This is a genomic window from Pseudomonas sp. TH31, from assembly GCF_016650815.1.
Lineage (GTDB): Bacteria > Pseudomonadota > Gammaproteobacteria > Pseudomonadales > Pseudomonadaceae > Aquipseudomonas.
The window spans coordinates 516,888-574,558 of sequence record NZ_JAEKEZ010000010.1; the positions used below are offsets into that span (position 1 = coordinate 516,888).

The 57,671-nt window shown below is 59.8% G+C and carries 47 protein-coding genes and 9 pseudogenes (2 of these 56 cut by a window edge); 24 read left to right on the plus strand and 32 right to left on the minus strand.

Annotated elements, in window-relative coordinates; genetic code table 11:
• From JFV26_RS09010 to JFV26_RS09035, 6 genes are all read right to left on the minus strand, one after another.
• Positions 1 to 160, minus strand: the 5' portion of a protein-coding gene (locus tag JFV26_RS09010; protein WP_201191583.1) for an alpha/beta fold hydrolase. The gene continues 647 nt to the left of window position 1, outside the view; only the first 160 of its 807 coding nucleotides appear in the window; its start codon is at positions 158 to 160; the stop codon falls past the left edge of the window.
• Between the two features lie 287 nt (positions 161 to 447).
• A complete protein-coding gene (locus JFV26_RS09015; protein WP_201191585.1) occupies positions 448 to 891 on the minus strand; it encodes a hotdog fold thioesterase in 444 nt (147 codons plus the stop codon).
• 33 nt (positions 892 to 924) lie between these two features.
• Entirely contained in the window at positions 925 to 2,592 is a 1,668-nt protein-coding gene (locus tag JFV26_RS09020) for an AMP-binding protein (protein ID WP_201191587.1), read from the minus strand.
• A gap of 183 nt (positions 2,593 to 2,775) precedes the next feature.
• The gene (gene sixA / locus JFV26_RS09025) at positions 2,776 to 3,228 is read right to left on the minus strand and encodes a phosphohistidine phosphatase SixA (RefSeq protein ID WP_201191589.1); all 453 of its coding nucleotides are present in this window, start codon (positions 3,226 to 3,228) and stop codon (positions 2,776 to 2,778) included.
• Entirely contained in the window at positions 3,225 to 3,572 is a 348-nt protein-coding gene (locus JFV26_RS09030) for a DUF4389 domain-containing protein (RefSeq protein WP_201191591.1), read from the minus strand. Before JFV26_RS09030 ends, sixA begins: the two co-directional genes overlap by 4 nt.
• 31 nt (positions 3,573 to 3,603) lie before the next feature.
• Positions 3,604 to 4,629, minus strand: coding sequence for an NAD(P)H-dependent glycerol-3-phosphate dehydrogenase (locus JFV26_RS09035; RefSeq protein WP_201191593.1), 1,026 nt, complete (start codon positions 4,627 to 4,629; stop codon positions 3,604 to 3,606).
• 196 nt (positions 4,630 to 4,825) lie between these two features.
• Here JFV26_RS09035 and JFV26_RS09040 point away from each other — a divergent pair, with 196 nt between their 5' ends.
• From JFV26_RS09040 to JFV26_RS09065, 6 genes and pseudogenes are all read left to right on the plus strand, one after another.
• Entirely contained in the window at positions 4,826 to 6,949 is a 2,124-nt protein-coding gene (locus JFV26_RS09040) for a TonB-dependent receptor domain-containing protein (protein ID WP_201191595.1), read from the plus strand.
• Positions 6,950 to 7,879: an ABC transporter substrate-binding protein gene (locus tag JFV26_RS09045; RefSeq protein ID WP_201191597.1), complete on the plus strand. Its 930-nt coding sequence runs from the start codon at positions 6,950 to 6,952 to the stop codon at positions 7,877 to 7,879.
• Positions 7,876 to 9,778, plus strand: a pseudogene (locus tag JFV26_RS09050) (ATP-binding protein). Before JFV26_RS09045 ends, JFV26_RS09050 begins: the two are co-directional and overlap by 4 nt.
• 247 nt (positions 9,779 to 10,025) lie before the next feature.
• Positions 10,026 to 10,541 carry a 3-hydroxyacyl-[acyl-carrier-protein] dehydratase FabA gene (gene fabA / locus JFV26_RS09055; protein WP_042560484.1) on the plus strand — a complete coding sequence of 172 codons (516 nt, stop codon included), beginning with the start codon at positions 10,026 to 10,028 and terminating at the stop codon, positions 10,539 to 10,541.
• Between the two features lie 11 nt (positions 10,542 to 10,552).
• A complete protein-coding gene (fabB, locus tag JFV26_RS09060) occupies positions 10,553 to 11,773 on the plus strand; it encodes a beta-ketoacyl-ACP synthase I (protein WP_201191599.1) in 1,221 nt (406 codons plus the stop codon).
• 400 nt (positions 11,774 to 12,173) lie between these two features.
• On the plus strand, positions 12,174 to 12,362 hold the full coding sequence (locus tag JFV26_RS09065; protein WP_201191601.1) for a hypothetical protein: 189 nt from the start codon (positions 12,174 to 12,176) through the stop codon (positions 12,360 to 12,362).
• Positions 12,363 to 12,445: 83 nt separating this feature from the next.
• Here JFV26_RS09065 and JFV26_RS09070 read toward each other — a convergent pair whose 3' ends face one another.
• The 7 genes and pseudogenes from JFV26_RS09070 to JFV26_RS09100 all read right to left on the minus strand — a co-directional run bounded on the left by JFV26_RS09070 (position 12,446) and on the right by JFV26_RS09100 (position 21,082).
• Positions 12,446 to 12,988 (minus strand): DUF2058 domain-containing protein, encoded by a 543-nt coding sequence (locus JFV26_RS09070; RefSeq protein WP_201191603.1) that lies wholly within the window; start codon positions 12,986 to 12,988, stop codon positions 12,446 to 12,448.
• Between the two features lie 28 nt (positions 12,989 to 13,016).
• On the minus strand, positions 13,017 to 13,850 hold the full coding sequence (gene mazG / locus JFV26_RS09075; RefSeq protein WP_201191605.1) for a nucleoside triphosphate pyrophosphohydrolase: 834 nt from the start codon (positions 13,848 to 13,850) through the stop codon (positions 13,017 to 13,019).
• Between the two features lie 121 nt (positions 13,851 to 13,971).
• Positions 13,972 to 16,215 carry a GTP diphosphokinase gene (relA, locus tag JFV26_RS09080; protein WP_201191607.1) on the minus strand — a complete coding sequence of 748 codons (2,244 nt, stop codon included), beginning with the start codon at positions 16,213 to 16,215 and terminating at the stop codon, positions 13,972 to 13,974.
• Between the two features lie 122 nt (positions 16,216 to 16,337).
• Positions 16,338 to 17,689, minus strand: a pseudogene (gene rlmD, locus JFV26_RS09085) (23S rRNA (uracil(1939)-C(5))-methyltransferase RlmD).
• Positions 17,689 to 18,591, minus strand: coding sequence for a cysteine synthase CysM (gene cysM, locus JFV26_RS09090; RefSeq protein WP_201191609.1), 903 nt, complete (start codon positions 18,589 to 18,591; stop codon positions 17,689 to 17,691). The pseudogene rlmD and the gene cysM overlap by 1 nt, the downstream one beginning before the upstream one ends.
• Positions 18,592 to 18,957: 366 nt before the next feature.
• The gene (locus tag JFV26_RS09095; protein ID WP_201191611.1) at positions 18,958 to 20,373 is read right to left on the minus strand and encodes a sensor histidine kinase; all 1,416 of its coding nucleotides are present in this window, start codon (positions 20,371 to 20,373) and stop codon (positions 18,958 to 18,960) included.
• On the minus strand, positions 20,360 to 21,082 hold the full coding sequence (locus tag JFV26_RS09100; RefSeq protein WP_201191613.1) for a response regulator transcription factor: 723 nt from the start codon (positions 21,080 to 21,082) through the stop codon (positions 20,360 to 20,362). Before JFV26_RS09100 ends, JFV26_RS09095 begins: the two co-directional genes overlap by 14 nt.
• A gap of 214 nt (positions 21,083 to 21,296) precedes the next feature.
• Between JFV26_RS09100 and JFV26_RS09105 the strand changes: the two are divergent.
• Positions 21,297 to 24,046, plus strand: a pseudogene (locus JFV26_RS09105) (response regulator).
• 195 nt (positions 24,047 to 24,241) lie between these two features.
• Complete coding sequence (locus tag JFV26_RS09110) at positions 24,242 to 25,231, plus strand: 2-hydroxyacid dehydrogenase (RefSeq protein ID WP_201191615.1); 990 nt, start codon at positions 24,242 to 24,244, stop codon at positions 25,229 to 25,231.
• An 18-nt stretch (positions 25,232 to 25,249) separates the two neighbouring features.
• Here JFV26_RS09110 and JFV26_RS09115 read toward each other — a convergent pair whose 3' ends face one another.
• Entirely contained in the window at positions 25,250 to 25,690 is a 441-nt protein-coding gene (locus JFV26_RS09115; RefSeq protein WP_201191617.1) for a hypothetical protein, read from the minus strand.
• Positions 25,691 to 25,825: 135 nt separating this feature from the next.
• Between JFV26_RS09115 and JFV26_RS09120 the strand changes: the two genes are divergently transcribed.
• Together JFV26_RS09120 and JFV26_RS09125 are read left to right on the plus strand one after the other, a co-directional pair.
• Positions 25,826 to 26,260: a hypothetical protein gene (locus JFV26_RS09120; RefSeq protein WP_201191619.1), complete on the plus strand. Its 435-nt coding sequence runs from the start codon at positions 25,826 to 25,828 to the stop codon at positions 26,258 to 26,260.
• Positions 26,260 to 26,664, plus strand: a complete 405-nt coding sequence (locus tag JFV26_RS09125; protein WP_201191621.1) for an META domain-containing protein — start codon at positions 26,260 to 26,262, stop codon at positions 26,662 to 26,664. Before JFV26_RS09120 ends, JFV26_RS09125 begins: the two co-directional genes overlap by 1 nt.
• A 167-nt stretch (positions 26,665 to 26,831) precedes the next feature.
• On the opposite strand, the gene JFV26_RS09130 is transcribed toward JFV26_RS09125, so the two are convergent.
• A complete protein-coding gene (locus JFV26_RS09130) occupies positions 26,832 to 27,299 on the minus strand; it encodes a TlpA disulfide reductase family protein (protein ID WP_201191623.1) in 468 nt (155 codons plus the stop codon).
• Positions 27,300 to 27,413: 114 nt separating this feature from the next.
• Between JFV26_RS09130 and arsC the strand changes: the two genes are divergently transcribed.
• The 3 genes from arsC to JFV26_RS09145 are packed head-to-tail and all read left to right on the plus strand — an operon-like array spanning position 27,414 to position 28,787.
• Positions 27,414 to 27,767 (plus strand): arsenate reductase (glutaredoxin), encoded by a 354-nt coding sequence (gene arsC / locus JFV26_RS09135; protein ID WP_201191625.1) that lies wholly within the window; start codon positions 27,414 to 27,416, stop codon positions 27,765 to 27,767.
• Positions 27,764 to 28,360: an NAD(P)H:quinone oxidoreductase gene (wrbA, locus tag JFV26_RS09140; protein ID WP_201191627.1), complete on the plus strand. Its 597-nt coding sequence runs from the start codon at positions 27,764 to 27,766 to the stop codon at positions 28,358 to 28,360. The genes arsC and wrbA overlap by 4 nt, the downstream gene beginning before the upstream one ends.
• Position 28,361: 1 nt before the next feature.
• A complete protein-coding gene (locus JFV26_RS09145; RefSeq protein ID WP_201191629.1) occupies positions 28,362 to 28,787 on the plus strand; it encodes a DUF2069 domain-containing protein in 426 nt (141 codons plus the stop codon).
• 90 nt (positions 28,788 to 28,877) lie between these two features.
• Here JFV26_RS09145 and JFV26_RS09150 read toward each other — a convergent pair whose 3' ends face one another.
• Positions 28,878 to 29,552, minus strand: a complete 675-nt coding sequence (locus JFV26_RS09150) for a DNA-3-methyladenine glycosylase I (protein ID WP_201191631.1) — start codon at positions 29,550 to 29,552, stop codon at positions 28,878 to 28,880.
• A 127-nt stretch (positions 29,553 to 29,679) separates the two neighbouring features.
• Positions 29,680 to 30,503, minus strand: a pseudogene (gene ttcA / locus JFV26_RS09155) (tRNA 2-thiocytidine(32) synthetase TtcA).
• A 363-nt stretch (positions 30,504 to 30,866) separates the two neighbouring features.
• Between ttcA and JFV26_RS09160 the strand changes: the two are divergent.
• Positions 30,867 to 31,469, plus strand: a complete 603-nt coding sequence (locus JFV26_RS09160) for a Yip1 family protein (RefSeq protein WP_201191633.1) — start codon at positions 30,867 to 30,869, stop codon at positions 31,467 to 31,469.
• A 153-nt stretch (positions 31,470 to 31,622) separates the two neighbouring features.
• Positions 31,623 to 32,117, plus strand: a complete 495-nt coding sequence (locus tag JFV26_RS09165) for a SprT family zinc-dependent metalloprotease (protein ID WP_201191635.1) — start codon at positions 31,623 to 31,625, stop codon at positions 32,115 to 32,117.
• 122 nt (positions 32,118 to 32,239) lie between these two features.
• Here the strand turns inward: JFV26_RS09165 and JFV26_RS09170 are convergent, their stop codons facing one another.
• Together JFV26_RS09170 and JFV26_RS09175 are read right to left on the minus strand one after the other, a co-directional pair.
• The gene (locus JFV26_RS09170; protein WP_201191637.1) at positions 32,240 to 33,421 is read right to left on the minus strand and encodes a CaiB/BaiF CoA transferase family protein; all 1,182 of its coding nucleotides are present in this window, start codon (positions 33,419 to 33,421) and stop codon (positions 32,240 to 32,242) included.
• Positions 33,422 to 33,564: 143 nt separating this feature from the next.
• Complete coding sequence (locus JFV26_RS09175) at positions 33,565 to 34,899, minus strand: dicarboxylate/amino acid:cation symporter (RefSeq protein ID WP_201191639.1); 1,335 nt, start codon at positions 34,897 to 34,899, stop codon at positions 33,565 to 33,567.
• A gap of 340 nt (positions 34,900 to 35,239) precedes the next feature.
• Between JFV26_RS09175 and JFV26_RS09180 the strand changes: the two genes are divergently transcribed.
• Positions 35,240 to 36,238 (plus strand): AraC family transcriptional regulator, encoded by a 999-nt coding sequence (locus JFV26_RS09180; protein ID WP_201191641.1) that lies wholly within the window; start codon positions 35,240 to 35,242, stop codon positions 36,236 to 36,238.
• A gap of 110 nt (positions 36,239 to 36,348) precedes the next feature.
• Here JFV26_RS09180 and JFV26_RS09185 read toward each other — a convergent pair whose 3' ends face one another.
• The 3 genes and pseudogenes from JFV26_RS09185 to JFV26_RS09195 all read right to left on the minus strand — a co-directional run bounded on the left by JFV26_RS09185 (position 36,349) and on the right by JFV26_RS09195 (position 39,091).
• Positions 36,349 to 37,695, minus strand: a complete 1,347-nt coding sequence (locus JFV26_RS09185) for an ATP-binding protein (RefSeq protein WP_201191643.1) — start codon at positions 37,693 to 37,695, stop codon at positions 36,349 to 36,351.
• A complete protein-coding gene (locus tag JFV26_RS09190) occupies positions 37,692 to 38,369 on the minus strand; it encodes a response regulator transcription factor (RefSeq protein ID WP_201191645.1) in 678 nt (225 codons plus the stop codon). Before JFV26_RS09190 ends, JFV26_RS09185 begins: the two co-directional genes overlap by 4 nt.
• A gap of 120 nt (positions 38,370 to 38,489) precedes the next feature.
• Positions 38,490 to 39,091: pseudogene (locus JFV26_RS09195) on the minus strand (hypothetical protein).
• A gap of 145 nt (positions 39,092 to 39,236) precedes the next feature.
• Here JFV26_RS09195 and JFV26_RS09200 point away from each other — a divergent pair.
• Both JFV26_RS09200 and JFV26_RS09205 read left to right on the plus strand, forming a co-directional pair.
• On the plus strand, positions 39,237 to 40,028 hold the full coding sequence (locus JFV26_RS09200) for a dienelactone hydrolase family protein (protein ID WP_201191647.1): 792 nt from the start codon (positions 39,237 to 39,239) through the stop codon (positions 40,026 to 40,028).
• Between the two features lie 154 nt (positions 40,029 to 40,182).
• Positions 40,183 to 40,908 carry a 4'-phosphopantetheinyl transferase family protein gene (locus JFV26_RS09205; protein ID WP_201191648.1) on the plus strand — a complete coding sequence of 242 codons (726 nt, stop codon included), beginning with the start codon at positions 40,183 to 40,185 and terminating at the stop codon, positions 40,906 to 40,908.
• A 128-nt stretch (positions 40,909 to 41,036) separates the two neighbouring features.
• On the opposite strand, the pseudogene JFV26_RS09210 reads toward JFV26_RS09205, so the two are convergent.
• A pseudogene (locus JFV26_RS09210) lies at positions 41,037 to 42,499 on the minus strand (ATP-binding protein).
• Positions 42,500 to 42,642: 143 nt separating this feature from the next.
• Positions 42,643 to 43,355, minus strand: a pseudogene (locus JFV26_RS09215) (response regulator).
• Between the two features lie 734 nt (positions 43,356 to 44,089).
• Here JFV26_RS09215 and JFV26_RS09220 point away from each other — a divergent pair.
• Positions 44,090 to 46,984, plus strand: coding sequence for a ribonucleoside-diphosphate reductase subunit alpha (locus JFV26_RS09220; RefSeq protein WP_201191650.1), 2,895 nt, complete (start codon positions 44,090 to 44,092; stop codon positions 46,982 to 46,984).
• A 240-nt stretch (positions 46,985 to 47,224) separates the two neighbouring features.
• On the opposite strand, the pseudogene flgE reads toward JFV26_RS09220, so the two are convergent.
• The 4 genes and pseudogenes from flgE to flgB form a co-directional block, all read right to left on the minus strand.
• Positions 47,225 to 48,558, minus strand: a pseudogene (gene flgE / locus JFV26_RS09225) (flagellar hook protein FlgE).
• 30 nt (positions 48,559 to 48,588) lie between these two features.
• A complete protein-coding gene (flgD, locus tag JFV26_RS09230; protein ID WP_201191652.1) occupies positions 48,589 to 49,317 on the minus strand; it encodes a flagellar hook assembly protein FlgD in 729 nt (242 codons plus the stop codon).
• Positions 49,318 to 49,332: 15 nt separating this feature from the next.
• The gene (gene flgC / locus JFV26_RS09235) at positions 49,333 to 49,776 is read right to left on the minus strand and encodes a flagellar basal body rod protein FlgC (protein WP_133840425.1); all 444 of its coding nucleotides are present in this window, start codon (positions 49,774 to 49,776) and stop codon (positions 49,333 to 49,335) included.
• A 3-nt stretch (positions 49,777 to 49,779) separates the two neighbouring features.
• Positions 49,780 to 50,187 (minus strand): flagellar basal body rod protein FlgB, encoded by a 408-nt coding sequence (flgB, locus tag JFV26_RS09240; protein WP_201191654.1) that lies wholly within the window; start codon positions 50,185 to 50,187, stop codon positions 49,780 to 49,782.
• On the opposite strand from flgB, the gene JFV26_RS09245 reads away from it, so the two are divergent.
• Positions 50,152 to 50,457, plus strand: coding sequence for a hypothetical protein (locus JFV26_RS09245; protein ID WP_201191656.1), 306 nt, complete (start codon positions 50,152 to 50,154; stop codon positions 50,455 to 50,457). The genes flgB and JFV26_RS09245 overlap by 36 nt on opposite strands.
• Before the next feature lie 1,018 nt (positions 50,458 to 51,475).
• On the opposite strand, the gene cheR is transcribed toward JFV26_RS09245, so the two are convergent.
• Positions 51,476 to 52,303, minus strand: coding sequence for a protein-glutamate O-methyltransferase CheR (gene cheR, locus JFV26_RS09250; RefSeq protein WP_201191658.1), 828 nt, complete (start codon positions 52,301 to 52,303; stop codon positions 51,476 to 51,478).
• 46 nt (positions 52,304 to 52,349) lie between these two features.
• Positions 52,350 to 53,282 (minus strand): chemotaxis protein CheV, encoded by a 933-nt coding sequence (locus tag JFV26_RS09255; protein ID WP_201191660.1) that lies wholly within the window; start codon positions 53,280 to 53,282, stop codon positions 52,350 to 52,352.
• 82 nt (positions 53,283 to 53,364) lie between these two features.
• Here JFV26_RS09255 and flgA point away from each other — a divergent pair, with 82 nt between their 5' ends.
• The 4 genes from flgA (at position 53,365) to JFV26_RS09275 (ending at position 55,973) form a co-directional block, all read left to right on the plus strand.
• Complete coding sequence (flgA, locus tag JFV26_RS09260; RefSeq protein WP_201191662.1) at positions 53,365 to 54,126, plus strand: flagellar basal body P-ring formation chaperone FlgA; 762 nt, start codon at positions 53,365 to 53,367, stop codon at positions 54,124 to 54,126.
• A gap of 168 nt (positions 54,127 to 54,294) precedes the next feature.
• Positions 54,295 to 54,621: a flagellar biosynthesis anti-sigma factor FlgM gene (gene flgM / locus JFV26_RS09265; RefSeq protein WP_201191664.1), complete on the plus strand. Its 327-nt coding sequence runs from the start codon at positions 54,295 to 54,297 to the stop codon at positions 54,619 to 54,621.
• A gap of 47 nt (positions 54,622 to 54,668) precedes the next feature.
• Entirely contained in the window at positions 54,669 to 55,136 is a 468-nt protein-coding gene (locus tag JFV26_RS09270) for a flagella synthesis protein FlgN (protein ID WP_201191666.1), read from the plus strand.
• A 90-nt stretch (positions 55,137 to 55,226) separates the two neighbouring features.
• Entirely contained in the window at positions 55,227 to 55,973 is a 747-nt protein-coding gene (locus tag JFV26_RS09275) for a flagellar brake protein (protein WP_201191668.1), read from the plus strand.
• A gap of 66 nt (positions 55,974 to 56,039) precedes the next feature.
• Here JFV26_RS09275 and JFV26_RS09280 read toward each other — a convergent pair whose 3' ends face one another.
• A complete protein-coding gene (locus JFV26_RS09280) occupies positions 56,040 to 57,413 on the minus strand; it encodes an MFS transporter (RefSeq protein WP_201191670.1) in 1,374 nt (457 codons plus the stop codon).
• A 70-nt stretch (positions 57,414 to 57,483) separates the two neighbouring features.
• Positions 57,484 to 57,671, minus strand: a pseudogene (locus tag JFV26_RS09285) (glutamine synthetase family protein) (its annotated part continues 763 nt past the right edge of the window); the annotation flags it as partial.

Sequence of the window (57,671 nt, forward strand, 5' to 3'; positions counted from 1 at the left end):
CCACCAGGTTGTACCAGTTGTCATCCGCCGGGAAACGCGGGTCATGGGCGTGCTGCTCCAGATGCGTCACCTGATACTCAGGTGCCAACGCCGCGAACAACTTGCCGTAGGTCCCCGAAGGAAAGCCATTGGCGTGGGCGAAAAAGATCTGCTGCGACATACCGGTCAATCCATGGGCGAGAAACATGGGGTTGATTGTCCGTAAGACGGCGGCCTACAGCAATGACTGTAACTGACAGGAATAGTGACAGTCCGGCCAGGGCTATGACGCATGCCCCCTGTAGCAGCCTGCGTTCGGCTCATGTAGCAGCTGGCGAAGCCTGCGTCCGGCTGCGAAGCAGTCGCCAATCAAGATTACTCGGAGTATCCGATACACCGCGTACTCAGGTTTTACGACTGCTGCGCAGCCGGACGCAGGCTGCGCCAGCTGCTACACAGGGCCGCGTATCAACGGGAAGGCGGTGTTTCACCCAACGGCACCACCGCCATGGTCAACCGCGACACGCAACTGGCCTTGCCCTCATCACTGGTCAAGCGGATATCCCACACATGCGTGGTGCGACCAATGTGAATCGCCCTGGCCACCGCCGTCACCCGCCCGCTGCGCAAGCCGCGCAAATGGTTGGCGTTGATTTCCAGGCCCACGCAGTAAAACTTGCTGGCGTCGATGCACAGGTAACTGGCCATCGAGCCGACGGTTTCGGCCAGCACCACCGAGGCGCCACCGTGCAGCAAACCGTAAGGCTGATGCGTGCGATGGTCGATGACCATGCTCGCCGTCAGGGACTCGTCGTCGAAGGCTTCGAAGCGGATATCCAGCACTTCGCCGATGGTGTTTTTCTGGATCGCGTTCAACTGTTCGATGTTGGGAGCGGTACGCCACAGGCTCATCGCTGAGTTTCCTTTGTTGGTTTTGTTTGTCACTCAATCCTGCCACAGCACCGCTTCGTTGCGCTCGCTCCATTCTTCGAAACGGGCGCCATACGCGGCTTCGATCACGTTGCGCTTGATCTTCAGGGTCGGAGTCAGAAAACCGTTTTCCACCGCCCAACTGTCCTTGACCACCACTAACCGGCGCAAGCGCTCATGTTTGTCGAGGGCGCCGTTGACCTCTTCCAGGAGTTTTTCCAGGCTGGAATGCAAACTCGCGCGCGCCGTGCCAATGGCATCCTGCTGCCCGACTGCCGAGAGCACGCACAAGCCCAGCGGCGCACTCAGGCCATCACCGACCACGCACACCTGCTCGATCCGTGAATGCACCGCCAGGCGATTCTCGATCGGTGCCGGGGCCACGTATTTACCTTTGCTGGTTTTGAAGATTTCCTTCAGGCGCCCGGTCAGGCGCAGATTACCTTCGGCATCTTGTTCGCCTTTGTCGCCGGTACGCAGAAAGCCGTCTTCGGTGATGGTTTCGGCGGTTTTCTCCGGTTCCTTGAAGTACCCGAGCATGGTCGCGCCGCTGCGCACCATGACCTCACCCGACCCGGCAATCCGCACCTCGACCTCCGGGCAGGGCTTGCCGATCCAGCCAGGGTTGTACTCACCCGACCGGCCGATGTGCGAGTAACCACAGCTTTCGGTCATGCCATACACCTCCAGCACATCCAGCCCCAACTTGCGGTACCACAACAACAAGGTCTGCGGCACCGGAGCCGCACCGGACAAGGCGATGCGCAACGCATCCAGCCCCAGCCCGGCGAGGACTTTGTGCCCTACCCGCTTGCCGATGATCGGCAAACCAAGCAGGAAATCGAGGCGCTTTGCCGGAGTCTTGCTGTACACGCCCATCTGGAATTTGGTCCAGATGCGCGGTACGCCGAACAATGCGGTCGGCCGGGCGCGTTGCAAGTCGGTAAGAAAGGTGTCGAGGCTCTCGGCAAAGAACACGGTTTGCCCGGTATAGATCGACGCGAGCTCAACGAACATCCGCTCGGCAACGTGGCACAGTGGCAGGTAGGACAGCAGCCGATCCGACTCGTTAAGGCCAAACAGCTGCGTGCCGCGCGTCGTGGCGAAGCCAAGGTTGCCGAAGCTGTGCATCACGCCTTTGGGCAGGCCGGTGGTGCCGGAGGTGTAAATGATGGTCGCCAACTGGTCGGCGGCGGGTTTCGGGTCGTCCTGGATCGGCGAGCTCTTTTGCAGGTCATCCCAGCTGAAATCAAAGGTGCCGGGCGGGTGCAATGGCAGGCTGATGATCGGCAGGTCAGGGCTGACGCCACGGGACATGCCGGGCCAGTCATCGAGTTTGCCGATGAACGCCAGCGCGGCTTCGGAGTGATTCAATACTTGAGCCACGGACTCGGCGGTGAGGTTGGGGTACAACGGCACCGACACATGTCCGGCCATCCAGATCGCCAGGTCGGCGATGATCCAATGGGCGCAGTTTTTCGAGATCAGGGCGATGTGACTGCCTTGCGGCATTTCCCGGGCGCGCAGCCAATGTGCGGCGCAGCGGGCCTGATGGCCGACGTCGGCCCAAGTCAGCGTCTCGACCTGGCCGCCGCCCACCGGCTGGACCAGAAAGTGCTGGCGGGGATGACGGGCCTCACGCTCGTAGAACACGTCCAGCGGCAAACGAAAGGCAGCAGACATGCGACTTGCTCCTGTGTTTTTGGTCTGGAGCAAGCGTAGTCAACCAAGCAAGTGCTTGGTTAATTATTTATGGGTAAGGCAAGATCAAAAGATCGCAGCCTCGTTGCACTCGACAGCTCCTACATGGATTTCGCATTCCCCTGTAGGAGCTGTCGAGTGCAACGAGGCTGCGATCTTTTGCTTTTAAGGGTGTTTGATGCCGTTAAGCTTCATCGCCCCAGCCAGCGGCAAGTCGCCTTCGAGTTCCGCCAGGCCAGCCGTTTTTACCGCTTCCGGTTGCTGCACATGACCGTGCTGAAGGTAGCCCAACAAGTTGCCCACCAACGGGTTATGGCTGACCAGCAACGCGTAATCCACCGACACCAACTGCTCGGCCACCGCTTGCGGGCGGTTGTCCGGGGTCAGCCACTCGACGGTACGAATCTCCGGCTCAAAGCCCAAGGCCTCACGCACCAACTGCGCGGTCTGTTGTGCTCGCAGATAGGGACTGGCGTAGATCGCGCTGATCGGTTGCCCGATCAACTTGGCGGCGCTGCGCAGCGCCTCTTCGCGACCGTGGGCGGTCAGTGCCCGTTCGGAGTCGGGACGCGAGCCGTAAGGCTCGGCTTCACCGTGACGCAATACCCAGAGTTTCATAGCTTGGGTTCCTCATCTCGAACCGGATGCGGAGCAGGCGCCACCACGTGCGGCGCTTCACCTTCCGGTGTACGCGGCGCCGGCCAGTCGGCGAACGGCCAGGGCTTCTGGTCGCTGTGAAAGCTGCCGAACCGACCGATCTGGGCCAGGAACTGGCTCAGGCTGTCGCCGAAGTTCATCAGGCTGGCGCTCGGGGCGCCGTAGATCAAACGGTAGATCAACTGCACCAGCACGACCGCGCCGAGGATGAATTGCGCCACTTGCCAGACCAGCAAGAAAACGATCATCCACAGCACCCGCAGCAGGATCGATTCGTACTTGGCTTCTACTTTCGGTTCGTTCATGTCTCGTTCTCCCTGCCCGTAGATTGAAGACTCAGTTGAAACCGCTGGTGGAGATAAAGTCGACGTCGGTCTTCGGCTCGGCGCGCATTAACAGCCCGATCACCTGCTCCAGCGTGCGCCCTTCGAACAAAATCGCGTGCAGGCCGGCGACCAGCGGCATGTACACACCCACTTCCTGAGCCTTGGCCTTGAGCACTTTCAAGGTGTTCACGCCCTCGGCAACTTCGCCCAGGCGTGTCACTGCGTCTTCCAGGCTCAAGCCCTGGCCGAGGGCGAACCCGACCTGGTAGTTGCGACTTTTGGGCGACGAACAGGTGACGATCAAGTCGCCCACGCCCGCCAGCCCGAGGAAGGTCATCGGGTTGGCACCCTGATTCACGGCAAAGCGGGTCATTTCCGCCAATGCGCGGGTGATCAGCATGCTCTTGGTATTTTCACCCATGCCCAGCGCCACCGCCATGCCGGCAATGATCGCGTAGACGTTTTTCAACGCGCCGCCCAACTCCACGCCGAAGCGGTCGGCGCTGGCGTACACGCGAAAAGTACGACCGTGCAGTGCTTCCTGAACCCGTTGGCAGAGTTCTTCGTCTTCGCTGGCGACGACGGTGGCGGTCAGCGCGTGTTCGGCGATTTCACGGGCCAGGTTCGGCCCGGAAAGTACGCCGATGCGTGCTTGCGGCGCGATCTCTTCGAGGATCTCGCTCATCAGCTTGAACGTGTGGGCTTCGATGCCCTTGGTCAGGCTGACCAGCAGTTTGCCGCTCAAACGATCGGCAAAAGGCACCAACACCGAGCGCAGCGCGCTGGACGGCAGCGCGACGAAGCACAGGTCGCAGGCGTCCAGAGTGGCTTGCAGATCAGTGACTGCCGTAACACCCGGCAGAATCTTGATGCCTTTAAGGTAACGCGGGTTCTCGCGATTGACCCGAATGGCCTCGGCCTGTTCGGGGTCACGCATCCACTGCAAGACCTGATGTCCGTTCTCGGCCAGAAGATTAGCCACGGCGGTACCAAAACTTCCGCCTCCCAGGACCGCAATTGGGCGCTGTTCAGTCATATGCAATCCGTTAATCCATAGCAGTGGCGATGCCGGCATTATACGGAGCGGCCCAGTGGCGGCCAGCCCCAGCGTCAATTACCGACACTTGTAGGAAGAAGACCAACAAAACCGAGGAAAATGCCCGTAACGTGACTGGAAAAGTCACTGAGCTCGGTTAACATGCGCGCCAATTAATCGCTATCAAGGCTGTGTTGTGTCTTTTGGCCCGCCCTCACCTCGCTCGCCGCTGCTTCTGGCGCTGGTCTTCAGCCCGGCATTGCTGGCCGACGACCTGTTCCTGGACAGTGAAACGTTGCCGCAGGTGCTGACCGCTACGCGGCTGAAACAGTCGCCGGCGGCGGTGCCAGGAAGCATGACGGTGATCGACAGCGAACTGATCAACGCCAGCGGCGCCCGGGACATCAGCGAATTGCTGCGACTGGTGCCGGGCATGATGGTCGGCAACATTACCGGCAATCAGCCAGCGGTGAATTACCACGGTACCAATGCCAGCGAAGCCCGGCGTATGCAGGTGTTGATCGATGGCCGTTCGGTGTACCGGGCCGGCCTCGCCACGGTGGACTGGAGCGATATCCCGGTGGCCATGGAAGACATCGAGCGCATCGAAGTCTTTCGCGGGCCAAACACCGTCAGTTATGGCGCCAACGCGCTGATGGCGGTGGTCAACATCATCACCCGCAACCCCGCCGACAGCCATGGCACACGGCTGAAAGTCACCCAGGGCCAGCGCGGCATCAATGACTTTTACGCCAGCCAGGGCAGCGGTTGGGATGGCGGTGATATGCGCCTGTCGCTCTCCGGCCAGCAGGACGACGGCTTCGACTCGGACCGCACCGGCGCCGATTACCGCGACAGTCGACGTTTGAACCGCTTCAACCTCGCCGTCAGCCAGACGCTCAACGACAGTCAAGGCATCGACTGGCAATTGAACGCCAAGGACGGGACCAACCAGCGGCCCTATACCTACCGCCCGGTGTTTTCGGGAATTACCGCTGCCGGCAACAATTCCGACGTGATCGCCAAGGATTACGCCGGCTCGCTGCGCTGGAACCTGGACATCAATCCCGAGCACAGCCTCTATATCCAGGGTTCGGCGCAACACTGGGATCGCCAGCAGACCTGGCGTGCCTGTGACGCCGAAGTGTCGTTCAGCCCACAACTGACCGATTTGTGGCAACTCAACCCGAACTATGCCGAACGCCTGGCGCGCAATATGGAGCGCTACACCGGCCCCGGCGCACCAGCCGGCAGCCCGGTCGAACAGGCATTGGGCAATCAGGTGCTGGCCCAATGGAGAAACGGCGCCCGGCAAACCCTGTGCGGCGACATTGACCAAAGCGCCCGGGAGTCGCGCTACGACCTCGAACTGCAAGACACCCTGAGCCTGTCCGATAGTCTTCGGCTGGTCAGCGGCATGAACTATCGTTACGACCGGGCAGACTCCGAGACCTACTTCAATGGCACGCTCGACGACACCACCTGGCGTACGTTCGGTCAACTCGAGTGGCGCGCCAGCGAACACTGGTTGCTGCAGGGCGGTGCCATGTTCGAGGACTCGAAGCTGACCGGCAACTCGCTGACGCCACGGGTAGCGGTCAATTATTTGATCAACCCGCGCCATGGCCTGCGCGCGGTGTATTCCGAAGCGATCCGCTCCCCGGACATGTTCGAGAACAACGTGAACTGGAGTTATCAGGTGACCAACCTGCGGCCCAGCGCCTATGGCCAGACCAGTGCCCGCTATTTTGTGAAGACCCGCGGCCCCGGCGACCTCGACAAGGAGCGCATGCGTTCACGGGAACTGGGCTACAACGGCTACTTCGCCGAACTGGGCCTGTCGGTGGATATGAAGCTGTTCTACGACGAAATCACCGGCATGATCAGCGAGCCGTTGCGCAACAATCAGTACATTGCCAGCAACGCCAACAACTCGCGATTCAGCGGGACCGAAACCCAGTTCGACTGGCATGTCAGCAGCATCGATCGTCTGCGCCTGACCTATGCCTACGTCAATGCCAGGGCCAGCAACCCGCAGGACCAATTGCAGACTGCGCGTAACAGTGGTTCCGCCGGTTGGCTGCGCAATTGGGGCCGGGGCTGGAACAGCGCGCTGTTCTATTATGGTGACGATGCCCTGAACGGCTACCGTTTCGAACGGCTCGACACACGCATCGCCAAACACATCGGCCTGGGCAAGGCCAATCTGGAACTGGCAGGAGTGTTGCAGCAACGCCTCGACAATCAACCCGCCACCTTCGTCGACAACCATTACGACGAACGCCGAGTGCTCTACTTCAGCGCGGAGCTGGCGTTTTAGATGCAGCCTTCGTCACGCAAAACGCCAATCCTTGGCCGCCTGCTGGCCGGGTTGTGCCTGACCGTCAGCGGTCTGCTGTGCAGTCTGCCGGCCAGTGCCGCGGACATTCTGCTGACCGGCACCGAAGACAGCCCCGGCGTGCAATCCTTCACCCAGGCCCTGAGCGAGTTACGCCCCACCGACAGCGTGCACTTCAAGCCGCTGTCCAGCCTGCCGGCGCCGGGCAAACTGCCCAGCGGCACGCGCTTGATCCTGCTCGACTTACCGAGCCTCGACTGGCGCCTGCAAGACAGCCAGGGCCCGGCGACGCTGGTGCTGCGTATCAGCCGCCTGCAGGCGCGGCAACGGCTGAACAATCTGCTGCCATCCCATTTGAGCCTGCTGTGGAGCGATCCGCCGATTGAGCGGCAATTGCGCCTGACCCGGCTGATCCTGCCCCAAGTCCGCCGGGTCGGCGTGCTGTATGACCGGCACAGCGAATTCCTTTTGAAAGAACTGCGCCTGGCCGCGCTGCCCCTGGGCCTTGAGATCATCACGCAACGTTGGGAAAACACCAGCGACAGCCGTCCATTGCAGGCGCTGCTGAAAAACAGTGACGTGCTGCTGGGGCTGGACGACCCCGACCTGTACAACCCCAAAACCGCGAAAAACCTGCTGCTCAGCAGCTACGCACGACAGATGGCGCTGATCGGCCCCAACGCCGGTTTCGTCAAGGCCGGCAGCCTGACCAGCACGTACAGCGACCAGAGCGACTGGCTGGCGATTCTCGTCGATTTGCTCGGCCAGCCACCGAGCAGTTGGCCACGCACGCTCTACCCCAAACACTTCAAAGTCTTAAGCAACCCGCAAGTGGCTCGTTCATTAGGTATTGAACAGATGGATGAAGCATCGGTCGCCACCCAGTTGGCCGAAGGAGAACGCCGCCCATGACCTTCCGCCGTTGGGACATCAACACCCGGACCCAGATCATCAGCCTCGGCCCTGCCTTGCTGCTGACCTTGCTGCTGATCAGTTTCTTCACGTTCGTGCGGATCCAGGACCTGCGCCAGGAACTCAACCACACCGGTCAACTGATCGCCAACCAGCTGGCACCGGCCACCGAGTACGGCGTCATCTCCGGCAACAACGACGTGCTGGAAAGCCTGCTCAAGGCCACGCTTGCGACGCCCAATGTGCGTTTTCTGGAAATCCAGGACAACGCCAACCGGATTCTGGTGTACGTCGAGCAACCGTCCGGAATCCCACAACCGCTCGCAACAGGTTGAAGTGTTCCAGGCGCCGGTGCGGCTGCAACGCATCGCGCTGAACAACGACTTTTTCCAGAACACCCGCACCTCGGTCAGTGCACCGAGTGAGGATTACCTGGGGCGGGTGATCGTCGGCCTGTCCAGCGATGCCTTCAGCCAGCGCCAGCAAGAAATCCTGTTCAAGGCCGGGATCCTCGCGTTGTTTGCCCTGCTGTTTACTTTCCTGCTGGCCCGGCGCCTGGCGGGCAGTCTGTCGCAGCCGATCCGCGACATCGGCAACGCGGTCAAGGCGATCCAGAAAGGCGACTACACCACGCCGCTGCCGATCGTCGATGACACCGAACTGGGCGCCTTGTCGCAACACATCAACAACCTCGCCGAGGGTCTCGAACAGGCCAGCCGCGAACAGCATCAAGCGATGGCGCAGTTGATCCAGACCCGCGAAGAAGCGGAAAAGGCCAACAACGCCAAATCCGACTTCCTGGCGATGATGAGCCACGAACTGCGTACGCCGATGAATGGCGTGCTGGGCATGCTGCAACTGCTGGAAACCACCGGGATGACCGAGGAGCAGGTCGAATACGCGGCGCTGGCCTCGGAGTCCACCGAACACTTGCTCAAGGTCATCAACGACATTCTCGACTTCTCGCGCATTGAACGTGCAGAGCTGGAACTTGAGCATATTCCGTTCAACCTCGCGGAGCTGATCGGCAGTTGCGCCCAGTCCTTCCAGCACAGTGCCATGCAACGCAAACTCAACCTTGAGCTGTTGATCCCGCAAGACATGCGCGCCTTGCAGGTTCAGGGCGATCCGACGCGGATCCGGCAGATCCTGGTGAACCTGATCGGCAACGCACTGAAGTTCACCGAACAGGGTCGCGTGACCATCGAACCGCAGTGGCAATCGCTGGATCACGAACTGCTGTGGTTCACCTGCACGGTGCGTGACAGCGGCATTGGCATTTCAGCCGAAAGCCTGGAATTAATGTTCAACGCGTTCCAGCAGGCCGACAGTTCCATTTCAAGACGTTACGGCGGCACCGGGCTGGGCTTGCCGATTGCCCGCACCCTGGCCGAGCGCATGGGCGGCACGTTGCGGGCCCAGAGCGAAGAAGGTCGCGGTTCGGTGTTTACCCTGGAAATCCCCCTCGCCCTTTGTAAGCAGGCGCTGCCGGAGCTGGCACCGCCGCGCGTGCCGACGGGCAATGGCCACGGCGAAGGACGCAACGTACTACTGGTGGAGGATAATCCGGTCAACCAGACCGTCATCGAAGCGATGTTGCGCAGCCTGGGCTTTACTGTCAGCGTTGCCACCGATGGCGCGCAGGCAGTGCGCAGTGCCGAGAGCCTGATTTTCGAAGCCATTTTGATGGACTGTCGATTACCGATCATCGACGGCTACGAAGCCACCCGACAGATTCGCCAACTGCCCGGCTGCCTGGACGTGCCAATCATCGCCCTGACGGCCAATGCCTTGCAGGGTGACCGCGAAGCCTGCCTGTCGGCGGGCATGAACGATTACCTGGCCAAGCCCTTCAAACGGACTGATCTGCAGCAAATTCTGCAGCGATGGGTGCAGTAGAACTGTCCTTTCGGCTATCTGCGACTGGCGTGAAAGGCGAAAGTGCGGCAGTCTTAGGCACCCGAACAGGCCCGGAAAGGGGCTTGAATAATAATTTCAGTGCACAAGTGTACATTCGTGTCCTTGGTGCTGTGACTTTCACCACAACGCAATAGTCTATGAGTAGGCTGTCGACTCGAGGCATGAATGCTTCGATCGGCCGGGAAGATTCGCCCCACCTGCCGCACGGGACTATTGAGGAGCTCGCATGACCAAACAAAACGCCTTTACTCGGGAAGACCTGCTGCGCTGCAGTCGCGGTGAGCTATTCGGCCCAGGTAACGCGCAACTGCCCGCCCCTAACATGCTGATGGTGGATCGCATCACCCATATCAGCGAAGAGGGTGGCAAGTACGGCAAAGGTGAATTGGTCGCCGAGCTGGATATCACTCCGGACCTGTGGTTCTTCGCCTGTCACTTCGAAGGTGATCCGGTGATGCCGGGCTGCCTGGGTCTCGATGCCATGTGGCAACTGGTCGGCTTCTTCCTCGGCTGGCAGGGTCTGCCGGGCCGCGGTCGCGCGCTGGGTTCGGGCGAAGTGAAGTTCTTTGGTCAGGTCCTGCCGACCGCCAAAAAAGTTACGTATAACATTCAGATCAAGCGTGTCCTCAAAGGCAAGCTGAACCTCGCTATCGCCGATGGTTCGGTCAGTGTCGACGGCCGCGAAATCTACACCGCCGAAGGCCTCCGGGTCGGCGTGTTCACCTCCACTGAAAACTTCTAAGGGTTATCCGCATGCGCCGCGTCGTTATCACTGGTCTGGGCATCGTTTCGTGCCTGGGCAATGACAAAGAGACCGTCTCCGCTAACCTGCGTGCAAGCCGCCCTGGCATCCGGTTTAACCCGGAATATGCTGAAATGGGTCTGCGTAGCCAGGTTTCCGGCTCCATTGACCTTCCCCTCGAAGAGTTGATCGATCGCAAGATCTATCGCTTCGTTGGCCACGCGGCGGCTTACGCCTACCTGGCCATGAAAGACGCTATTGCTGACTCCGGCCTGACCGAAGAGCAAGTGTCCAACCCGCGTACCGGCCTGATCGCCGGCTCCGGTGGCGCCTCCACGCTGAACCAGATGGAAGCGCTGGATATCCTGCGCGAGAAAGGCGTGAAGCGCGTTGGCCCATACCGTGTAACGCGGACCATGAGCAGCACCGTTTCCGCGTGCCTGGCCACCCCGTTCAAGATCAAGGGCCTGAACTACTCCATCGCCTCTGCCTGCGCCACCAGTGCTCACTGCATCGGTAACGCCATGGAACAGATCCAGATGGGCAAGCAGGATGTCGTGTTCGCTGGCGGCGGCGAAGAAGAACATTGGAGCCAATCGTTCCTGTTCGACGCCATGGGCGCACTGTCCAGCCAGTACAACGAAACCCCGGAAAAAGCTTCCCGTGCCTACGACGCCAAGCGTGACGGTTTCGTCATCGCCGGCGGTGGCGGCATGGTCGTGGTTGAAGAGCTGGAACACGCTCTGGCTCGCGGCGCGAAGATCTACGCGGAAATCGTTGGCTACGGCGCAACGTCCGATGGCTACGACATGGTCGCTCCAAGCGGCGAAGGCGCCATCCGCTGCATGCAGATGGCCATGTCCACCGTCGACACTCCAATCGACTACCTGAACACCCACGGCACCTCGACTCCGGTCGGCGACGTCGCGGAAATGAAAGGTGTGCGTGAAGTGTTCGGCGCCAACGCTCCGGCCATCAGTTCCACCAAGAGCCTGTCGGGTCACTCCCTGGGCGCCGCCGGCGTTCACGAAGCGATCTACTGCATGCTGATGATGGAAGGCAACTTCATGGCGGGTTCCGCCAACATCGAAGAACTGGACCCGGAAGTGGCAGACATGCCGATCCTGACCAAGACTCGCGAAGACGCCACCATCAACACCGTGATGAGCAACAGCTTCGGTTTCGGTGGCACCAATGCCACGCTGGTACTGAAGCGCTGGGCTGGCAAGTAATACCCCGCCGCCTCGCAGTACACAAAAACGCCCCGACTGGTTCGGGGCGTTTTTTTTGCCTGGAAAATAGCCTCACCTTCATGCCTTGTAGGAGCTGCCGAAGGCTGCGATCTTTTGACTTTCAAGATCAAAAGATCGCAGCCTTCGGCAGCTCCTACGGGGTTTTGTGTTCAGCCCGAAGGGTGTGTAGGCAGTGAATTTGTTCATCGCGAACATGAAACTTTTGTCATTTAACTCAGCAGCCTGCGACCGAATGTCGCGTGTTTGGCGGGCTGCGGGACTTTTGCAGATTTCGCAAATATTCGTTACCGAACGAAAGCATTTACTTAGGAAGCTAACAAAATATATAACAGAGGCCTGCACACGCCTTAGTGCAGGTAACTGAGATTGGAGCTAGCAGATGACTGTAAAAGTAACTGAACGCGACGATTCACATATGTCCCATGAAGGCGTAGCTGCCGGTATCCGTATCTGGGACGTGCACCAGCAAGACATGTTGGTCGGAATGTTCCACTCCGAGACCGATGCCCACAACTACAAGTCTGAACTGGAAACACTGGAGCAAAAACACGAAGCGCGTTCCGCCTAGGCGCTCCACATAAGCAATTACAGCATTGAAAACGACAAACCCCGCCATGAGCGGGGTTTGTCGTTGTGACAGGCCTTAAAGGCTTACCACATCAGATCATCAGGAATCTGATAAGCGGCGTACGGATCATCCTCGACACTGACTTCTTCTGTCTTGACGTTCAGCTGCACGATCCGCTGTGGGTCGCGCTCCTGGATCTTCAGGGCCGCCTCACGCGGAATCACTTCGTAACCGCCAGCGTGGTGCACGATCGCCAGGAAACCATTGCTGAGCTGGTTGCGCATCAGCGTGTTGACCGAGATGCGCTTGACCTTCTTGTCGTCCACGAAGTTGTAGTAGTCCTCGGTGGTCAACTTCGGCAGGCGCGAGACTTCGATCAATTGCTTGACCTGCGCAGCGCGAGCCTTCGCCTCAGCCTTTTCCTGCTGCTGACGGTTGAGCTCCTGGTCACGCTTCACCTTCTCGGCCAAGGCTTCCTGAGCGAGGCGCTGCTGGGTATCGTCCTGTTCGATCTGGCCTTTGTGGACCAGCCGTTGCTGCTTCTGCTTGTCTTTGCCGACCTGTTTGGCCTGCTTTTGGTTGACCAGCCCTGCTTTGAGCAACTGGTCGCGAAGGGAAATGCTCATGGTGCTTATTTCTCACTTAGGCAACTGCTCAACCGCAGCTGGGCAAATTCTTTTCCTGACGTTTGGCTTCGCCCCACAAGGCGTCCAACTCTTCGAGGGTGCAATCTTCCATGGGACGGTGGGTGTCGCGCAATGCCTGTTCGATAAAACGGAATCGTCTTTCGAATTTGCTGTTGGCGCCGCGCAAGGCGGTTTCCGGATCGACCTTGAGGTGACGCGCCAGATTGACCACGGAAAACAGCAGATCACCGACTTCGTCGGCGATCGCCGCCGAGTCGTTGTCAGCCATGGCTTCAAGCACTTCATCGAGTTCTTCGCGGACCTTATCGAGCACCGGTAACGCATCCGGCCAGTCGAAACCGACCTGCCCTGCCCGCTTCTGCAACTTCGCTGAACGGGACAATGCCGGCAGTGCTGTGGGCACGTCGTCGAGCAAGGATAGTTGTTCCGGCGCGCAAGATTTCTCGGCGCGCTCTTCGGCCTTGATCTCTTCCCAGCGCTGTTTGACCTGCTCTTCGTTCAGACGCGGGACGTCCAGCGGCGCGTACAGATCGCCGGTGGGAAATACGTGAGGATGACGACGGATCAGTTTGCGGGTGATGCTGTCGATGACACCGGCGAATTCGAAGCGCCCTTCTTCCCGGGCCAGTTGGCTGTAATAAACCACCTGGAACAGCAAATCGCCCAACTCGCCCTGCAAGTGATCGAAGTCACCGCGCTCGATGGCGTCGGCAACTTCGTAGGCTTCTTCCAGGGTGTGCGGGACGATGGTGGCGTAGGTTTGCTTGATGTCCCACGGGCAGCCGAACTGCGGGTCGCGCAGGCGGTTCATCAGGTGCAATAAATCTTCAAGGCTGTACATCAATTTCTCTCGTTAAACCGGTCTCTGTAAGAGCTGCCAAAGGCTGCGATCTTTTGATCTTGCTCTTTAAAATCAAAAGATCGCAGCCTTCGGCAGCTCCTACAAGGAGACCGACCGCCGCTTATGGCGTACGGTTACGCCGGGTTTCGATGATGTTCGGCAATTGGGAAATCCGCCCCAGCAACCGACCCAACGCATCCAGCCCAGGAATCTCGATGGTCAGGGACATCAACGCGGTGTTGTCCTCTTTGTTCGAGCGGGTGTTGACCGCCAGCACGTTGATCCGCTCGTTGAGCAGCACCTGGGACACGTCACGCAGCAGACCGGAACGGTCGTAGGCGCGGATGATGATGTCCACCGGGTAGGTGAGCACCGGCACCGGGCCCCAACTGACCTGAATGATCCGCTCCGGCTCGCGCCCGCCCAGTTGCAGCACCGAGGCGCAGTCCTGGCGGTGAATGCTCACGCCGCGGCCCTGGGTGATGTAACCGACGATTGCGTCGCCCGGCAATGGCTGGCAGCAGCCGGCCATTTGGGTCATCAGGTTGCCGACGCCCTGGATCTGAATGTCGCCACGCTTGCCCGGTTTGTAACCGGTGGCTTTGCGTGGAATCAGTTCCAGCTGTTCATTGCCGCGTTCCGGCTCGACCAGTTGCTGCGCCAGATTGACCAGTTGCGCCAGACGCAAATCGCCGGCACCGAGGGCGGCGAACATGTCCTCGGCCGTCTTCATGTTGGCCTTTTCGGCCAACTTGTCGAAATCCACCGCTGGCAAGCCCAGGCGCGTGAGTTCGCGCTCGAGCAAGGTCTTGCCGGCCGCGACGTTCTGATCACGGGCCTGCAATTTGAACCAGTGAACGATCTTCGCCCGCGCCCGCGAGGTGGTGACGTAACCCAGGTTCGAGTTCAGCCAGTCGCGGCTCGGGGTGCCGTGTTTGCTGGTGATGATCTCGACCTGCTCACCGGTTTGCAGGCTGTAGTTGAGCGGCACGATGCGCCCGTTGATCTTCGCGCCACGGCAGTTGTGACCGATTTCGGTGTGCACGCGGTAAGCGAAGTCCAGCGGCGTCGAGCCTTTCGGCAAGTCGATGGCGTGACCGTCCGGAGTAAAGATGTAGACCCGGTCCGGCTCGATATCGACCCGCAGCTGTTCCGCCAGGCCACCGATGTCGCCGAGCTCTTCGTGCCACTCTAGGACCTGACGCAGCCAGGAGATTTTCTCTTCGTACTGGTTGGAGCCGGCTTTGACGTCGGTGCCCTTGTAGCGCCAGTGCGCGCAAACCCCCAGCTCGGCTTCTTCGTGCATGGCGTGAGTGCGGATCTGCACTTCCAGCACCTTGCCTTCCGGACCGATCACCGCGGTGTGCAGCGAGCGGTAGCCGTTCTCTTTCGGGTTGGCGATGTAGTCGTCGAACTCTTTCGGGATGTGCCGCCACAAGGTGTGGACGATGCCGAGCGCGGTGTAGCAATCGCGCATTTCCGGCACCAGCACGCGCACGGCGCGCACGTCGTAGATCTGGCTGAACTCCAGACCTTTGCGCTGCATTTTGCGCCAGATCGAATAGATGTGTTTGGCTCGGCCGCTGATGTCGGCATCGACGCCGGTGGCGGTCAGCTCATTCTTCAACTGACTCATCACGTCGGCGATGAAGCGCTCGCGATCCAGTCGCCGCTCATGCAGCAACTTGGCGATCTGCTTGTACTGGTCAGGCTCAAGGTAACGGAAGGACAAATCCTCCAGCTCCCATTTGATATGACCGATACCGAGGCGGTGGGCGAGCGGCGCGTAGATGTCGAAGACTTCACGGGCAACGCGGTTGCGTTTTTCGTCGTCGGCGGTTTTCACCGCTCGGATCGCGCAGGTGCGTTCGGCCAGTTTGATCAGCGCGACGCGAACGTCGTCGACCATGGCCACCAGCATCTTGCGCAGGTTTTCCACCTGGCCCTGAGTGCCCAGCACCAGGGATTGACGGGGGCTCAGGCTGGCGCTTATCGCCGCCATGCGCAACACGCCGTCGATGAGTTTGGTGACGACAGGACCAAAGCGCTGGCTAACCGCCGGCAACTGGATCTGGCCCTCGCGCACGCCGCGATACAGGATCGCGGCCACCAGCGAGTCCTGATCGAGTTTGAGGTCGGCGAGAATTTCGGCGATCTCAAGGCCCGTGCGAAAACTCGAGGTCCCTTCGGACCAGAGGTTTTTCGCCGCATTGGCTTGCTGTTCAGACGCACGAGCGAACTCGCACGCTTCTTTCAAGGCTTCGCGATCCAGTGCCTGATCGACAGTGACCGCGTGATCGAGCCAAGCCTCGAGATTGATACTGCCGTCGGTGTTGATCGGCTGGTGTGCTCTCACCTGTACCATCTTGCTTTACCTTCCCTACGACGCAGATTCAATGCGTCAAATCGCTGACCTTCATTGCCCGTGAGCCCGCGCCGGGCTGGAGCGCGGCTGCACAGGCGGCCAGTCGGACCAGACGAGCCGTCCTAGCTCGCTTCAAATAACGCCATGGCCTCGACATGTGCCGTTTGAGGAAACATATCGAGAATCCCGGCACGTTTTAACCGGTAGCCCTGCTTGATCAATTCGACCGTATCGCGCGCCAGAGTTGCAGGGTTGCACGACACATACACCAACCGTTCGGCGCCCAGGGACTTGAGCTTGCGCACGACCTCGAAAGCACCGTCACGTGGTGGGTCCAAGAGTACCGCACAAAAGCCTTCGCGCGCCCATTCGGCATCAGTCAAAGGCTGGGATAAATCGGCCTGAAAAAACTTCGCGTTATGCAGATTGTTGCTAGCGGCGTTTGCGGCAGCGCGCTCTACCATCGCTTGCACACCTTCCACCGCCACCACTTCGCGAACGGCTTTGGCCAGCGGCAAGGCAAAGTTGCCCAGCCCGCAGAACAGATCGAGGACGCGTTGATCGGCTTGCGGCTTGAGCCAGTCCAGCGCCTGGGCGACCATCGCTTCGTTGACCCCGGCGTTGACCTGGATGAAATCCCCCGGCCGATACGCCAGGTTCAAGTCCCACTGTTCCAGGCGATAACCCAGCTGTTGAGTGACATCGACCGGTTGCGGCTCACCATCGCCATGCAGCCACAACTGGGCTTCATGGAATGCGCAGAAATCTTTGAGGATCGTCATGTCGGCGTCCGACAACGGCGCCATGTGCCGCAGCAATACGGCCAACGACGACCCACTGAACAATTCCACATGCCCCAGCGCCTGAGGTTTGCTCAAGCGGCGGAGCATCTCCGGCAAGCGGGTCATGATCGGTTGCAAGGGCTGTACCAGCACCGTGCATTCGGTGATCGCAACGATGTCCTGACTGCCCGCCGCGCGGAAACCGACTTCGAGTTTTTTCGCCTTCATGTCCCAGCGCACCGCTACACGGGCGCGACGCCGGTAACCGAATTCCGGCCCGCTCAACGGCGCGGCCCACTCTTCGGGTTCGACGCCGGCGACCTTGGACAATTGCTCGGCGAGCATGCGCTGTTTCAGGGCGAGTTGTTCGTTGTGGGGCAGATGCTGCACGCTGCAACCGCCACAGCGACCGGCGTGCGGGCACGGTGCCGGGCGACGCAGTTCGCTGGCCTGGAACACCCGTTCGGTGCGTGCCTCGACCACTTTGCCGTGGGCACCGAGGACTCGCACCTCGACTTCCTCGCCGGCCAATGCGCCGATAACGAACCAGGTGCGACCTTCAAAAACGCGATACCGCGACCGTCATTCGCCAGGCGCTCGATGTTCAGGCGCTGTTTCTTGCCAGTCGGAATTTGCGGGGCCTTGCTGCCGCCCGCAGGTTGGAAGCGCAGGCCTCTCTCTTGCTTGGCCATCAGTTAGGCGCGTCGAAAATGCCGGTCGACAAGTAACGGTCGCCACGGTCGCAGATGATCGCAACGATCACCGCGTTTTCAACTTCCCGGGACAGGCGCAACATCGCTGCTACCGCACCGCCCGAAGACACGCCACAGAAAATGCCTTCTTCGCGGGCCAGACGACGGGTCACGTCTTCGGCTTCGCTTTGCGCCATGTCGACGATGCGGTCGACACGATCGGCTTGATAAATCTTCGGCAGGTATTCCTGCGGCCAGCGACGGATACCCGGAATCGCCGAACCTTCCATCGGCTGCAGACCGACGATCTGCACGTTGTCGTTCTGCTCTTTCAAGTAGCGCGACACGCCCATGATGGTCCCGGTGGTGCCCATGGAGCTGACGAAATGGGTGATGGTGCCCTCGGTCTGGCGCCAGATTTCCGGGCCGGTGGTGGTGTAGTGCGCTTGCGGGTTGTCCCCATTGGCGAACTGGTCCAGCACTTTGCCACGGCCTTCGGCTTCCATTCGCTGAGCGAGGTCGCGAGCGCCTTCCATGCCTTCTTCCTGGGTGACCAGAATCAGCTCGGCGCCATAGGCCGTCATCGCAGCTTTACGTTCGGCGCTGGAGTTGTCCGGCATGATCAGGATCATCTTGTAACCCTTGATCGCGGCGGCCATGGCCAGCGCAATTCCGGTGTTACCCGAGGTCGCTTCGATCAGCGTATCACCGGCATGGATCTGCCCACGCAACTCGGCGCGAGTGATCATCGACAACGCCGGCCGGTCCTTGACCGAACCCGCCGGGTTATTCCCTTCGAGCTTGAGCAAAAGGGTGTTGCTGGTGGCGCCAGGCAGGCGCTGCAAACGAACCAGCGGAGTGTTGCCGACGCAATCGGCGATGGTTGGGTACTGCAAGGTCATGGCGTATTCGCAATCCAGACTGCGGGGGCGCCTATCATACCGGCAAACGCTGGCAGGCCATATCACGCAAAGTGCGGTACTTATGGCTTATGGGAATAAGGGGCTGCTGCGCGACACTTCTTCTTTACGCAGGTCGCTTCGGCAACAAGCACTGCAGTGTGATTTGTGTGAATACTGCTGACACTTTTGCCGGTTGGGAAACATTGCGCCCGAACAGTGAAGCTTTGAGCTTGCGTTCCGTGTACGGCCTGGGCAATTGTCGCACCAGTGGTGCGAATTTCTATTCAGCGCGGTAGAAGGGGGCGGCTGTCAGGGCCTCATCGCGAGCAGGCTCGCTCCCACAGGGTTCGGCGTTGTTCACGCGGTTTATGGGCGACACAAGTCCACTGTGGGAGCGAGTCTGCTCGCGAAGGCGTCGGCACTGACACCATCAACATCAGCCACCAATCGCATGTTCAGCCGCAACCCGAACTCAGTATTCTCAGCCCAAAGCTCCCCGCCCTGACGCTGCACCGCATTCCGGGCGATGCTCAATCCCAGTCCGAACCCACCATCCCCCGGCCGCGAACCATCCAGGCGAATGAACGGCGAAAAGATCCTTTCCAGATCGGCTTCAGCCACCCCGCCGCCTTGATCCCCCAGCCACAAATGCCAGAAGTCTCCATCGCGCTGTCCCCCCAGACGGACAATGCCGCCATCGGGAGAATGCCGAATCGCATTCCGCAGAATGTTTTCCAGCGCCTGGGCCAATGTATTCAGATGGCCGCGCACCCAGCACGATGCATCCACTGCACAGTGCAGCCGACTCGCCGGCCAGCCACTTTCATAGCAGGCGTTTTCCGTGAGCATGTCCCACAGTGCCTGAACCTGGATCGATTCGTCGGGCAGCCGCGCACGTTCGGTATCAAGCCAGGCCAGTTGCAGGGTGTCCTCCACCAGCCGTTGCATGCCGTCGACTTCACGGCCAATGCGTGCACGCAATTGCACCAGCCCCTGTTCACTTTCGCTGGCCACCCGCAAGCGGCTCAACGGCGTGCGCAATTCATGGGACAGGTCGCGCAACAGTTGTTGTTGCAGGGCGACGGTGCTTTGCAGGCGCTCGGACATGTGGTCGAAGGCCCGACCCAGTTCACCCAGTTCATCCGAACGATTGGTGATGTGGCTCGACAGACGCACGTTCAACTGGTCGGCCCGCCAGGCGTTGGCCTGTTCGCGCAAGCTGTTCAACGGCACCACCAGCAACCGGTATAAACCGACACACAGCAGCAAGGTGAACAGTCCGGGAATCACCCCGCTGGTGATCACGCGCCAGAACACCCGGTATTGCCCGGGCAAGAAGCGTTCGGGCAGTTCGATCACCAGGTTGCCTGCGTAGGGGTTGCCGGGAAACGGCACGCGCAGCCACGGCAAGCCTTGCTTGTGAATAGGCCAATCGAGGCCGCGCAGAAAGGTCAGACGATCGATTTCCTTATCTGTCAGTGGCTGACTGCTCAGCGACTGCAAATCACCGCCAATGACCCCTACCCAGCCTGTTTCGCGCTGTTTCATACCTTGCAGCCAGGCATCGATGCCCGCGCGCTGGCCCCGATGCCACGCCTGTTGGGCCTCGGCGGCGTAGCGCGTCAGCGTGCCTCGAGCGTCATCCGACAGGAACTGGTTGCGCTCCTCCATGTAGCGCCCCCAGGACCAGCTCAGCCAGATCATCAACAAACAGAACGCCACCAACAGGCACGCCAGTTTCCAGAACAGCGAGTGCCGGCCCGGCAAATCAGACCATTTCATCGACGGCGCTCAATACATACCCTTTACCCCAGACCGTGCGCACTTCGCGCTCGGTATAACCGACGGCCTTGAGCTTGCGACGGATCTGGCTGATGTGCATGTCGAGGCTGCGGTCGTGGGCCGCGTAGCCCCGTTGCAGCACCTGCTGATAAAGGAAGGCTTTGCTCAACACTTCGTCGTTGTTGCGATTGAGGGTTTCCAGCAACCGATACTCGCTGCGGGTCAAGCCGGCGGCTTGCTCGCGATAAAAGACTTCGCACTGCTCATCGTCGAAAAGCAGGCTATGGACCGGCGTCGCAATCGCTGTCGGCGTGGGTCGACGGTCGAAAGCCACCCGCCGCAGGATGGCTTCGATGCGCACCCGCAACTCGGCCATGCTGAACGGTTTGGGCAGGTAATCGTCGGCACCCAGGCGAAACCCGCTGATGCGATCCGCCTCCGCGCCCAGTGCCGACATCAGCACCACCGGGGTGGCGTGGCTCTGACGCAGTTGGGTCAGCACGTTCAGGCCGTCCAGGCCCGGCAGCAGAATGTCCATCAGCACCACATCGAACGGTTGCACCCGGGCGATAGCCAGGCCTTCCTGGCCGTTCTGACACCAGGTCACCTGAAAACCGCAGCGCCCCAGGTGCTCGTGGACATAAGCACCGAGCACGAGATCGTCTTCTATGGACAGGATACGAGGAAGGCGAGCAGCGATGGGAGTCATGACTATCTGCAAATAATTCTCAGTTGGCGATTATTCAAGATTGCCTCGCCTGGGGCAACCCACGGTTTGCCCGGAAGGCAAAAGCCCCCATCCAGCCGACGAATGACGAGATCAACTTTACGAAGATTGCCCGCAAGCAAATCGCTACACTGCGCAAGTGGTGCGTGCCGGATGCACGTGCGGGTTATTCAATCGCGGGATGCAGGAGAGTTGCGTGCTCAAGAAACTGGGAATTAAAGGCCGCGTGCTGTTGCTGACCCTGCTTCCAACCAGCCTGATGGCGTTGGTGCTGGGCGGCTATTTCACCTGGATGCAGCAATCGGACCTGCAAGCCCAACTCATGCAGCGCGGCGAGATGATCGCCGAACAACTTGCACCGCTGGTTGCCCCGGCCATGGGCCACAAAAACACCGAGTTACTGGAGCGCATCGCCACCCAGTCACTGGAACAGACCGATGTGCGCGCAGTGACTTTCCTCGCACCCGACCGTACACCGCTGGCCCACGCGGGCCCGACCATGCTCAATGCGGCACCGACCGGCAACGGCTCGCAGATGCTGCGGCGCAGCGGTAACGACGCGACCCGCTACTTGCTGCCGGTGTTTGGCAAGCATCGTAATTTGGCCGGTGACCTGATTCCCGACGAAGCCGACCGCCTGCTCGGCTGGGTCGAGCTCGAACTGTCCCACAACGGGATGCTGCTGCGCGGTTACCGCAGCCTGTTCGCCAGCCTGCTGTTGATCGGCGCCGGCCTGGCCGGTGCGGCGTTGCTGGCCTTGCGCATGGGCCGGACTATCAATCGGCCGATCAGCCAGATCAAACTGGCAGTGGCACAACTCAAGGACGGTCATCTGGAAACCCGCCTGCCGCCCCTCGGCAGCCAGGAACTGGATGAACTGGCGTCGGGCATCAACCGCATGGCCGGCACCCTGCAAAACGCCCAGGAAGAATTGCAACACAGCGTCGATCAGGCCACCGAAGACGTGCGCCAGAACCTGGAAACCATCGAGATCCAGAACATCGAACTGGACCTGGCGCGCAAGGAAGCCCTGGAAGCGAGCCGGATCAAATCCGAGTTTCTGGCCAACATGAGCCATGAAATCCGCACGCCGCTCAATGGCATTCTCGGCTTCACGCATCTGCTGCAAAAAAGCGAGCTGACCCCGCGCCAGCTCGACTATCTGGGTACCATCGAAAAGTCCGCCGACAGTCTGTTGGGGATCATCAACGAGATCCTCGATTTTTCGAAAATCGAGGCCGGCAAACTGGTGCTCGACAACATTCCGTTCAACCTGCGCGACTTGCTGCAAGACACCCTGACCATCCTCGCCCCGGCCGCCCACGCCAAACAGCTGGAACTGGTGAGCCTGGTCTATCGCGACACGCCACTGTCGCTGGTCGGCGATCCGCTGCGGCTCAAGCAGATCCTGACCAACCTGGTCAGCAACGCGATCAAGTTCACCCGCGAAGGCACCATCGTCGCCGGGCCATGCTTGAAGAAGAACACGAAGACAGCGTGCAACTGCGCATCAGCATTCAGGACACCGGCATCGGCCTGTCGAACCAGGACGTGCGCGCCCTGTTCCAGGCTTTCAGCCAGGCCGATAACTCGTTGTCGCGCCAGCCCGGCGGCACCGGTTTGGGGCTGGTGATTTCCAAGCGCCTGATCGAACAGATGGGTGGAGAGATTGGCGTCGACAGCACGCCGGGCGAAGGTTCGGAATTCTGGGTCAGCCTGAGCCTGCCGAAAACCCGCGACGACGCCGAGGACCTGCCCGGCCCGCCGTTGCTCGGGCGTCGCGTGGCCGTGCTGGAAAACCACGAACTGGCCCGTCAGGCATTGCAGCATCAACTGGAAGATTGCGGCCTCGAAGTCACGCCGTTCAATACCCTGGAGAGCCTGACCAATGGCGTCACCGGCGCCCATCAGACCGAGCAGGCAATCGATCTGGCGGTACTCGGCATCACCAGCAATGACATGCCGCCGGAGCGTCTCAACCAGCACATCTGGGACCTCGAACACCTGGGCTGCAAAGTCCTGGTGTTGTGCCCGACCACCGAACAGACGCTGTTCCATCTCTCGGTGCCCAACCCTCACAGTCAGCTCCAGGCCAAACCGGCCTGCACCCGCAAATTGCGTCGGGCCTTGTCCGACCTGGTCAACCCGCGCCAGCAGCGCAGCGAGCCCGGTGAACCGGTGTCGAGCCGGGCGCCGAAGGTCCTTTGCGTCGACGACAACCCGGCCAACCTGCTGCTGGTGCAAACCCTGCTTGAAGACATGGGCGCCAAAGTGCTCGCCGTGGAAAGCGGTTACGCCGCCGTCAAAGCAGTGCAGAACGAAACCTTCGATCTGGTGCTGATGGACGTGCAGATGCCCGGCATGGATGGGCGTCAAAGCACCGAAGCGATTCGTCAGTGGGAAAGTGAACGGCATTGCACGCCGCTGCCGATTGTCGCCCTCACCGCCCACGCCATGGCCAACGAAAAACGTGCGCTGCTGCAAAGCGGCATGGACGATTACCTGACCAAACCCATCAGCGAACGGCAACTGGCCCAAGTGGTCCTGAAGTGGACCGGCCTGGCACTGCGCAATCAGGGTCCGGAGCGCTCCAGTGACAGCCATGGCGCCAGCGAATTGCAGGTGCTCGATCACGAAGAAGGCTTGCGCCTGGCTGCCGGCAAGGCGGATCTGGCGGCGGACATGCTGGCGATGCTGCTGGCTTCGCTGGAAGCCGATCGCGAGGCGATTCGCGTCGCCCGCGAAGCCAACGACCAGAACGCCTTGATCGAGCGGGTCCATCGCCTGCATGGGGCCACGCGTTACTGCGGCGTGCCGCAATTGCGTGCTGCCTGCCAGCGCAGTGAAACGCTGCTCAAGCAACAGGACCCGAAGGCTGCGGCGGCACTCGAAGAACTGGAGCGCTCAATCAATCGCCTGGCCGCACAGGCGCGTATCAGCGCCTGACCCAGGGCAATACCTCCCCTCGCCCAGACCGCTACGATCCCTGTAGCAGCTGGCGAAGCCTGCGTTCGTCGACGAAGTCGTCGTAAAAACAGGCGATGCGGTGTTGCAGTTAAACCGCGTTATCCGGGTTCGCGACGACTGCGTCGCCGAACGCAGGCTTCGCCAGCTGCTACAAAGCTATCCAAGGAGGACACGATGCGCACGATTCTTTTCAGCAGCCAGACCTACGACCGCGACAGCTTCCTCGCCACCGACTTGCCGGCCGGCGTCGAGTTGCAGTTTCAATCGGCGCGCCTGAGCCTCGATACCGTGGCGCTGGCCGAGCATCACGAGGTGGTGTGCGCCTTCATCAACGATGACCTCAGCGCCCCGGTGCTCGAACACCTCGCCGCTGGCGGCACCCGCCTGATCGCCCTGCGCTCCGCCGGTTACAACCATGTCGACCTGGTCGCGGCGAAACGCCTGGGCCTGGCCATCGTGCGGGTGCCTGCCTATTCACCCCACGCCGTGGCCGAACATGCAGTGGCGCTGATCCTGGCGCTTAACCGACACCTGCATCGTGCCTACAATCGCACCCGCGAAGGGGATTTCAGCTTGCACGGACTGACCGGCTTCGACTTGGTGGGCAAGACTGTCGGCGTGGTCGGCACCGGGCAGATCGGCGCTACGTTCGCCAAAATCATGAACGGATTTGGTTGCCAGTTGCTGGCCTACGACCCATTCCCGAATCCACAGGTCGAAGCCCTCGGCGCGCGCTACCTGAGTTTGCCGCAATTGTTGGCCGAGTCGCAGATCATCAGCCTGCACTGCCCGCTCAATGAGCAGAGCAAGCACTTGATCAACCGTCAGTCACTGGCCCACCTGCAACCGGGAGCGATGCTGATCAACACCGGACGCGGTGGCCTGGTGGACACCCCGGCACTGATCGACGCCTTGAAAGACGGACAATTGGGCTATCTGGGGCTGGATGTTTATGAAGAAGAGGCGCAGCTGTTTTTCGAGGATCGCTCGGACTTGCCACTGCAAGACGATGTGCTGGCGCGACTGCTGACCTTCCCCAACGTCATCATCACTGCGCACCAGGCCTTCCTGACCCGTGAAGCCCTTGGTGCGATTGCCGCGACTACCTTGCAGAACATCGCTGCCTGGTCGGCCGGGGCGCCGCAAAACCGGGTCGAAGGCTGATCCGGCCAAGCGCTTGGGTCAGTGTTTCGATAACAGGATCATCAACCCCAGCCAACCGAAGCCGATCAAGCGCTGTGTCAGGGAATGGCCGCGGCGCAGCAAAAACCAGACAAAAAACGGTGGCAGTAAAAACACCATGATCTTCAACCACACTTCCACCGGGCGTACCGCGGTGTCGGTCGCAGGTGCGGTCATCGGCTCAGTCATCGGCGTGCCACGGCGTCGGTGCCGGGAAACAGGCAATGCCATTTCAGGGACTTGCTCGACGTTCGGCGCCGGCCTGGCCGTGACAGACGAAACCTCCGCGACCCGTTCATCGCGCGGTAACTGCCCGAAGGAAAGTGGTGAAGCCCTGAAGGTGCTCGCTTGCCCCGCGGCGGCGGGTGCGCCGCAGTGAATGCACGTGGGTGCCACAGAGCTGATGCTCTGCTTGCATTCATAACAATCGATCAAGGCCATTTCCATTCCTTAGGGGGGCAAAAAGCGGCAGTGTGCCATGAGCGGGCAAGTGATTTGAACCTGATCGAAGGTCACATGCCCACGCCATGCTGCGTTGATGCCCGTGCTAGCATACCGCGCATATTTGGAGGACCCATGGTCGAACACGATTTCCGCTACACCCTGATGAACCCGCAGCACACCCTGACCGAATGCCGCGCCCTGGTGCCGGGGCGTTATCAAGTCACCGGCAATGGCGGCTCGATTCGCAATAATGACGTGCTGGTGGTCACCCTCAAAGGCAGCAAGGACTTGTCCATGCGCCTGAGCGTCGAAACCGTTCGCCACCTGATCAACCCGCCCGGCCAATGGGTCGCGGTGGCCAGTGGTCCGGTGTTCGGTGAACTGGCGATCCACACCTGGAAGGTCAATTGCGACAGCTGCACCAAAGAACTGAGCTTCGAGTTCGCGGTCGACGCCAAATTGGGCAACAAGGCTGAAAAGCCTGCCGCCACAGCGCGCATTGCCGAGCTGGGCTGGACTTGCGTTGGCGAGAAACACCTGTGCCCGAAATGCCAGGAGCCTGCGTGATGAAACACCTTGTTCTGGCCGCCATGGCGGGCGCCAGCCTGATGGGCTGCGCCGCCGACCCGGTGCAATTGCAGCAAAACCGCAGTTACATTCTGGAGTGGATCGGCGAACGTCCGTTGATGGACTACAGCCATTTGACCATCACCCTGGGTGACGACGGTCGCGCCTACGGCAATGGCGGTTGCAACCACTGGTTCGCGCCCTACACCCTGGAAGGCGACAAGCTGAGCTTCGGCAAAGTGGGTAGCACCCGCAAACTATGCGCACCGGCGTTGATGGAGCAGGAAAAACGTTTCCTGCAAGCGCTGGAAAACGTGCAGCGCTGGGACATCTCCCCGATCGACCAGATGCGTTTCTGGCCGGCCGAAGGCAAGCCGTTGCGTTGGTGGCTTGAAGAGGGTTGATGACGCGACACAGCCCTTGTAGCAGCTGGCGTAGCCTGCGTTCGGCTGCGCAACAGTCGTAAACCCTGAGCATGCGGTCGTTCTGCAGGACCGCATACACTGATTTCACGACTGCTGCGCAGCCGGACGCAGGCTACGCCAGCTGCTACACGTGACGGCTCATCTGCTCAATTAGTTGCTTGCAACGCCTCCAGCTTCGCCATCACCCCCGACGCCGTCTGCTCACCCATCAACTGTTCCCGCACCTTGCCCTTGTTGTCGATGATGTAAGTCACCGGTAGCACTTCACTGCGTGGCAGATCAAAGAAATCCGCCGGATCCTGGGCCAGCACGGTGAACTTGATCCCCAGCTTCTCACTGGCGCTCTTCAGCTCTTCGCCCTGCACATTGTCGAAGTTGACCCCGAACACACCAATTTTCTTGCCATTGAGCTCTTCGGCCAGCGCGTTCAACTGCGGGATCTCGGTGCGGCACGGGCCGCACCATTCAGCCCAGTAATTGACCACAATCCATTGTTTGTCGAGACGACCGGACGCCACTTTGTGGCCATCCTGGTCGATGCCATAGTCGTTGCCACAGCCCCCCAGCATTAACGCCCCGATGATCGCCAACGCCACTGAAAATCGCCTTGTCATGTCGTGATCCTTGCTCAAAATTGAATGCGCCTGCGACCCATCGACTCTCACGGTTCTGGATTGCGCGCTGCGCAGTTAGAATAGCCGCCACCCTACGCAAGATGCGACCCGCACATGACCGATCTGACGCTTTATCACAACCCGCGCTGCTCGAAATCCCGCGGTGCGCTCGAACTCCTTGAAGCCCGTGGCCTGGCGCCGACCGTGGTCCGCTACCTCGAAACCCCGCTGGACGCCGCGCAACTGCAGAGCCTGCTGGGCAAACTCGGGATCAACGCCCGGCAATTGCTGCGCACCGGTGAGGACGAGTACAAAACCTTCAACCTGGCCGATGCCACACTGACCGAAGCGCAATTGATCGCGGCCATCGCGGCCCACCCGAAACTCATGGAGCGACCGATTCTGGAAGTCGGCAACAAAGCCGTCATCGGCCGTCCGCCGGAGAATGTGCTGGAGTTGTTGCCGTGAGCGCGCCGTATATTCTGGTTCTGTACTACAGCCGCAGCGGCTCGACCAATGAAATGGCCCGGCAGATTGCCCGTGGGGTTGAACAGTCGGGAATGGAAGCGCGCCTGCGCACCGTGCCGCCGATTTCCACCGAGTGTGAAGCGGTGTCGCCGGACATCCCGGACGAAGGTGCGTTGTACGCCAGCCTCGACGACCTGAAAAACTGCGCCGGCCTGGCCCTCGGTAGCCCCACCCGCTTCGGCAACATGGCGGCGCCGCTCAAGTACTTCCTCGACGGCACCAGCAACCTGTGGCTGACCGGCGCCCTCGTCGGCAAACCGGCCGGCGTGTTTACCTCCACCGCGAGCCTGCACGGCGGCCAGGAAACCACGTTGCTGTCGATGATGTTGCCATTACTGCACCACGGCATGCTGATCACCGGCCTGCCCTACAGCGAATCGGCCCTGCTGGAAACCCGTGGCGGCGGCACGCCTTACGGCGCCAGCCATCACGCTGGGGCCGATGGCAAACTCGGTTTGAATGAGCATGAAGTCGCACTGTGCCGGGCCTTGGGCCTGCGCCTGGCGAAGACCGCACAGAAGCTGGAGGGCTGACATGGCCAAGAAGCCAAAGATACTGCCCTCGATCGAATGGCTCGAACCTCGGGTCCGGGCGATGCGGGTGGTCAGCCTGCTGTGCTTTTTCGGTCTGGCAGGGCTGCTGTGCGCCTACTACTTGCTGGTTGCCGACCTGCATGGCGCGCGGCCGTGGGTGATTTTGCTGATCGAACTGGTGCCGCTGCTATTGCTGGCGCCGGGGATGATTGTCGGCAGCGCCCGTGGGCATTCATGGATGTGTTTTGTGGTGAACCTGTACTTCATCAAAGGCGCACTGGCGGCCTATGACCCGAACCGGCAGCTGTTTGGGTTGCTGGAGATGGGCGCGAGCCTGGCGGTGTTCTGTTCGGCGTTGTTGTATGTGCGGTGGCGATTTCAGTTGAATCGCAAGCTTGCTGGCGAGGGCGAAATCTCCGTCGCCTGAGCTGACGCTATCGCGGGCAAGCCTTGCTCCTACAAGGACAACTCCGTACCTGTAGGAGCAAGGCTTGCCCGCGATGGGCGCGACTCGGTCTCAATGATTCACGGTGTAAGCCAGCATCATCGAAATCTGACTCATCGCCCGCCCACCGCTCTGTTCATGCCACTGGTTGAACACGTCCTGCACCAACGCCAGATCCCGTTGGCTGGTCGGCACCTTGTCGACGATCTTCTGTGCGTTCAACCCCGCCACCACGTCATAGCTCGGCACAAACGTGTCCTTGCCGACCATGCGCAAGAAGCGCGGCGCCGATAACCCGCCCAATTGATGACCGCGCTTTTTCAGGAAGGTCCACAAGCCGACGATATCCGTCACCGGCCAATCAGCGATCAACGCGCCGAAACTGCCCTTCTCATGGGCCACATCCAGAATGAATTGCGCATTGCGCGGCACGCTCTTGAGCTTGCCCAGGTGGCGGATGATCCGCGCGTCCTGCATCAGTCGCTCCAGGTGTTCGGCGCTCATCAGCACGACTTTTTCCGGGTCGAACTTGAAAAACACTTCCTCGAAGGACGGCCACTTGGCGTCCACCAGGCTGTGCTTGAGCCCGGCGCGGAACACGCGCAGCGCCATGGTCGAGAGATAGCGGTCGTCGCTGATCTTGCGCAATTGCGCCGGGGTCTTGGGTACCGGCAGATGGGCTTCCAGTTCAGCTGCCGAACCGAAGCGGTTCAGACAGTACTCATGTAGCCACTTGTAATCGCGCATGCCCTCTCCTGAGGATTGAAACGAAAAACCTATGGGAGCGGGCTTGCTCGCGAAGGCGGTGGGCCATTCAACAGAGATGGCGGCTGACACTACGCCTTCGCGAGCAAGCCCGCTCCCACAGTTTTGATTAGAGGTTCACTACGTTGACGAACCGCGAGGCGGCGGATTCATCGATGCGCAGGTTGGTGAAGTCAAACAGGTTGCGGTCCGCCAGTTGCGACGGCTGCACATTTTGCAGACTGCGGAAAATACTTTCGGTGCGGCCCGGGTCTTGCGGTCCCACTCTTGCAGCATGTCCTTGACCACTTGGCGTTGCAGGTTTTCCTGAGAGCCACAGAGGTTGCACGGGATGATCGGGAATTGCTTGAAGTCCGAGTAGGCCTGGATGTCTTTTTCGTTGCAGTAGGCCAATGGACGGATCACCACGTTGCGCCCGTCATCGGCGCGCAGCTTCGGTGGCATGGCCTTGAGCAAGCCGTTGAAGAACATGTTCAGGAAGAATGTCTCGACGATGTCGTCGCGGTGGTGACCGAGGGCCATTTTGGTCGCGCCGATTTCGTCAGCAAAGGTGTACAGCGTGCCGCGACGCAGGCGCGAACACAGCGAACAGGTGGTCTTGCCTTCCGGGATCAGCTCTTTGACTACCGAGTAAGTGTCTTTCTCGACGATGTGGTACTCGACGCCCAGTGCTTTCAGGTACGCCGGCAACACGTGCTCGGGGAAGCCTGGCTGCTTCTGGTCCATGTTCACGGCCACGATGTCGAACTTGATCGGGGCGACCTTCTGAAAGTGCATCAGCACGTCGAGCAGGGTGTAACTGTCCTTGCCACCGGACAGGCAGACCATGACCTTGTCGCCGTCTTCAATCATGTTGAAATCGGCAACAGCCTCACCGGCCTGGCGGCGAAGGCGCTTTTGCAGTTTGTTCTGGTTGACCGTAAGAGTGCCCATGACGCGAAATCCGTGAGGAGTGACGAAAGGCCGGCATTTTACGCAAATCGCCGATAGATCAAAAGATCGTACCCCTGTAGGAGCTGCCGAAGGCTGCGATCTTTTGATCTTCGACCATTTCTGCCCCCACGAAAGATCAAGATCAAAAGATCGCAGCCTTCGGCAGCTCCTACAAGTCGTAACCGCGATTAAGTCCCGGGTTTACAGCGCGATTTGCTCTAACGCCCTGCAACCTGCGCCGTTAAGACCTTTCTATACTGCGACATAAGGTCGCACACATATTCAGACCTTTACTTACTTGGCCGCATTGGCCCGTAGGCGCTCCGCTGGGGGGCGATGGTAAAAACAAGAGGAGTGACTGGCATGATCCATCACGTAGTGGGGCTCTTCACCCACCCCGACCAGGAATGGAAAGAAATCCGTGGCGACCAGGAGGAAAGCATCAGCCACATGTACCTCACCCACACGCTGATTCTGGCGGCGATCCCCGCCGTCTCCGCGTTTATCGGCACTACCCAGGTCGGCTGGGTCATCGGCAGCCGCGCGCCGGTGATGCTGACCCAGGAAAGCGCGATCTGGATGACCGTCATGTCGTACCTGGCGATGCTTGGTGGTGTGGCGGTGATGGGCGCGTTCATCCACTGGATGGCCCGCACCTATGATGCCAACCCGAGCCTGGCCCGTTGCATCGCATTTGCCACCTATACCGCCACACCCTTGTTCATCGGCGGGCTGGCAGCGCTGTATCCGCACATGTGGCTGGGGATGATCGTCGGCACGGCCGCCATTTGCTACACGGTGTACCTGTTGTATGTAGGGTTGCCGACCTTCATGAACATTCCATCGGACGAAGGATTCCTGTTTTCAAGCTCGGTGCTCGCCGTAGGGTTGGTGGTGCTGGTGGCCATCATGGCGTTTACCGTGATCGTCTGGGGCCTGGGCGTTGGTCCCGTCTACACGAACTAGAACTTCAATAGAACAAGATCTGCCAATACAGGCCGCCGCGAGGCGGCCTTCTACTGTCGATTGAAAGAGCACGAACAACGACCATTCGGCGCCTGGCCGATTCGCAAGCCCCGGGGTTGCGGCATACTCGACGTCTCTGGAGATCCATCAAGCATGCCCGAGCAACTCAATACCCGCGTCGAAGACTGTTACCAACAAGCCGAAACCTTTTTCAAACGACCTTTCAAACGCCCCGTGGTGAGCCTCAAGCTGCGCGGGCAAAAAGCCGGTGTCGCGCATTTGCACGAGAACCTGCTGCGCTTCAACCCGCAGCTGTACCGGGACAACACCGAAGACTTCCTCAAGCAAACCGTGGCCCACGAAGTTGCGCACCTGATCGCCCATCAACTGTTCGGCGATCGCATCCAGCCCCACGGTGAAGAGTGGCAACTGATCATGCGCGGCGTGTACGAACTGCCGCCCAACCGTTGCCACACCTACGACGTCAAACGCCGCAGTGTGACCCGCTACATCTACAAATGCCCGTGTGCCGACAGCGATTTCCCGTTTTCGGCGCAACGGCACAGTTTGGTGCGGCAGGGACGGCGGTATTTGTGCCGGCGTTGCCGCAGTACGCTGGTGTTTAGTGGGGAGATGCGGGTCGAGTAGGTCAGATCTTGTGGTGGATGGGCCGGCCTCTTCGCGAGCAGGCTCGCTCCCACGATGGATTTATGTCACACCGAAGATCCCCTGTGTGAGCGAGCCTGCTCGCGAAGGCGTCCTGGCAAGCGCTACAAAACCACCTTGGTACGACGCAATTCCTCGATCCGCTCAGCACTAAACCCCAACTCCCCCAACACCTGATCCGTATGCTGACCCAGCGCAGCACCGATATGCCGCGGCTCCGGTAATCCATCAGAGAATTTCAACGGACAGGCCATCTGCGCCTGAGTCGAACCATCCCCGCGAGGCACCTCAGTCACCAATCCTCGCGCCTGCAACTGCGGATGCCGCACCGCCTCGCCCACGCTCAACACCGGCTCGACACACGCATCCACTCCGGCAAACAGCTCACACAACTGGGCAAAGTCATGCTTCTCGAATTCAATTTTCAACTCATTCTTCAACACCTGTTGCTGCTCGGGTTGGGGCGACAAACCCTGGACCGCCAGTTCCGGCCGTCCCAGCGCCGAACACAATTGCTGCATAAACGCCGGTTCCAGACTGCCCACCGATAACCAGCGACCATCCCGCGAACGGTAATAGTCATAGAAGCTACCGCCATTGAGCATCTGGTCTTCGCGCCCCGGCTCCACGCCACAGGCCAGATACCCGGCGCCAGCCATAGCGTTCAGGCTGAAGGCGCAGTCGGTCATGCTCACGTCGAGGTGCTGGCCCTGCCCCGTCTGCTGCCGGGCGATCACCGCCGCCAGCAATCCGATGACGCCATGCAACGAACCACCGGCAACGTCTGCCGCCTGGATCCCCAGCGGCAGCGGTCCGCTGTCGGCGCGGCCGGTGTAACTCGCCACCCCGGCCAAGGCCAGGTAATTGATGTCGTGACCGGCGCGATCCTTGTAGGGTCCGGTCTGTCCGTAACCGGTGATCGACACATAAATCAGCTTCGGGTTGATCGCCCTCAAGGCTTCATAGCCCAAACCCAGGCGCTCCATTACGCCGGGGCGAAACTGCTCCAGCACGATGTCGTGGTCCTGCAGCAGTTGCCTGATCACCTCCAGCGCCTCGGGCTGCTTGAGGTCCAGCGCCAGGCTACGCTTGTTGCGATTGAGGTAAGCGTGACTGGCCGAGACCCCCAGGTCGTGGGGCGGCAGCACCCGCAACAGGTCCATGCGGGTCGGCGATTCGATGCGCAACACCTCCGCGCCCATGTCTGCCAGCAACAGGGAAGCAAATGGCCCCGGCAGCAGTGTCGAGAAATCCAGAACCTTGAGTGATGCCAGTGGACCGGGCATGGGTGTACTCCTTGAGCGATGCCTCCAGCCTAGGCAGCCAATTGCATTGCAGCAATCACCCGTTGTGTCAGCAGTCGTGACCGTTGCGCTCAAATTCCAGGCATAAAAAAACCCGCCGAAGCGGGTTTTTCAGGGCAACCGTCTTATTTGACGTTGCTTGGGGTTACGCCTTCGGCAACGCCCAGGTCGTCTTCAGGACGGGTGTCGGTGATACCACGACCGCCAGAAGCCAGTTCGGCGGTCATCACGTCAGTGTCCAGCTCCTTGACCCACTTGGCCACTACCAGAGTGGCAACAGCGTTACCCACCAGGTTGGTCAGGGCACGGGCTTCGGACATGAAGCGGTCGATACCGAGGATCAGCGCCAGGCCGGCAACCGGCAGGTGGCCAACAGCCGACAGGGTTGCGGCCAACACGATGAAGCCACTACCGGTCACGCCAGCAGCGCCTTTGGAGGACAGCAACAACACCACCAGCAGGGTGATCTGGTGCGTGATGTCCATGTGGGTGTCGGTCGCCTGAGCGATGAACACGGCCGCCATGGTCAGGTAGATCGCAGTACCGTCGAGGTTAAACGAGTAACCGGTCGGGATCACCAGACCCACAACGGATTTCTTCGCGCCCAGACGCTCCATCTTGATCAACATGCGTGGCAGCACGGATTCCGAGGAGGAAGTACCCAGCACGATCAGCAGTTCTTCACGGATGTAGCGGATCACTTTCAACACGCTGAAGCCGTGAGCGCGAGCAATGCCGCCCAGCACCACCAACACGAACAGCAGGCAGGTGATGTAGAAGCACAGCATCAACTGGCCCAGTTGCACCAGCGAACCCACACCGTAGGCACCGATGGTGAACGCCATGGCGCCCAGGGCACCGAGTGGCGCAAGCTTCATGATCATATTGATGATGTTGAACATCACGTGGGCGAAGCGATCAATGAAGTCCAGGATCGGCTTGCCGTAGGCACCCAGGCGATGCAGGGCGAAACCAAAGATCACCGAGAACATCAGCACTTGCAGGATATCGCCGGTCGCGAATGCACCGAAGATGGTATTCGGGATCACGTTCAGCAGGAAGCCGACGACGCTTTGATCAGCACCGGCCGCGACATATTGAGCGACTTTGGAAGCATCCAGCGTGGTCACGTCGATGTGCATGCCGGCGCCAGGCTGGACGATGTTGACCACCACCAGACCGACCAGCAGTGCAATGGTCGAAACGATTTCGAAGTACAGCAGCGCGTAACCGCCGGTCTTGCCGACCGATTTCATGCTCTGCATGCCCGCGATACCGCTGACGACGGTGCAGAAGATGATCGGGGCGATGATCATTTTGATCAGTTTGATGAACCCGTCACCCAGAGGCTTGAGGGCCACACCGGTCTGCGGGTAGAAGTGACCGACCAGGATGCCGATGGCGATGGCAACGATCACCTGGAAATACAGGGATTTGTACAGTGGCTGACGAGTCGTCATTGCAAAGTTCCTCAAGAGTGTCCCGCGACAACATCCATCTGTTGCCCCATGACACTTCAATTGCGAACCCTCCTGCACTGGAGGGATTTGTTTTGTCGAGCTGCTCAATGGCAGGCATCTGCCCGTTGTATCGCAAAGCCCGTGCCACCTTCACCGAATCGCCTGCAAGCCTTTTGACATCAAGGGCTACAGGGTTTTATTTGTCACCGACCGGTTACAGCAATGTGGCGGATTCCCGCCTATAGGCCAGACCTCGTCCTACAATTTGGCGGATATCCGCCTTGTTCATCGCCAAGCCCTGCGGCTAACATCCGCCGTTCAATGGACGGACCTGCCTCCCATGCGCGAACGCACCATCGCCAGTCATTTCGCCCGTGCCGCCCTCGGTGGCGCCCGTCGGCGTGGTTATGATTATTCAGGCTTGTTGTTACAACTGGGGATCAGCCCCGAGTTGCTCGACGAGCCGCGGGCACGCATCGCGCCGGAACAATTCACCCGGCTGCTCCAGGGCCTGTGGCTGGCGCTGGACGACGAATACCTGGGATTCGGGCAGGCACCGAGCAAACCCGGCAGTTTCGCCATGATGTGCCACGCCATCATCCATTGCCGCAATCTGGATAAAGCACTTCATCGCGGCTTATTATTTTATAGCCTATTCCCCGAGGCGCCGCGTCTGACCCTGACCCGCGAAGACGAAATGATCCGCCTGAGCCTCGACGACTCGCAGTTGCGGGACCCGGATCACTTCCTCAGTGAATCCCTGCTGGTGATCTGGCATCGTCTCGGCAGTTGGCTGATCGGCCAGCGTATTCGCCTGGAACAAGCGACGTTCAGCTATCCGAGACCTGAGCACGGGGCGGAATACGATCTGCTGTTTCCCTGCCCGCCAGTATTTTCGACAACCCAGAGCAGCCTGCTGTTTCATAGCCGCTACCTGAGCATGCCGCTGTTGCAGGACGAGCGAACGCTCAAGCATTTCCTCGAACGCTCCCCCGCCGACCTGTTGTCGCGCCCGGACGACGGCGACAGTTTGAGCAGCCAGTTGCGCCGTTTGCTCAGCCGCGACAGCGCACGTTGGCCGGACCTGGAAGCGGTGGCCGCGCACTTGCACATCAGCCCGCAGACCTTGCGCCGGCATTTGCGCGAAGAAGGCAGCAGTTTTCAGGAATTGAAGGATCAGTTGCGGCGCGACATTGCGATTTATCACCTGGGGCGGGCGGATCTGTCGTTGCAACAGATTGCCGAGCAACTGGGGTTTTCCGAGCCTTCGGCGTTCCATCGGGCGTTCAAGAAGTGGACCGGGTTGACGCCCGGCGCTTATCGCGCTCAAGAGAATTAAAGTCAAAAGATCGCAGCCTTCGGCAGCGCCTACAGGGATCCTGCGTTACCCGCGATGCCGTGGTGTAAACGCATCTGCAGGAGCTGCCGAAGGCTGCGATCTTTTGATCTTCAAACCACCGAAAAATGAATCCGGAACGCCGCGCCGCCCATGGCCGAATCCCCCAGGGTCAACTTGGCGCTGTAGCTTTCGATGATGTCCTTGACCACCGCCAACCCGATCCCCTGCCCAGGATGTTGACGATCCAGTCGCTCCCCACGTTGCAGAATCCGCGCACGCTGGTCCGGCGGCACACCCGGCCCGTCATCTTCCACGCACAACTCTATCGAGCTCAAGGTTTCTCGCACGCTGATGCGAACTTCACTCAGGCACAGGCGGTAGGCGTTTTCCAGCAGGTTGCCCATCATCTCCAGTAAGGCGCCCTGCTCGATCGGCACGTAACACGGGTCCGGCAAATCGAAAGCGACCCGCACACGCTTGTCGCGGTAGACCTTGTCCAGGGTGTCGCAGAGGCTTTGCAACACCGGGCGCAAGCGCACCTGATGGCGTACCAGACCGCTTTTGCGCAGGCTGGCGCGCTGCAACTGATAGCTGATCTGCTGACTCATGCGTTCTATCTGCGATTGCAGCACCCAGGCCTGGTCACGATCCTGCGGGCGCCGGGCCATGTCCTCACTGACGCCTTGCAACACCGTCAATGGCGTTTTCAAGCTGTGGGCCAGGTCGTCGAGGGAGTCGCGATAACGGCTGCGCTGCTCACGCTCGCTGTGCAGCAAGCGGTTGAGGGAACCGGTCAGGCGCAGCAGTTCACGGGGGTGTTCTTCGCTGAGGCTTTCGCGGGTACCGCTTTCGATCTGGTCCAGTTCCTGGCTCAGCCGGCGCAACGCCTGCAAGCCCCAGGTCAGGCCGATCCACAACAACGACAACAACACCAGCAACGCGGCGCCAAACCCCAGATAGAGATTTTCGCGCAGGCCTTCAAGGGTGGCTTCGTACTCACGAACCGGCTGCAAGGCCACGATACTGAACGCTGCACTTTTACCGCCCAGCAGTTTGACCTCGACGTCATAGACGAAGAACTCATGACCATTGGCCTCGCGAATCCGCGCAAACTCGCTACCGCGCCCGTCGTAACGCGGCTTGTAGTTGATGTTCTCTTCCTGGGAGGCCTTCGAGCGCCAGACCAGATGTCCCTCGCGGTCATAGATGTAGCCCAGCAAACGGCTGTCGGTGAGGTTGAAACGCTCATCGGGCAATTGCAAAGGCATCTGCAAGTGGTTGTTCTCCACCCGGGCAGCGGAGATCAGCGTGGTGACGTCCGAGGCCAGGCGTTGCTCAATGGAGTCCTGCAACGCCAGGCTGAACGCGCCCTGCATCGCCGGCAGCAACGCCAGCATGAACAACACCGCCAACAGTGTGGCGGCGAGCATCAGGCGAACGCGAAGAGAACGAATCAAGTACAACGCTCATTGAACAAGTAGCCGAGGCCACGCACGGTGTCGATCGGTTTGAACCCGGAGGGGCCTTCGAGTTTGCGGCGCAGGCGGCCGACCAGTACTTCGATCACATTCGGATCGCGCTCGTCGTCATCCGGGTAGAGCTGTTCCATCAAGCGGTCCTTGGCCACCACTTGCTGGTGATGGCGCATCAGGTACTCGAGAATCCGGTATTCGTACGCGGTCAGCGCCAGCGGCTGTTCTTCGAGGGACGCCTGCTTGCGATTGAGGTCGAGCATCAACGGCCCGGCGACAATGGTCGACTGAGTGAACCCGCTGGAACGGCGCAACAAGGCATTGAGCCGGGCGTCCAGTTCTTCGAACTGGAATGGCTTGACCACGTAGTCGTCGGCACCGGCGGCAAGGCCTTCAACCTTGTCCTGCCAATTGCCGCGAGCAGTGAGGATCAGGATCGGAAAGGCCTTGCCCTGGGAGCGCAGCAGACGGATCAGGTCAAGCCCGCCCATGCCCGGCAACCCGAGGTCGATCACCGCCAGGTCATGGTTGAACTGCTCGGTCTGATACAGCGCCTCTTCGGCGTTGGCCACGGACTCGACCACGTGACCGCTATCCGTCAGGCGGGTTTGCAGGTGATGGCGCAGCAGCGCTTCATCTTCGACGACCAGCAGTTTCATAACGCTCTCCCGGGCAAAACAACATCTCCAGAGGCATGCTCACATGCCTCGATGACCAACATGGCGACGCCGGATCACCCCTTCAGGGTGACCCGGCGCAGGTCCATCACGAACCGCTTGTTAGAAAGCGTAATTCGCCGACAAATACGTCTGGGCGCTGCTGTTCAGGGCCAGCGACCCTAGTTTGCTGCCACCGCGCTCGCTCATTTCGGTGCTGGCATTGCTGCGCAGGTAACGGTAACCCAGCTCGACCGAAGTGTTTTGTGAAACTTGCTGCAACACACCGACCTGGCCGCCGAGGGCGTAACCGATGTCGCTATCGCGGCTGAAGCCCGGGGACTCCTGGGTCATTTTGGTGATACCGACCGTGGCGCCGCCAAACAATTTAGTGCTGCCGCCCACCGGGTAGAACAAATCGTAGCTGCCCAGCAGGTTTTCCTGGCGCAGTTTAATGCCATTGTGCGAGCCCGACACGTTGTCGTAAGTGGCGTAGTAACGGCCCTGATTGTTTTGCTGGCCCAGCCGCACCCCCAAGTGGTGTCCTTGCCGATCACGCCGTCGGCGTTCGGACTGTTGAGGTTGTCGTTCAAGGCGTGGGATTTGTTCACCTTGTCGCTGGTCTGGCCGAGGGTCAGGCCGGCGAAGGTGCCGTCAGTCGCATTGGCGGCCGCGCTGGCGCCGAAGACGGCGAAAGCCAGAAGCAGTTTTTTCAATCCAGTCATAGGAAGTTTCCTTATGCGCTATCGCTTTTTGGGTACGGGGCAAGGTTACTCACCCGCCCCTGAACTCCCCCTGAACGCACTCTGAACCTAAGCTGAATCAAATCGACTAGGCTGTTTTGATCACTTCGTTAAAGGAGACCCGACCATGCGCATGTTCCTAGCCCTCGTTTTACTGGCCTTGAGCGGGCTGACTCAGGCTGCGATCAAGACCCAGGAAATCCCCTACCAAAGTACCGACGGTACAAAAATGATCGGCTACTACGCCTATGACGATGCGGTCAAAGGCCCGCGCCCGGGCGTGGTGGTGGTGCATGAGTTCTGGGGGCTGAACGATTACGCCAAGCGCCGCGCCCGGGACCTCGCCGGTCTGGGCTATAGCGCGTTGGCCATCGACATGTATGGCGGCGGCAAGAACACCGAGCATCCGAAGGACGCCATGGCCTTCATGCAAGAAGCACTGAAGGACAGCGCGGTGGCTAGCGCTCGTTTCCAGGCAGGGCTTGATCTGTTGAAACAACAGCCGCAGACCGACCCGAACAAACTCGCGGCCATCGGTTATTGCTTCGGCGGTGGCGTAGTGCTGAATGCGGCGCGTCAGGGCTTGCCGTTGAAAGGTGTGGTGAGTTTCCACGGGGCACTGGCAACCAACACGCCAGCAACACCGGGCAGCGTGAAGGCGAAAATCCTCGTCGAGCATGGCGCCAAGGACAGCATGGTCACCTCGGATAACGTGGCGGCGTTCAAGTCTGAAATGGACAAGGCCAGGGCCGACTACAAGTTCGTCAGCCTGGCGGACGCCAAGCATGGGTTCACCAACCCGGATGCAGATCGCTTGAGCCATGGTGATCATGGCGGGCCGGACATTGGTTACAACAAGGCGGCGGATGCCAGTTCGTGGGCGGACATGAAGGCGTTTTTCAAAAAGATATTTAGCTGAGTCGGTAGACCGTGGCGCGGCCATTCGCGAGCAGGCTCGCTCCCACAGGGGAATGCATTTCACATGTGGGAGCGAGCCTGCTCGCGAATGGCCTCGACGCCGATCTGAACCTTTGCACTACCCAGCCGCGACCCAACCCGGCAAAATGCCCGCCATGAATCCCGCCCCCGCCCTGCCCGTCTGCTGCACCCCACTTGAGGCCCATTGGCCGCTACCGTTCGTGCTGCCCGATGCAGTGCTGCTGAGTACTCACTTCGACACCTCGCAACTGGCCGGCGATGACTTCCAGCGCAGCGCCATTGAGCCGCCCGCGAGCATCCAGCGTTCGGTGGCCAAGCGTCAGGCCGAGTTTCTGGCCGGGCGTGTTTGCGCCCGGGCCGCGCTGCAACAACTGGAAGGGCTGAGCTTTATCCCGGCCATTGGCGAAGACCGGGCACCGGTTTGGCCGGCGCACATCACCGGTTCGATCACCCACAGCACCGGCCAGGCTGCGGCCATTGTTGCGAAGAAAGCGCACTGGCGCGGCCTGGGCCTGGACCTGGAAAACCTGCTCAATGTCGAACGGGCCGAGCGCCTGGCCGGGGAGATCCTTACGCCGCCGGAGTTACAGCGCATGGCGGCGGGCAGCTCTGATCAATTGGCGTTGCTGGTCACCCTGACGTTTTCGGTGAAGGAAAGCCTGTTCAAGGCGCTCTACCCGATCGTGCAAAAGCGCTTTTATTTCGAACACGCCGAAGTGCTGGAATGGACCGAGAGCGGTCAGGTGCGGTTGCGGCTGCTCACGGACTTGTCCAGTGAGTGGTGTAACGGGACTGAATTGGACGCGCAGTTTGGGGTGCAGGATGGGCAGTTGTTGAGTTTGGTCAGCATCAAGGCTTGAGATCTTCTGTATCCGGGCGGGCCTCTTCGCGGGCAAGCCTCGCTCCTACAAGTGTTGCGTCGTGCCCGCCCCCAAACCTGTAGGAGCGAGGCTTGCCCGCGAAGGCGGTGGCCCTGACACCCACAACCTCAACGCTTTTCCTGATTGCGCGGCCAGCTCAAACTGAAACACGCCCCGCCCAGACTTTTACTCTTGCTGATCAGCGCCCGCCCGTCATGCCAATGGACGATCCGCCGCACGATAGACAGCCCCAACCCATGCCCCCGGACGCGCGGGTCCGGCTGTCATCAAGGCGCAGGAACGGCGTGAAGATTTTCTCCCAGGCCACTTCCGGCACGCCCGGCCCGTCATCCTCGACATCGACCCGGCAGCGCAACTGCCCCACCTGATAACTGACGGTCACCCGCGACTGCGCATGGCGCATGGCGTTGCCAACCAGGTTTTGCAACGCCCGGTGCAAGTAGCGCGGTTCAGCTTCGACCCAGGCATCGTCACAATCGGCGGCCGACAGGCACAACCCTCGTTGTACCGTGACGTCCGCGCGCAACGGCGCCAGTTCCCCGATCACCTGATTGACCAGCGCATCGAGATCGATGCGCTGGAAATTCAACGCCGGAGAGCCCTGTTCCAGCCGCGCATAGGTGAGCATCTCGTCCACCAACTTGTCGAGGTCCTCGATGTCGTGGTCCATGCCTTCGCGGTACTTTTCCAGAGCCTGGGGCGTGGTGGCCGAGCCAATCATTTCCAGGCCAAAACGCAGGCGTGCCACCGGCGTACGCAGTTCATGGGACACCGCGCGCACCAGCTCGCGCTGAATCGCCAGCAGTTGCTGCAAGTGCTCAGCCATGCCGTTGAACGCCGCCGCCAGACGCCCGACCGAATCTGCGCCGCGCGCCGGCACGCGGGTTTCCAGGCTGCCCCTGGCGATGCGCGTGGCGGCGGCTTCGAGGCCGCGTAAGCGCCGCTCGAGTTGCCGCACCAGCAAGTAAACGATCAAACCGATCAGCGTCAGTCCAAGGGCGGCAATCAGCACCAGCCACTCCGGCGGATACGGGTTCATCTGAAACAGCGGGCCGATTTCCAGCACCCACGGCGTGCCGACCATGCCGGCAAACACCCGGATCGAATCGCCGCCCTTGCCCAGCGCCATTACCGTGTCGCCCTCGGACACCCGACGACTCTGATCCTCGTCCATGTCGGCCTCTTCGACCGTGACCAGCCGCAGGTCAAAACCGAAGCCTTTATCTTCTTTCAATTGCGCCAGGCGTTTGGGTTGCTCGGCGACCGGGTAGCGCACCAGTTCGTCGGCCAACAAATAAATGGTTGCCCGGGCCAATTGCTCGCTGATCTGCTGGACTTCCCCGGTGAGCACCAGTTGCTCTTTGTCGCTGACCAACCGGTAAACCTTTGCTGCGTGAGGGCCGGTCTGCTCGACCAGCGCATGGCCACGCAGCACACGGGTGCGCTGGGTCAGGTCGAGGTCAGTCTGGGCGAAGGTCTGCAACGCCAGGGGAATGCCCAGCAGACGCTCCCAGACCAGCAACGCCCGGTGGCGCTCGGTCTCGTTCATGGGTTGCAGGTTGTCGGCCATCAGCGAAAACGTGCCGTGAGCCAGGCGCTCACGGTATTGCTCGCTACGCACCTGGTTGAGCAGGTGCAGCGCCAGCACGCCGAGCACCGCCACCAGGACCAGCGCCGCACACATGCCGCCGTAGATGCGCAGGAAGATCGAGTTCACAGCGTGCAGGCTTGCGGAACGAACAAGTAACCCTTGCTGCGTACGGTCTTGATCAACCGCGGGTGCTCCGGGTCATCACCGATCTTGGGGCGAATGCGCGAGATGCGCACGTCGATAGAGCGGTCCTGGCCGTCATAACCGATGCCGCGCAATGCGGTGAAGATTTCTTCCCGGGACAGGATGCGCCCGGCGTTGGCCACCAGCAGCCAGAGCAAGTCGAACTCGGCGCTGGTCAGTTCGATGCCGTTGTCATTGAGCCAGGCTTCGCGCAAGGCGTTGTCCACCACCAACGGACCGAACTGCAAGCGCCGGAGTTTTTCCGGGGCCACTTCCGGCGCTTCGCTGCGGCGCAGCAAGGCCTGGATACGTGCCAGCAGCAAGCGCGGGCGCACCGGTTTGCAGACGTAGTCGTCGGCGCCCAGGTCCAGGCCGAGAATCTGGTCGGCGTCATCGGTACGAGCAGTGAGCATCAGGATCGGCCCGTCATACTTGTCGCGTACCTTGCGGCAGATGCTCAGGCCATCCTCCCGGGCAGCATCAGGTCGAGGATCACCAGGTCTGGCTGCTCCTTGATGATCCGCGCCGCCGCCAGGGCGCCATTGCCTTCGATTGCCACGCACAGGCCATTGGCTTCGAGGTAATCACGGGTCAGTTCGGCCAGACGCTGGTCGTCTTCGACAATCAATACCTGCCAGGCTTCTTGCTCCACCGGTGACCTCTGCTTGCCAACAACACTAATAAGGAAGGATCCGCCCGTCTTTTTGTAATGATTGGGGAGGATAAGAATGCTTGTGTACCGGCCGATTGTATAAACGTCGACTGCCGAGAAAACAAGTCGGCAAATGCGTTCGGACAACGCGTTTTTTTGTGATAGGGTTCGCGCCCTTAAAAACTGCCCCAACCGTTTTCAATCGTGAAAATACCATGACAAACGGTCGACTCCAGCAGGGTCGCGGCCTACACGCTGTTTCCACGTTTCACACACAATTTACGCACAGGCTTATCCACAGGCAGTACGTTGCAATCACCCCCCAAAACGCATTATCTTGTACCTCGGCGCTAAAAAACCCTACATGTAGGGTTTTCGCCAAAAAACCAAACACAAATCAGACACCAAATTCAAGCGCTTTTATTGCCTTTGTCTGGTTGAACCAAACGTATTTTCAGAAGACCAAACTGCACGAGCGGATGGCTGCTGTTTTTGAGCCCCAAGCGGCGAAAACGGTACGGGTGTTGCAGTCAATAACTGTCACCCAAAAGGAATTCGGTTTTCAGCCTACGGCTTGAAACCAAAGACTTCGGCATGGAAGCGGCGCTCAAAAGGCCCCTTCCTGAACTGTCCCGAAGTTGTTATGCCCGGCGCTCGCCGGTTGTAGTGCTTCAGGACGGAACGGTGGGCACCGTGATGGTGCCCAAACAAACATAGAGAACGTGGAGACACCCATGCAAACCGACACAACTCGCGAGAACCCGCAGGGCACCTTGCCGCAGGCCGCTGATTCGAATTCGGATCTGTCCGCTACCGCGCCTGGCCAACTGCGCGTGATCAAGCGTAACGGCACTGTCGTTCCTTACACCGATGACAAAATCACCGTCGCCATCACCAAAGCGTTTCTCGCAGTTGAGGGCGGCACTGCTGCTGCCTCGTCGCGAATCCACGACACCGTTGCCCGCCTGACCGAACAAGTCACCGCGACCTTCAAGCGTCGCATGCCTTCTGGCGGCACTATCCACATTGAAGAAATCCAGGACCAGGTTGAACTGGCCCTGATGCGTGCCGGCGAGCAGAAAGTGGCCCGCGACTACGTGATCTACCGTGACGGTCGCTCGAAAGAACGCGCTGCCCACGCGCCGAGCGAAGAAGCCGTCAACGCTCACCCGTCGATTCGCATCACCCGCGCCGATGGCACCTTTGCTCCACTGGACATGGGCCGCCTGAACACTATCGTCACCGAAGCGTGCGAAGGCCTGGAAGAAGTCGACGGCGACCTGATCCAGCGCGAAACCCTGAAAAACCTGTACGACGGCGTGGCCCTGACCGACGTCAACACCGCTCTGGTGATGACCGCCCGTACCCTGGTTGAGCGTGAGCCGAACTACTCGTTCGTGACTGCTCGCCTGTTGATGGACACCCTGCGTGCCGAAGGCCTGAGCTTCCTGGAAGTGGCTGAAAGCGCGACCCACCACGAAATGGTCGACCTGTACGCCAAGGCCCTGCCTTCGTACATCGCCAAGGGTATTGAATTCGAACTGCTGAACCCGGTCCTCGCTACCTTCGACCTGGAAAAACTCGGCAAGGCGATCAACCACGAGCGCGATCAGCAGTTCACGTACCTGGGCCTGCAAACCCTGTACGACCGTTACTTCATCCACAAGGATGGTATCCGTTTCGAACTGCCGCAGATCTTCTTCATGCGCGTGGCCATGGGCCTGGCGATCGAAGAGAAGAACAAGGAAGACCGTGCGATCGAGTTCTACAACCTGTTGTCGTCCTTCGACTACATGTCCTCGACCCCTACCCTGTTCAACGCCGGTACCCTGCGTCCACAGCTGTCAAGCTGCTACCTGACCACCGTGCCGGATGACCTGTCGGGCATCTACCACGCGATCCACGACAACGCCATGTTGTCCAAATTCGCTGGCGGCCTGGGCAACGACTGGACGCCGGTTCGTGCCTTGGGTTCGTACATCAAGGGCACCAACGGCAAATCCCAGGGCGTTGTTCCGTTCCTGAAAGTGGTGAACGACACCGCCGTAGCCGTTAACCAGGGTGGCAAGCGCAAAGGCGCTGTCTGTGCCTACCTGGAAACCTGGCACATGGACATCGAAGAGTTCATCGAACTGCGCAAGAACACCGGTGATGATCGTCGTCGTACCCACGACATGAACACTGCCAACTGGATCCCTGACCTGTTCATGAAGCGCGTCTTCGATGACGGCAAGTGGACCCTGTTCTCGCCGTCCGAAGTTCCGGATCTGCACGACCTGACCGGCAAGGCCTTCGAAGAGCGCTACGAGTACTACGAAGCGCTGTCCGAGTACCCGGGCAAGATCAAGCTGTTCAAGACCATCCAGGCCAAAGACCTGTGGCGCAAAATGTTGTCCATGCTGTTTGAAACCGGCCACCCATGGCTGACCTTCAAAGACCCGTGCAACCTGCGCAGCCCGCAGCAGCACGTGGGCGTGGTCCACAGCTCGAATCTGTGCACCGAGATCACCTTGAACACCAACAAGGACGAGATCGCCGTTTGCAACCTGGGCTCGATCAACCTGCCGAACCACATCACCAACGGCAAGCTGGACACCGCCAAGCTGGAACGCACCGTGAACACCGCTGTTCGCATGCTCGATAACGTTATCGACATCAACTACTACTCGGTGCCACAAGCGAAGAACTCCAACTTCAAGCACCGTCCGGTCGGTCTGGGCATCATGGGCTTCCAGGATGCGCTGTACCTGCAGCACATTCCTTACGGTTCCGACGCTGCCGTCGAATTCGCCGACAAGTCCATGGAAGCGGTCAGCTACTACGCGATCCAGGCTTCCTGCGACCTGGCCGACGAGCGCGGCGCCTACGAGACGTTCCAGGGTTCGCTGTGGTCCAAAGGCATCCTGCCGCTGGATTCGCAACAGATCCTGATCGAGCAACGTGGCCAGAAGTACATCGACGTGGACCTGAACGAATCCCTGGACTGGGCACCGGTTCGTGCCCGTGTACAGAAAGGCATTCGTAACTCCAATATCATGGCCATCGCACCGACCGCCACCATCGCCAACATCACTGGCGTCTCGCAGTCGATCGAACCGACCTACCAGAACCTCTATGTGAAATCGAACCTGTCGGGCGAATTCACCGTGATCAACCCGTACCTGGTTCGCGACCTCAAGGCTCGCGGCCTGTGGGACTCGGTCATGATCAACGACCTGAAGTACTACGACGGTTCGGTTCAACAAATCGAGCGCATCCCGCAAGAACTCAAAGAGCTCTACGCGACGGCCTTCGAAGTGGACACCAAGTGGATCGTTGACGCGGCAAGCCGTCGTCAGAAGTGGATCGACCAGGCTCAATCGCTGAACCTGTACATCGCTGGCGCTTCGGGCAAGAAACTGGACGTGACCTACCGCATGGCTTGGTACCGTGGCCTGAAAACCACTTACTACCTCCGCGCCCTGGCCGCGACCAGCACCGAGAAGTCGACCATCAACACCGGCAAGCTGAACGCTGTTTCCAGCGGCGGCAACCACGGTGATGACTCGGTCCTGGCCGCTCCTGCCGGTCCGGCGCCAGTGCCTAAGGCCTGCGCGATTGACGAGCCTGATTGCGAAGCTTGCCAATAAGCTGAGCCGGTAAGCGCTTAACGGCGCTTACTTGAAACCCCCGATTAGTTCTCTACTGGTCGGGGGTTTTCTTTGCCCCTTCTTTAAGATCAAAGATCGCAGCCTTCGGCAGCTCCTACGGGGGGATGCATTCCAATGTAGGAGCTGCCGAAGGCTGCGATCTTTTGATCTTGATCTGTCAGGCACAAAAAAGCCCCTCTTGCGAGGGGCTCCTGGTGAAGCACTACAACCCAACCAGCATCAGGTCATCTGAATGATGGTCTGCATGATGGTGCTCTGGGTCGAGATGGTCTTGGCGTTCGCCTGGTAGTTGCTCTGCGCCTTGATCAGGTTGACCAGTTCGTTGGTCAGGTTGACGTTGGACTCTTCCAGGGAGTTGGACTGGATAGCACCCAGCGTTCCGGTTCCCGGAGCATCGTAGCCCGGGATACCCGAGGCGAAGGTCTCTTTCCAGCTGGTACCGCCAATCGCTTGCAGGCCCTGCTCGTTGGTGAAACTGGCCAGTGCAACCTGGCCGATGGCCTTGCTCTGGTTGTTGCTGAAGTTAGCGAACAAGGTGCCAGTGCCGTCGATGGACAGGTCGGTGATCTGGCCAGTGGCGTATCCGTCCTGCGTCGGGATCGAGCGCGCGGTGTCGGCGTTGTACTGGGTGGTCAGAGCCATCGAGATGGTAATGCCTGCCGGGTTGGCGGCCGCGCCGTTGGCAGCCCAGACACCATTGGTGACAGTACCTGGTACCCAGCCAGCCATCTTCAGGTCACTGCTGATGATCGGAGCGCCACCGGCAGGGTTGGGAGTGCTGACTTGAGTCAGCTTGCCGGAAGAGTCGAACGTCAGCGTAGAGGCAACTGGCGGGGTGGTTTTTGATCGCTGCCGGTGGCATCCGGGTTGCGACCGTCTACCAGCGTGTAGACCTTCCAGGTGTTGGAGCCAGTCTTCACCATGTACTGAGTCATGGCGTGCTGGTTGCCCTGGCTGTCATAGACCGGGGTGCTGAACGAGCCCGGGTTGGCGTAAGTCGCGGTGTTCGTCGGGTCAAACTTGTTGGCCGCCTGGGTGTCGTCAATAACCGGCACTGTGGAGTTCAAGTTGATGGTCGAAGTCACCAACGAGCTGGACTTCGGCGCCAGGTTCGAAGTGTCGATTTTCAGGTCGGTCAACACACCATTGATGATCTTGCCGTTGGCGTCGGCACCGTAACCCTGCAAACGGGCTGTTCCATCGGTATTGGTAATGAAACCATTCTTGTCGACCTCGAACGTACCGGCACGAGTGTAGGACGTCGAACCGTTGTTGCTCAGGGTAAAGAAGCCCGAACCGTTGATACCCATGTCCAGCACGTTACCGGTGTTGTTGATGTCACCCTGGGTGAACTGCTGGGAAACGTTGGCCAGGCTGACGCCGCTACCGACCACTTTGCTGCCGTTGCCGAGTTTGGTCGCCGAGTAGACGTCTGCGAACTCGGTACGGGAGGATTTGAAACCGGTGGTCGCAACGTTGGCGATGTTGTTACCGGTGACATCCAGTTGTTTGTTGGCTGCATAGAGACCGCTAAGGCCGATATTGAAAGACATATTCCACTCCTTTGTGCCGGTTAGTCGGCTCTATATACCAATGGTTTGAACTTTGGACAGGGCGACCGGGCCCAGGCCTGCGAGGTTGAGCGTCAGCTCCCCTCCGGTCTGGCTCAGGGTCACGCTGTTGACGGTAGCCGGCAGGTATACCGCCAGATCGGTTGCGGTACCGTTGATCGGCGCACTCGCCTTGACGGTGTAAGTACCGGCAGCGACCGTGGCGCCGCTCGAGTCCTTGCCGTCCCAGGTGAAGGCTGCACTCCCTGCTGCGCGGGTGCCCAGATCAATGGTTCTGACTGCCTTGCCAGTGCTGTCGGTAATGGTCACCGTACCGCTGGCGATGGACGAAGTCAGGTTCACCGAACCGTTAACCACTTTGGTCGGATCATCGACCTGGAGGCTGTTGGTCTGCACGATCACTGAACGGCCTACCAGGGACGACGCCTGCAACGCTTGCGAAGAGTTGTAGTTGCTGGCAATCGAGCTGACGGTACTGTTGAGCGTGGTGATGCCTTCCAGGCTGCTGAACTGGGCCAACTGGGCGACGAACGCACTGTTGTCCTGCGGGTCCAGCGGGTTCTGGTTTTTCAGCTGGGTCACCAGCAATTGCAGGAACGCGTCCTTGCCCAGGGTCTGGCCGCCGGTTGCGGCGGCGGTCGCGGAGTCAATGCCACCGGTGGTGGAAGTCGGCGCCTTGACGGACGAGTTCGCAAGAATGTCGGTCATGCTGAGGCTGCTGGTGGTATCGGTAACACTCATCTGAGTCGCCCCTTATCACTGACCGAGGGTCAGGACCTTCTGCATCATGGTTTTGGCGGTATTCATCATTTCGGCGTTGGTCTGGAACGAACGGCTCGCGGAAATCATGTCAGCCATTTCTTCGACGACGTTGACGTTCGGGTAGTAGACGTAACCCTTGGCGTCGGCAGCCGGATGGTTCGGCTCGTAGCGCGCTTCAAGGTTGCTCTGGTCTTCGACCACGCCCAGCACTTGCACGCCCTGACCGGCGGCGTCCTGGCTCTGGAACAGCGAATCGCTGCCGCCGCTCTGGCCGCCCTGGAACATGGTGGCGAACACCGGGTGACGGGCGCGATAGGTCTGGTCGATGCTCGACGAGACGGTTTCGGCGTTGGCGATGTTCGAGGCAACGGTGTTCAGGCGAGTGGTCTGGGCACTCATGCCGCTACCGGCAATGTTGAAAACACTGGCAAGTGACATGACTTACTCTCCACGCAGGGCTGAAACCAGCCCTTTGAATTTGCTGTTGAGCAGGGTGAAGCTGGCCTGGAAGCCCACCGCGTTTTCCGCGTAATTGGACTGTTCCAGCTGAGCGTCCACGGTGTTCTGGTCGATCGACGGTTGCATCGGCGTGCGATACAGCAGCGACTCGTCGCCATTGCCCAGGCCTTCGGCTTCGATATGACGGCTGTTGGTCATGTTCAAGGCGAAAGTGCCGTTCTTGGTTTTCTCGTTCTGTGCGGCAAGCACCTTGGAGAAATCCAGGTCCCGAGCCTTGTAGTTCGGGGTGTCGGCGTTGGCAATGTTGTTGGCCAGGACTTCGGCACGCTGAGCGCGGAAGCCCAGGGCTTGTTCGTGGATACCGAGCGCTTTATCGAAGCTGATGCTCATGTCGGGAAACCTTCGGGTGACCTGATTTTTCGTAACGTGAACATAGCAAGCGGCGTGCCAATAAAAAAAGCCCGTAAACCGGGCCTTTGCGGGCATCGGCAAGACGGCAATGCCAGAAAAGCGGCAACCGGTTTCCGCCGCCTGCCGCTTTTCTGCCGCTTTCCCCAATCGCACGCCGCCCCTGTAGGAGCTGCCGAAGGCTGCGATCTTTTGATCCTGGTTTTTAAGATCAAGATCAAAAGATCGCAGCCTTCGGCAGCGCCTACGTGATGCAAAGCGGCAGGCATAAAAAAGGGCGCCCTTGAGGACTCCCGTTTTTATGCCTGCCCGGCTTCCGCTTTTCTGCCGCGCTCCCCAATCCCCCGTCACCTCTGCAGGAGCTGCCGAAGGCTGCGATCTTTTGATCCTGGTTTTTAAGATCAAGATCAAAAGATCGCAGCCTTCGGCAGCGCCTACGTGATGCAAAAGCGGCAGGCATAAAAAAGGGCGCCCTTGAGGACTCCCGTTTTTATGCCTGCCCGGCTTCCGCTTTTCTGCCGCGCTCCCCAATCCCCCGTCACCTCTGTAGGAGCTGCCGAAGGCTGCGATCTTTTGATCCTGGTTTTTAAGATCAAGATCAAAAAATCGCAGCCTTCGGCAGCGCCTACGTGATGCAAAAGCGGCAGGCATAAAAAAGGGCGCGCTTGAGGACTCCCGTTTTTATGCCTGCCCGGCTTCCGCTTTTCTGCCGCGCTCCCCAATCCCGCGTCACCCCTGTAGGAGCTGCCGAAGGCTGCGATCTTTTGATCCTGGTTTTTAAGATCAAGATCAAAAGATCGCAGCCTTCGACAGCGCCTACGTGATGCAAAAGCGGCAGGCATAAAAAAGGGCGCCCTTGAGGACTCCCGTTTTTATGCCTGCCCGGCTTCCGCTTTTCTGCCGCGCTCCCCAATCCCCCGTCCCCCCTGTAGGAGCTGCCGAAGGCTGCGATCTTTTGATCCTGGTTTTTAAGATCAAGATCAAAAGATCGCAGCCTTCGGCAGCGCCTACGTGATGCAAAAGCGGCAGGCATAAAAAAGGGCGCCCTTGAGGACTCCCGTTTTTATGCCTGCCCGGCTTCCGCTTTTCTGCCGCGTTCCCCAATCCCCCGTCCCCCTGTGGAGCTGCCGAAGGCTGCGATCTTTTGATCCTGGTTTTCAAGATCAAGATCAAAAGATCGCAGCCTTCGGCAGCGCCTACGTGATGCAAAAGCGGCAGGCATAAAAGGGAGCCCTGAGGACTCCCATTTTTTATGCCTGCCGTTTTTGCATCACTTCGCCTGGTAAATGATCCCCGGACTGCACTGGACCATTTGGTAATGGTCCGGCAAACCGTTCAGCGCTTCGGAAGCACCGAGGAACAAGTAACCACCCGGCTTCAACGTGCTGTGAATGCGCAACAGGATGTCTTTCTTCACCTCGGCGGAGAAGTAGATCAGCACGTTGCGGCAGAACACGATGTCGAACTTGCCCAGCGCTGCGTAGCTGTCAAGCAGGTTGAACGAGCGAAACTCCACCCGACTCTTGATCGGCGCCTTGATTGCCCAGCGCCCCGGCCCTTTAGGGTCGAAGTAACGCTGCAGGCGCTCGGGTGACAGACCGCGACCGATCGCCAGGCTGTCGTATTCACCAGTCTTGCAGTTGGTCAGCATGGTGCCGGACAAATCGGTGGCGACAATCTGCACGCCCATCTTCAACTGGCCCAAGTTGACCCGTTCGAACTCGTCGATGGACATCGACAGCGAATACGGTTCCTGACCCGACGAGCAAGCCGCCGACCAGATGCGCAGACGTTGACCGGGAGCAGCCTTGATTGCTTCGGGCAGCACCTTGTTCTTCAAGACTTCAAACGGATAGGTGTCACGAAACCACAGGGTTTCGTTAGTCGTCATGGCATCCACCACCATTTCGCGCAAACCACTGCGCGGCTGGGTCTGGATGCGCTGAACCAGCTCACCCAGGGACTTGATGCCCTGCAGCTCCATCAGTTTGTTGAGACGGCTCGAGACCAGGTACTGCTTGTTTTCACCGAGCAAAATGCCACAGGCTTTTTCCAGGAATACCCGGAACTGTTCGAAATCCAAATTACCCGTAGACAAAGATACCGCCTCTTAAATCGTGTTGACCGCCAGGGGCAAAAGGCCCCTAGCTGATGTCTGCTGCTTTGATCCGGTCGACTACCCGGGATGCCAGGTCATCAGGACGGAACTTGGCAAGGAAGTCATCGGCACCGACTTTCTTGACCATCGCCTGATTGAACACACCCGACAACGAAGTATGCAGGATGATATGAAGCTTTTGCATGCGAGGGTCGCCGCGGATCTCCGCCGTCAGGGTGTACCCGTCCATCTCCGGCATCTCGATGTCGGAGATCATCATCAGGAACTCTTCTTCCGGCTTCTTGCCCTCGTCGACCAGCTTGCGCAAGTAATCCAGCGCTTGCCGACCGTCGTTCAACGCCACCACTTCGACACCGATCGTTTGCAGGCAACGGGTCACCTGCTTGCGCGCCACCGACGAGTCATCGACCGTCAGCACCCGCAAGGACAAGGCCTTGTGCTGGGTTTCGACATCGACCACCCCCACCGAAATCGCTTCCGGTGTCGGCGCAACCTCCGCCAGGATTTTCTCGACATCGATGATTTCGACTAACTGATTGTCGACCCGAGTCACAGCCGTGAGGTAATGATCGCGTCCAGTGCCCTTGGGTGGCGGATGAATCTCCTCCCAGTTCATGTTGACGATGCGCTCTACCGACCGGACCAGGAAACCCTGAGTCTTGGTGTTGTACTCCGTGATGATCACGAAGGGATTGCTTTGATCAAGCAACCGGCCGGAACCGGTCGCCATCGCCAGGTCCAGAATCGGAATGGTTGCCCCACGAATACTTGCCACACCGCACACGACGGGACTGGACTTGGGCATCAGAGTCAGTTTGGGGCATTGCAGCACCTCACGAACCTTGAACACATTGATCCCGTAGAGTTGCTGGCCGTCGAGACGGAACAACAACAGCTCCAGGCGATTCTGCCCTACCAGTTGCGTGCGCTGGTTTACCGAATCCATTACACCAGCCATGCCCAGACTCCTACACCAACGCTAAGTTGTGTTGCGACGCACATTCATCACTAAACGGCACGGCGCTTGCTTTTTAACCCGTATGAACGATCAAACGACATTTTCCCGACGCCTGACATCAAACTACCGCAAATTGCTTTGCGTGATGTCGGCTGCTTGCCTGTTGACCCCTGGCAGCCCTGCCGTTGCTGATGCGGTCACCCTGCCTGACATGCTTATCGGCGTCACTCAGGGCTTTCTTGAATTCACCGTAGAGGACTATCTGGCCACCAGTCAAACGGAAGGTCGCTACGAAATCGAGGTCAAGCAGCTCGATCCGCGACTGCGCATGCCCATGTGCGACAAGGAATTGACAGCCTCTCTGGAGAGCCCGGCCACCCCCATCGGCCGGGTTACAGTCAAGGTTCGTTGCGAGGGCAGCTCCCCCTGGACCGTGTTCGTACCCGCTCAAGTGCGCCTGTTTCGAGAGGTCGTCACCACCACTCGCCCGCTCAGGCGCGCCGGCATCATCGAACCTGGCGATGTCGCTTTGCGTGAGCGCGACATCAGCCTGATCAACCAGGGTTATTTCACTTCTGTTGACCAGGCCATCGGACAGAAACTTACCCGACCAACGGTCACCGATCAGGTCATCACCCTGGTCCACCTCGAACAGGCGGAAGTCGTGCGCAAAGGCGATCAGGTGGTGATTACCGCACGCAGTGGTACGCTCAGTGTGCGCATGCCGGGCGAGGCGCTCTCCAATGGCGGCCTGGCGGAACAGATAAGGGTAAAAAACCTCAATTCCATGCGAGTCATCAAGGCGCAAGTCACTGCACCTGGCCAAGTAGAAGTGTCCATGTAGGGCCCTGTGTTTTGTGAAGCTATGGCGCGCCGACTGGCTGTTGCCTAAACTGTGCCCCATGCAGGATAAGTGCTGGCGCATGCGGCTCATTGCTTAAATGAGCCTAAAGTTTTCGCAGGAATAGCCGAAAACATGGCAAGCGTCCAAATACCCAGAGGTTTTTTGATCATGGTCATCGATTTCAGCCGTTTAAACAGCTCCTCGTCACTTACGGGCAGTACACGTACCAGCGTTGCCAAGGAAACCGCCGACGCCGGCAAATCCGCGCCGCTGACTACCCCGGCCGAACAGGCCAGTACCGTCACAAGCGGGGAATCGGTACATCTCAGCAATGAGGCTCAACAGTTGCAAAAGGTCACTGACAAGCTGCGCGATCAGCCTGCCGTCGACAATGCCCGTGTGGCCGAGTTGAAAGCAGCGATTGCCGATGGCAGCTATAAAGTCGACAGCAACCGTGTAGCCAGCAAACTGCTCAACTTCGAAGCCCAGCGCTAGGCCACCGCCTGCGCAGGCTTTTGGACGCTTAGAACCCAAGGCCAGCCATGCACGACACTAATTTACTGCAACTGATCACCGACGACTTTGCTCCAGCTCAACGCTTGCTGGAGTTATTGCAAACCGAGTCCCTCGCCTTGCACGGTCGCGACATGCCACTGCTAGAAGAAATTCTGGCGGGAAAACAGGCATTGATCATTTTGCTCGAACAGCATGGCCGCAAGCGCAGCGAAATCCTCGCCAGCCTGAACCTGCCCCTCACTCGCGCCGGTCTTGAGCAACTCGCCAGCCATTCGAGCATTGGCGATCAGTTGCTGGAACAAAGCGATGTGCTGACCGATCTTCTGGCTCAATGCCAGGTTGCCAACGTCAAGAATGGCCAGTCGATCCTGATGCAGCAGGCCGCTACGGCCAATCAGCTGAAAATCCTCACCGGTGGCGAACCTCCAGCGCTCTATGATGCTCGCGGATCAACCGCCAAGCTTGCGATGCCTCGCCCGCTCAGTCAGGCTTGAGCCCCGCCAATGAGCACGCCCTATCAAGACGCGAAACATGCTGGCAGAATGCCGGCTAGTAGTCATATTTTGTCTGGAGATTGATGAACCGTGTTCAATGCCTTAAGCGCGGAAGATGCTCCGCAGCCACCCAAGGTGCTCACCACACCCCTGGAAATCTCCGGCAACCTGCGCCAGCTGCAAGATAGCCATGATCCGCTGATCATCACGTTCCACGAACGTAGCCAGCGCTTCCAGAGCTATCTGGTGGACCTCAATCGTGACAGCAACATGATTGCCCTGGACGAGATGATCCCCCGTGACGGTGAACGCTACCTGTTGGCCGGCGAACCGTACCGGGTCGAAGGTTTCCACGACGGAGTACGCATTGCCTGGGAAAGCAACGGTCCGTTGACCATCGACGAAGCCGGTGGTGGTCGTTGCTACCGTGGTGCGCTGCCGACCGAGGTGGTTTACCACCAGCGTCGCAATGCCTTTCGCGCCGCGTTGAAGCTGGCGCAACTGGTTAATGTCGAACTGGGCGGCGAAAAACTCAAATCATCGATCAACGGCAAGTTGCTGGATATCTCTGCCACAGGCTGCAAGCTGCGCTTCGAAGGCGATATCACGTCCAGTCTGCAACTGGGCCAGGTCTACGACCGTTTCATCGCCGCCCTGCCCTTTGGCAGCATGACGGCACCGGTCGAACTGCGTTACTTGCACTTCGAAGAAAGAATCTCCACCACGTTCGCCGGTGTCCGCTTTCACAACATGAGCGGCCTGGTGCAACGGCAGGTCGAGCGCTTCGTCTATCAGCTCCAGCGCGAAGCACGCCGCTTCGACAAAGACGACATGTAAGTACCGCGCTCCAATAAAAAACGGGCAGTCCCTTGCGGTGACTGCCCGTTTTTTTATGCCTGGATGTTAAGGCCTGGCCTCGGTAAAGCTTTGTTCGCGGCCGGTATCCGGGTCATGCGGCTCGTCCGGGGACGGATCGGTTTCAGGTTTCGGCTCAGGGTCCGGTTCGGGATCGACCGGATTCTGCATCTGATCCTGCACCACCTGCTCATCGACACGCGGGTCCAGGGCAGCCACCAGCGGTGAGCTCGACATGCTGTCGGGCATGGCCACGTGATGCAGCGGCGCATCGTCGACCTGATGCAGGTTGGTCACCGCTTTCGGACGAATCCGCCACACCAGCACCAGCGCAAAGAAGCTGAAGAAGGCGTACAGCATGTGGCTGCCGAACAGTTTCATCAGCACCCCGGCCACCAGCGGCCCGATACTGGCGCCGACACCGTAGGTCACCAACAACATAGCCGTCAGGGACACCCGACGATCGCCCTCGACGTGGTCATTGGAAAACGCCACCGCCAACGGATACAGGCAAAACTGTACCAGCGAACAAAGGAACCCGGCGATGAACAGCACCTCCAGCGGCACCTCGGTCATGATCGCCAGCGGCAACGCGGCAACCGCCAGGCACAACGCGAAGCAGCGGATCAGCAACGCCCGATCATAACGATCGGACAACCAGCCCAACGGCCACTGCACCACCAGACCGGCAAAAATGCAGCTACCCATGAACAGACCGACCTGCTCCGTCGATAGCCCCTGCTGAGAGGCATACAGCGGCGCCAGGCCGTAGAACGAACCGACGATCAACCCGGCCCCCAACACCGTGCTCAACGACTGCGGCACGCGCTTGATGAAGAACCGCGGCTCCATCGGTGCCGGATGCAAAGGCGCCGGGTGAATGCGTCGGGTCAGGGCCACCGGCACCAGGCACAACGCGAAGCACAGAGCGACCAGCATCAGTAGTTCCAGACCAAGCTCCGGGTGCAGGACCAGAATCAGCTGCCCCAACACCAGCCCCAGGTACGAGGCAATCATGTAGCCGCTGAACACCAACCCGCGCTGCTTGGCTTCGGCCTGCTCATTGAGCCAGCTCTCGATGACCATGTACTGGCACATCATGCCCAGGCCGACGATCACCCGCAGAAACAGCCAGGCGGGCAACCAGTTGATCAAGCCGTGGCCCAATACCGCCGCGCCGACAATCCCGGCACACGTGGCATAGGCTCGAATATGCCCGACCCGGGCAATCAACCGGTGGCCGATCTTGCCGCCCAACACCAGGCCGAAATAGTTAGCCGCCATCAAGGCACCGACCCACAAGCTGTCGACATGGTCAGCCGCCAGGCGCAAGCCCAGATACGTACTCAACAGGCCCGAACCGATCAACATCATCAGCGAGGCGAAATACAGCGCTCGAAAGGATTTCCAGATTTGGCGCATCGGCGTTCCGAGCGGCTCCTTGCAGTGAGTATCGGGCTATCGAGGACGATAGCCCGAAGACGACGGGTCGTCAGGCCTGGGCGGCTAAAACACGCCGCTCCCAGGGAGTAATTTCATCAAAGAAGCTGGTCAACTCCATGGACTTCGAAGCGATGTAGCCTTCGATGAACTCCTTGCCGAACAGTTCCTTCGCCAATTGGCTACGTTTCAGACGTTCAAGGGCAGCGTGCAAGGTACATGGCAACGAAAGATTATCCG

Bases quoted from the DNA above. Each gene is read 5' to 3' on its own strand.
- arsC (WP_201191625.1), top strand. From the start codon at position 27,414: ATGACCGATCTGACGCTTTATCACAACCCGCGCTGCTCGAAATCCCGC.
- JFV26_RS09180 (WP_201191641.1), top strand. From the start codon at position 35,240: ATGCGCGAACGCACCATCGCCAGTCATTTCGCCCGTGCCGCCCTCGGT.
- JFV26_RS09150 (WP_201191631.1), bottom strand. From the start codon at position 29,552: ATGCGCGATTACAAGTGGCTACATGAGTACTGTCTGAACCGCTTCGGT.
- flgC (WP_133840425.1), bottom strand. From the start codon at position 49,776: ATGTCACTTGCCAGTGTTTTCAACATTGCCGGTAGCGGCATGAGTGCC.
- sixA (WP_201191589.1), bottom strand. From the start codon at position 3,228: ATGAAACTCTGGGTATTGCGTCACGGTGAAGCCGAGCCTTACGGCTCG.
- JFV26_RS09145 (WP_201191629.1), top strand. From the start codon at position 28,362: ATGGCCAAGAAGCCAAAGATACTGCCCTCGATCGAATGGCTCGAACCT.
- mazG (WP_201191605.1), bottom strand. From the start codon at position 13,850: ATGTACAGCCTTGAAGATTTATTGCACCTGATGAACCGCCTGCGCGAC.
- flgM (WP_201191664.1), top strand. From the start codon at position 54,295: ATGGTCATCGATTTCAGCCGTTTAAACAGCTCCTCGTCACTTACGGGC.
- JFV26_RS09190 (WP_201191645.1), bottom strand. From the start codon at position 38,369: ATGAAACTGCTGGTCGTCGAAGATGAAGCGCTGCTGCGCCATCACCTG.
- JFV26_RS09200 (WP_201191647.1), top strand. From the start codon at position 39,237: ATGCGCATGTTCCTAGCCCTCGTTTTACTGGCCTTGAGCGGGCTGACT.
- JFV26_RS09175 (WP_201191639.1), bottom strand. From the start codon at position 34,899: ATGACGACTCGTCAGCCACTGTACAAATCCCTGTATTTCCAGGTGATC.
- flgD (WP_201191652.1), bottom strand. From the start codon at position 49,317: ATGAGTGTTACCGATACCACCAGCAGCCTCAGCATGACCGACATTCTT.
- JFV26_RS09030 (WP_201191591.1), bottom strand. From the start codon at position 3,572: ATGAACGAACCGAAAGTAGAAGCCAAGTACGAATCGATCCTGCTGCGG.
- JFV26_RS09220 (WP_201191650.1), top strand. From the start codon at position 44,090: ATGCAAACCGACACAACTCGCGAGAACCCGCAGGGCACCTTGCCGCAG.
- JFV26_RS09270 (WP_201191666.1), top strand. From the start codon at position 54,669: ATGCACGACACTAATTTACTGCAACTGATCACCGACGACTTTGCTCCA.
- JFV26_RS09120 (WP_201191619.1), top strand. From the start codon at position 25,826: ATGGTCGAACACGATTTCCGCTACACCCTGATGAACCCGCAGCACACC.
- JFV26_RS09070 (WP_201191603.1), bottom strand. From the start codon at position 12,988: ATGAGCATTTCCCTTCGCGACCAGTTGCTCAAAGCAGGGCTGGTCAAC.
- JFV26_RS09015 (WP_201191585.1), bottom strand. From the start codon at position 891: ATGAGCCTGTGGCGTACCGCTCCCAACATCGAACAGTTGAACGCGATC.
- JFV26_RS09170 (WP_201191637.1), bottom strand. From the start codon at position 33,421: ATGCCCGGTCCACTGGCATCACTCAAGGTTCTGGATTTCTCGACACTG.
- fabA (WP_042560484.1), top strand. From the start codon at position 10,026: ATGACCAAACAAAACGCCTTTACTCGGGAAGACCTGCTGCGCTGCAGT.
- JFV26_RS09095 (WP_201191611.1), bottom strand. From the start codon at position 20,373: ATGAAATGGTCTGATTTGCCGGGCCGGCACTCGCTGTTCTGGAAACTG.
- JFV26_RS09130 (WP_201191623.1), bottom strand. From the start codon at position 27,299: ATGACAAGGCGATTTTCAGTGGCGTTGGCGATCATCGGGGCGTTAATG.
- JFV26_RS09115 (WP_201191617.1), bottom strand. From the start codon at position 25,690: ATGGCCTTGATCGATTGTTATGAATGCAAGCAGAGCATCAGCTCTGTG.
- JFV26_RS09125 (WP_201191621.1), top strand. From the start codon at position 26,260: ATGAAACACCTTGTTCTGGCCGCCATGGCGGGCGCCAGCCTGATGGGC.
- JFV26_RS09100 (WP_201191613.1), bottom strand. From the start codon at position 21,082: ATGACTCCCATCGCTGCTCGCCTTCCTCGTATCCTGTCCATAGAAGAC.
- JFV26_RS09020 (WP_201191587.1), bottom strand. From the start codon at position 2,592: ATGTCTGCTGCCTTTCGTTTGCCGCTGGACGTGTTCTACGAGCGTGAG.
- JFV26_RS09160 (WP_201191633.1), top strand. From the start codon at position 30,867: ATGATCCATCACGTAGTGGGGCTCTTCACCCACCCCGACCAGGAATGG.
- JFV26_RS09165 (WP_201191635.1), top strand. From the start codon at position 31,623: ATGCCCGAGCAACTCAATACCCGCGTCGAAGACTGTTACCAACAAGCC.
- JFV26_RS09035 (WP_201191593.1), bottom strand. From the start codon at position 4,629: ATGACTGAACAGCGCCCAATTGCGGTCCTGGGAGGCGGAAGTTTTGGT.
- relA (WP_201191607.1), bottom strand. From the start codon at position 16,215: ATGGTACAGGTGAGAGCACACCAGCCGATCAACACCGACGGCAGTATC.
- JFV26_RS09255 (WP_201191660.1), bottom strand. From the start codon at position 53,282: ATGGCTGGTGTAATGGATTCGGTAAACCAGCGCACGCAACTGGTAGGG.
- flgA (WP_201191662.1), top strand. From the start codon at position 53,365: ATGAACGATCAAACGACATTTTCCCGACGCCTGACATCAAACTACCGC.
- flgB (WP_201191654.1), bottom strand. From the start codon at position 50,187: ATGAGCATCAGCTTCGATAAAGCGCTCGGTATCCACGAACAAGCCCTG.
- fabB (WP_201191599.1), top strand. From the start codon at position 10,553: ATGCGCCGCGTCGTTATCACTGGTCTGGGCATCGTTTCGTGCCTGGGC.
- JFV26_RS09110 (WP_201191615.1), top strand. From the start codon at position 24,242: ATGCGCACGATTCTTTTCAGCAGCCAGACCTACGACCGCGACAGCTTC.
- JFV26_RS09280 (WP_201191670.1), bottom strand. From the start codon at position 57,413: ATGCGCCAAATCTGGAAATCCTTTCGAGCGCTGTATTTCGCCTCGCTG.
- JFV26_RS09045 (WP_201191597.1), top strand. From the start codon at position 6,950: ATGCAGCCTTCGTCACGCAAAACGCCAATCCTTGGCCGCCTGCTGGCC.
- JFV26_RS09065 (WP_201191601.1), top strand. From the start codon at position 12,174: ATGACTGTAAAAGTAACTGAACGCGACGATTCACATATGTCCCATGAA.
- cysM (WP_201191609.1), bottom strand. From the start codon at position 18,591: ATGACCTTGCAGTACCCAACCATCGCCGATTGCGTCGGCAACACTCCG.
- JFV26_RS09205 (WP_201191648.1), top strand. From the start codon at position 40,183: ATGAATCCCGCCCCCGCCCTGCCCGTCTGCTGCACCCCACTTGAGGCC.